Genomic DNA, 57,671 nt, shown 5'->3' on the forward strand with positions numbered 1-57,671 from the left:
GTTATTTTTTCTGCTTCCGAACTTATCTGTTCATCTATATTCTCTATAGGTCGAGCCAAGATTGCGTTAAAAAAACTGGTACTTTTCGCCCGGGAGATAATAAATTCAGCTGCATACGTTGGATCAACTTGCTTCAAGCAACCCGCTTTAATTTCTATCGCCAGTGAACTTGCGAGCTTAGATACCCCTTTATGAGGACCATATACTAAGAACGCCTCCCCAACCTCATCAAAGTACCCCGAATAATAAATAGCATTCCTAAGTAAGTTAACATACCAAGGATCCGTTATGAACGTTAGATATTCAGTCACTTTCGCGTTGATGAATTCATCCAACGTTTGATCTTCGGCCCGTGGCTCAAACATCTTTTCAATTTGCTTTTCGCACTCACTACTCAAAATCGCAACAAACAACTTTTCTTTCGTTTTATACCTAGAATAGATGGTTGGTTTGCTCACTTTCGCTTCTTTTGCAATATCATCCACAGAAACTCTATCCAGTCCATTTTCTATAAAAAGCCGAGTTGCTGCGTCTTTGATAGCTTTATCTTTCTTTTCTGCTCGAGTACTCAAATATTTTCTTCTCTTGGTGGTGTGAGCTGTTGCTCGTTAAAGTCGATCTGGCTCTCTGTATCTTGTGCTTTTTCTTTGCGTGTTAAGATTTCATACAAGACGGGGATCACGAATAAGGTTAATGGGGTCCCTATCCCTAAACCAAACGCAATTGCAGTTGCCATGGAGAAGAAGAGTACATCATTTGCGACGATAAGCGGTAGCAATCCAACTATAGTCGTTATTGAAGTAATCAAAATAGGCCTCATTCTGACGCTTGATGCCTCTACCAGAGCATCTCTGAACGAAATGTCACTGCGTTTACGCTCTATATCAGCTCGGTCAATCAATACAATTGCATTGTTGATGATTATGCCGGCCAATGCCAACAAACCTAAAATAACAATAAAACCGAACTCTCCACCCATCATTTTCAAACCGCTGCCAGCGCCGAATACAACCAAAGGTATTGTCAGCAATATAACAAAGGGTCGTCTGAATCCACCAAATTGAGAAATTAAAATCAACACTATGATACACAAAGCCAATGGAAAATTAGCAGCCAAAGCCGCTTTCCCTTTCTTAGAGTCAGCAATGATCCCATCAAACTCAATCGAGTAGCCCTCTGGTAAATGCTTGTTTAACTCAGTGATCTGTTTTTGCATCTTCGGTGCGAGATCTTCTGGAGAGTATTTCAGGTTTCTCCCTTCAATTGTGACTGTAGGTACACCATCTTCTTTTTCAATCACGGGAAATCCTGTCTCGTAATTTATATTAATAAGTTGCTCCAGCGGTATAGGCTCCCCTGAAATGGGCGAAATAATGGTTTCCGCTTTTAAAGCCACTACATCTAAGTGTTCTGCACCTCGAAGAACCACAGGAACATTATCATCATCCTGCCTAGATACAGAAACAACCGTACCATTCAAAAACTGAGAAATAGTTGTCAGTACTTGAGCTTCGGAAATACCAGCTTGCTCGGCGAGTATTTTGTTAACACTGATATTCGCTCTCGTCGATAAATTGAACCAGTTTGACCAAATATGGATCATATCTGGGTACCCTTCAAATAGCTTTATCACTTGCTGCGAACCATTAAATACCTGAGCATAGTCCGGCCCTTTGTATTGCACTTGCAGCACGGTGGGATCCGAAGGTCCAGTAAACATACCTGACACTCTAAACTTTACATCAGGCAGTAAGATCCCTGCCACTTTTCTCAACTGTGTCAACGTCTCATCTACCGCTTCGCGTGACTTAACATCAATCAATAAAAAACCAACATTACTAGCAGGGTCTAAAGGCGCGAGAGAAAATATAAACCTAGGTCCTCCAAATCCAATATACGCCATCACATGATTAACGTGAGGAAACGCACCTTCATCACCTAATGCTTCTGTTAACTCTGTGATTGCGGCTTCAGTGACTAAGGTAGAGCTGCCAGCAGGTGTATTAACATAAGCCAATAGCTGATGGCGATCACTTGATGGGAAAAACTGTTTAGGTGTCGATGCGATTAGTTTTATACCTACGGCAAACAATGCGATAGCGCCGAAGATTACCCATTTTTTATGGTTTAGCGCGTAGACCAGTGTAGCTCGATACTTTATTTCTAATTTAGTAAAGACGGCGGTAATTGCCGTTTCCTTTGTCGGTTTATTGGAGACAAACAAATAGCACATAGTCGGTGTCACTGTCATGGCCAAAAGCCAGGAAATCCCCAAAGAAATCAATACAACAAGCGAGATATTACGTGTGAACTCGCCAGCACCATGTTCTGCCATCATCAAAGGAATAAACACAATCACAGTGGTAGCTGTGGAAGAAAGTAACGGCAGAGCAAGCTCTTTCCCAACTTCAGCAAGTGCTCGATATTTATCTTTATGTTCTTCATAGCGCCGTTTAAATTGCTCGGCAACGACAATCCCATTGTCGACCAGTAATCCAAGAGCAATCACCAAAGTCGCAAGGCTCATACGTTCCAACTGCATTTCAAACATTCCCATCACAGCAAGTGTCGCAAGCATTACACATGGAACGATAGCACCAACAATTAACCCCATTCGCACACCTAAAAACAGCATTACTACGGCAAGAACAATAAATAGGGTTTGCAAAACGTTTATAGATACCCCATACACCGCTTTTTCAACTTCGATGCTTTGCTTGGATACGATGTTAAGTGCGATTTCTGGTGATAAATTTTTGCGAATATCACTTAATGCTTCATCAAGACGTCTTGTATAGTTAATGACACTCTGTTCAGGCTGCATAACAACAGACAGTACGACGGCTCGTGAGCCGTCAAAGAAAGCGGCTTGCTGATAAGGACTTTTTGTGGTTTTTGTAACAGTAGCAACATCACCTAATGTAATAATACCATGTGGCGTTGTATTACTTTTATCGCGAATCAAAATGGGTAATCGCAGTAACTTGTCTTCCGTGTCTAAGCCCAGGTTCGCACTGACGAGAATCGAGTATTCGTTAGTATTAACAGCGCCAATGGCTTCATAATTATTGTTCTTTCTGATAATTTGCGAGACGACCCCTTTGGTCAATCCAAATGCCTCTAGGGCAGCATCGTTAAAATCAATGTAAAAAACCTCTTCGGGACTACCATGTAAACCAACGCGACGAGTACCTTCAATGAACACGAGCCTATCTCTGATACTTTGTGCAACATCATATATATCGTCTAGTGCCATTGATTTTGATGTCAGCGCAAAGGTCATCACCGCAACATCACCAAAGTCATCATTAACGATTGGTTTATGTGCACCTTGTGGTAGGCTGCGACTCGCAAACTCTACCGCTTCAGCCAGTTCATCCCATATTTGATCGAGTTTGCTATATTTATCTTCAACCTTGGCGTGAATAATCGACAGGCCATCCATCGATGAAGATCTCACTTCATCTAGCTCAGGTAACGTGACAATTGCAGCTTCTAGTGGTCTGGTTACTAGCCTTTCTACATCTTCCGCTTTCATATTTGGGAAACTTGTCGAGATCACCGCTTCTCTGATTATCACCTCAGGATCTTCTCTAGCAGGTAAACTAAAGAAGCTAAAAATACCAAAACACATTGCTAATAACACAGAAGTAAGTATCAAAGAACGTTGCTTATAAGCGAATACTGAAATGGACATAATTTAAGTCTCTCTTACGCTATGAATTGACTAATTCGACAACTTGCCCGTTCGCAAGTCCCTGCCCACCATGCATGACAATATTGCTATTTTCATCTAAGTCACCGCTAACAAATACCCGACCACTGCGGATCCGCTCGATAAGTACAACCTTCTTAAATACTGTTTGTGTTTTTGGATCTAGAAGCCAAACAAAATGATTATTGCGGGTATCGCGATAGAGTGCAGCAATGGGTATCGAATAGTTATTTCTAGCGTTTCTTATACTGAACGACACATTGACTGGCGCGCCTGGAACAACAAGATCCGTGAACTTATTATCCAATATGATAAGCGCCTCAATTAAGCCATTAGCACTGGCTTGACGATTGATACTCTTAATAACACCTGAGAGTAGGTTTTTCTCTAAGGTATACATAGATACCTGCTGACCTACCTTAATTTGATTAACGTGTTGATATGGGATCCGCGTTAGTACTTCCAATGTAGTATTGTCCGATTTCACAGACAAAACGGCTTGATTAGCTGAAACATGCTGGTTTTTTTGAGCGAACTTTCCTGTCACACTACCGTCGAAAGGCGCAATGATCTGCGTATCGGCCAAGCCTTTTTTAGCCGTATCTCGCTTAGCCTCCAGCAAGTTAACTTGGGCAAATGCACTATCAACCTTCAACTTCCAAAGGTCAACTTCGGTATCCGAAACCAAAGAGCGCTTGCTCAGCGCTTTTCTACGCTCGAATTCAATCTTTGCATTTTCTAAATCGTATCTCGCCTGATTTAGACTCGCTTCGGCTTCTTTAAGAGCAAGTTTAGACGTAACAGAGTCTAGTCGAGAAAGCACATCACCTTTTTCAAAGCTATCTCCGATGTCCAAGTCTAACGATACGATTTTCCCTCTTCCTTCAAAGCTCAGCTCACCACGATCATGAGCTCGAACATACCCAAGATACGATTGCTCAATATAATCTTTGCCACGGTCAACTCGCGTAATACTCACCTGCGGCTTTTTCTCAGTATTTTCCTTACTTGGTGCTGCACTTCCGCATCCTAGTGTCTGTAGAGTTAAAAAACCAGCTAAAACACAACTACTTATTCTAAATAAATACATAATCCATACCTCACCCTCGTAAGCAAATTCCCTATCGCAAATTGTGGGAAGATTTGCTGTAGCGACACGACTCAAATTTAACGAACACAAACTATACTATACGGTTTAGTTTAATTTGCAAATAGAACGTTTTTAAATTTTGTACAGGCAAATGAGCAAACTTTGATCATCTCTTTTTCGTCACTCGCAATTCTTATCTATTTAGTGTAAAACGGGGTTCTACTGATTTGCGCGCATGACACAGGATCCTAAGTGGCATTACCGAACAAAGTGAAGACGCTTCTTGATGAAGCACAAGAACTTACCGATTACCGTGATTGTCTTGCTTTTTTCTACAAATGGTTAAGCAATCAATTTGCCAAGCAACCCGTTAGAAATTTAATTAACTCTCGAGCCGAATTTATCGACCGGTTGTTGATTAAACTGTTTAATGAAACCGGATTGGCGCACCAACCAGACTTATCTCTCATCGCCGTAGGTGGTTATGGCCGCGGTGAATTGCATCCTTTCTCTGATATCGACTTTCTGGTGCTGACCAAATCGCCTCCCTGTGAAGAAGTAACCAGCTGTTTGGAGCGTTTTGTCACTTATCTATGGGATTTAGGTCTAGATATTGGTCATAGCGTAAGAACTCATGAACAAGTCCTAGAACAAAAACAAAATGACGTTCACTTTGCCACAAGTCTGCTAGAAAGCCGCCTAATTTGTGGTAACCACATTGAGTATGAACACCTCAAACGACATATCGTTGAAACCCCAATTTGGCAATCTAGTGACTTTTTTATCGCCAAGGTCAACGAGCAGAATATTCGCCATAAAAAATGCCACGGTACCGCCTATAACCTTGAGCCTAATATTAAAGAAAACCCCGGTGGCCTTCGCGATCTGCAAACCATTTTTTGGGTCGCTAAAAAGCACTTTCGCGCTGAAACTTTGGAAGAGTTGATCAATCACGGATACTTGACCCATGAAGAATATCAAGAGCTGTTAGAGTGCATAGAAAACCTGTGGAACATTCGCTTTGCGCTACACCTGGCTGCTGGTCGCAGTGAGAACCGTTTACTGTTTGACCATCAACCACATGCCGCTGAGCTCCTCGGTTTTGGCTCTGAGGGTAAAGCCTCGGTCGAGCGCATGATGAAACGCTTATTTAGGATCATGAGCCGAGTGCGCGAAATGAACCAGATGCTACTCTCCTATTTCGAACAAAGCATTCTTCCCGAGCAGTTGGAACAAGAAGCCGTGCCACTCGACAGAAACTTTGAGCGTATTGGCAATAAAATTCGCGTTAAAAATCCTTCGGTCTTTTTTCGTCGAGAGAATTTGTTTGTCCTCTTTGAGCATATTGCGGACAACCCTAAAATCACTCACATTGACCCAAGTACCATCCGTACCATGCGACAAGTAAGACGCCGTTTATTAGGTGATCTACAAGATTACGCAGGCTGTCGTGATGCTTTTTTAAGGTTATTGAAACACCCCAACGGCATGGGCCGAGCGTTTACTCTGATGCACAAACACGGGATCATCGCCGCCTACTTACCGCAGTGGCGTAATATTTTTGGCCAAATGCAGTTCGACCTATTTCACGCGTATACAGTGGATGAACATACCCATAAGCTCATCAATAACATCTACCGCTATTTCGATAAAGAGCATATTAGCGAGTTCCCTATTTGTTCTGAGATTGTTGCCCGCATGGACAAGCCAGAACTACTTTACTTAGCTGGGATCTTTCACGATATTGCCAAAGGTCGAGGTGGCGACCATTCCGAGCTTGGCGCAGTTGACGCCATGGCATTTACCAAAATGCACGGCTTTACGTCGTCGGATGCGAAGCTTGTCGCATGGCTGGTGCAAAATCACCTACTGATGTCTGTCACAGCCCAGCGTAAAGATATTAACGACCCCGATGTTATTGCTGAATTTGCACAAAAAGTGAAAAACGAGCGTCAGCTAGATTATCTCTATTGCTTAACGGTTGCCGACATTCGTGCAACCAACGACAACCTCTGGAACGACTGGAAAAACACCCTCTTACGCGAACTGTATTTGCATACTCAGCGGGCACTACGCTTGGGCCTTGAAAATCCAATGGATATGCGCGATCAGATCCGTGATAAGAAACGCCAAGCCAAGCAACGGCTGATTAATTTAGGTTACTTCGAAGAGTACATTGACCTTATTTGGTCACGCTTTAAGGCTAACTATTTTACTGCTTTTAGCGAACAGCAGATCTCTTGGCATACTGAGCATCTATTAAAGTCTGATGACTTAAGTCAGCCAAGTGTGATCGTCTCTGACAAGCCTATGCATGGCGGGACGCAAGTATTCGTATACAGTCCTTATGAATCGGCGCTATTCGCCAAACTAGTCAGCGTAATTGGTTCTAAAAAAGCACAGATCCAGCATGCTCAGGTCATGACCACAAAAGATGGCTATGTTGTCTTTAGTTTTGTTATCCTAGAAGTGAATGGCGATCCGCTCAGCACCAGTCGTGCAGCGGGGATCAGAAGAGGTTTAGAGACGCTCCTAAAAGATCCAAAAAAGAAAATCAGAGTAAAAAAGAATCGCTCACAGAAGTTTAAAGATTTTAATATTAGGCCAAAAATTATCTTACGCCCTCATGCTAGAGCAAACCGTAGCCTTATTGAAATTCAGGCCATTGATATTCCGGGGTTGCTGACTAAAATTGCTGAGGTATTTCAGGCCTATTCACTACATATTCATGCCGCGCGCATTACAACCGTCGGCGAACGCGCAGAAGACTTTTTCGTCGTCTCAAACAAAGATTACAAGGCACTAGATGAAGTCCAAAAAGCCGAGCTTCACCGTGCTCTACTCAAGAAATTAAATGCTGAAACAGATTAACGAGGAATTTATGTCTGATTTAAAAACGACTATTGAAACCGCATGGGAAAACCGCGATACCATCACCCCAACCACGGTATCAGACGAAGTAAAACAAGCGATTGTCAACGCGTTAGAAATGCTAGATTCAGGTGCGGCGCGTGTTGCGGAAAAAATTAGCGGTGAGTGGGTTGTACATCAATGGTTGAAAAAGGCGGTGCTGCTGTCTTTTAGAATTCGTGACAACCAACCAATGAGCGATGGCGTTAACCAGTTTTATGACAAAGTACCATTAAAATTCTCAGACTACACGCCAGAGCAGTTCCAACAAGGTGGTATGCGCGTGGTACCAAACGCGGTAGCACGTCAGGGCAGCTTTGTCGGTAAGAACGTGGTACTTATGCCGTCCTACGTTAATATTGGTGCATATGTTGATGAAGGCACTATGGTAGACACCTGGGCAACCGTAGGCTCTTGTGCACAGATCGGTAAAAACGTACACCTATCTGGCGGTGTGGGCATTGGTGGCGTATTAGAGCCGTTACAAGCCAATCCAACGATTATTGAAGATAACTGTTTTATCGGTGCGCGTTCTGAAATCGTCGAAGGTGTGATTGTTGAAGAAGGTGCGGTCATCTCCATGGGTGTTTATATTTCACAAAGCACTCGTATTTATGACCGTGAGACTGGTGAAATCCATTATGGTCGTGTGCCAGCCGGTGCTGTGGTAGTGCCAGGTTCACTCCCAAGTAAAGATGGATCTCATAGCCTGTATGCAGCAATTATTGTGAAAAAAGTAGATCAGCAAACTCGCGAAAAAGTTGGGATCAATGCACTACTTCGCTCACTAGACGACTAATTGTCACGACAGTTTCGAAAAGGGAGCTTTCTGCTCCCTTTTTCATGTGTTACCAGCGGTAGTCCAATGACACTAGAATGTTTCTTGGTCTTCCTGGAAAGTACCTTTCACCACTAAATGAAGTGTAATCGGCACGCTCAGCGTAGCGTTCGTCGGTTAGATTTTTCACTCTCATCGTCAACGCCAAATGCGGATTTACCTGCCACTTTCCTCGTAAGCTCAGTACATCGTGACCAGAATAACGATGAAGATTTTCGGGGTCAGTAAAATACTCTCCTACATGATGCCAAGCTAAAGACCAACTGAGGTTATCTAGTGCTTGCCAGTATAATTGGGCGTTAAAGATGTTCCTTGGTGCTGAATCTAGATCGTTGCCATTAATATTGATACCACTAAGAATATTATCTTGTTCATAGGTATGCTTAGCATGGGTTGCGGCGAGATCTAGTTGCCAATGTGCTGAGAATGAATAACTCAGCTCCAACTCCACACCTCGGTGCCTTGAGCGACCATCGTTGATATAGAAAAAGTCACTATCTCGGAAGATCAAATTTTCTTTTTTCATATCATAAATCGCGATCTGATAACCAAGACTATCTGCTCTCCCCTTTAGTCCAAGCTCGATATTATCCGCCTTTTCCTCCTCTAGCGAGGCTTTTAACTGCGCTCGCTGCAATTGGTAAAGCTCAGCAGTTTGTGGCGCACGATAACCTTGAGACACGTTAGCATAGGCAATATGTCGCTCAGTGAACGCATAGCTTAGGCCAAATTTTGGTGAAAAATAAGCAAAGCTATCTTTGCCACTGGCTGGGCGACTATAACGACATCCTCCCATTGCACATACTGAGCCATCTTCTTTAGTACGCCCAGTAGGCAAAAAGTTGCGATAATCGTATCTCATTGACTCAAAACGAGCGCCCAGTTCAACTAACCAGTTACCTTGTCGCCAACTGAGATTTGCAAAAGGCGCGAGTTGCATCGCATCTACTTCATAGTCGTAATGCTTTCCTGTGGGAATAGTTGAACGCAAAAATGCAGAGCCTTCAGTCGGCGTAGGCTGATACTGCAACATCTCGCCTTGGGTATACTCCGTATCCACTCCCCAATCTAGTTGTATTGAGTCACCTAATTCAGTGTGTATAAGCGTTTGCAGCCCCACACCAGTTTGACCATTTTCTTCAAACGGCTTACCCGGCAAGAAATGCTTAACAAATTCCATCTCTTGCCAGCGAACATAAGGTTTTATCAGCACAGTGTTGCTATCGTCAAAGTACCCGGTTATTTCTGTCCAAGCTCTAAATGACTCCGCCTTTCTAAATGCTTCAGGGTTTTCGTTTTGCTTCGCCAATTGCTTATTTTTATAACTATCCACTCCTGTTACATAACCCGCAGTTTGCTGATCTAAGTGGGTGTATGTCATTCCAGATACGACACCAATCTTCTCGCCTTCATATTGGTGTTTGACGCTCAACTTTTGTTGCTCAACGCTTTCATCGTCACGATAACCCGTATCTTTTGTAAGGGTGAACGCGGCGCCCAAGCCAAGGGCATTATCGCCAGCTTGTATCCGAGTTCGGCTATAACCATAGGAGCCGATATCTAGTGCAACCCTAGGTGCTTTTTGAATATTATTTGAAGTGATCACATTAACCACTCCGTGCACCGCATTAGAGCCATACAACACGCTATTTGGCCCTTTTAGCACTTCAATACGCTCTGCCGCTTCATAGTGCGATTCAAATAGTTCATTGATATTACAAAAACCTGCGGCTCTGAGTGCAATACCATCTTCAGCCATTAAAATGCCGCCACATGCGCCTGCACCAGATAGCACTTGTGAGCGCAATGCAGGTAGATACTCTTGACCATTACCATGTTGTATATTTGCACCAGCAACAAGCCTCAACGCTTTTTCGATATGCGTGACGCCTATGTCATCTAACTGAGCTTCCGTGAGCAAAGAGAGGCTTACAGGGCGCTCTCCTACCGTCTCAGCTAACCTGGATGCCGTAGTAGTGATGATTTCAAATTCGTTGTTCTCTGTCGCTTCGCTAAGTTGTGGTGCAAGGGCACAACTTGCAAAGACCAACACCATTTTTTTCATTTTGATACCTATTGTATTAGGGCCTGTTGATCTTTGCTGTTTGATTTTTGTTCTCCTGAGTGTATTTTGGTCGCGACGCTCGACTTGCCGCCTAGTAATCTAGGCAAAAGTTGAGCAACAATGAACAAAGCCCACTCAGGTGAACCCAAAGGGCAGCGCTTGATTAGCATTTCTACTGTGTTCTCGCCTGACTCACATAGAATAACTATGCTACGCAGGCTCTGCCTTGTACAAATACCAATCAAACTGCTGCAAAAACAAACTTGAAAGGTAAACAGGCCCTAACTCGATTACAAGGCAAAAAGAAAGGGCTACACAGCCCTTTCGTTTTCTTTACCACTAAGCGTTATGCCTGTCTTGCCTCTAACATCAAACGCTTCATATCTCGTACAGCCTTTTCCAGTCCATCAATTGCCGCTCGAGCAACAATAGCATGACCGATGTTAAGTTCGTAGATTTCTGGCATTTGTGCAATCGGTTTAACATTATGATAATGCAAACCATGGCCTGCATTGACAATAAGACCTAAGCCATGAGCATACTTAACGCCTTCACGAATGCGTTCAAGTTCAGCGCTCATTTCGGTGTCGCTCTCAGCATCCGCATAAGCACCAGTGTGGATCTCAATGTAAGGCGCACCGGTTTGCTTTGCAGCATCTAGCTGCTTTTTGTCCGCGTCGATGAACAAGCTTACTTTGATACCTGCATCAGCTAGACGCTGAGTTGCCGCTGTGATCCTATCTAGATTACCCGCAACGTCTAAGCCACCTTCCGTCGTTAACTCTTCGCGTTTTTCTGGCACTAAGCAAACATATTCTGGTTTTACTTCGCAAGCGATGTCGAGCATTTCATCAGTTACTGCGATTTCTAGATTCATACGTGTTTGGATGGTTTTTGCCATCACGTAAACATCACGATCTTGAATATGGCGACGGTCTTCACGTAGGTGAATAGTAATGCCGTCAGCACCTGCGTGCTCAGCTACTGCTGCTGCATGTGCAGGATCTGGATAGCTAGTGCCACGCGCCTGACGAAGTGTTGCAATATGGTCTACGTTGACGCCGAGTAAAATATCTTTCATCGTTTATCCCTTGATAATATGACGTAGCAAGTGGTTAATCCACTTATTACTGCGATACCAATTTTTCGATTTATAATTTTGATCAAATTGGTATTATTTCTTTGAAACAAATAGTTCTCTACTTTTCAGCCCTTGCTTACCAACTAGCGGTGCCATTAACCTTCGTGTTAATTGCTTAGCCGCCCTCCTCACCGCAAGGTCTTGGAAATCTTGATTGGCAATAGCCAACAACATACTGCCCGGTATCGTATCAGGTTCACGACCGACTGCAATAAAACCATACTCAGATATATACTTATACGCGGTTTTTGGCTTCACTGGATTACCTTCTGCGTCAAACTCCAGTTCCACACCAAACCCAAGTTCACCCAATAATTGCAACTCAAAGCTGCGTAAGATAGGCTCGACATCTTCATCTTGGGCCAAACGCATTAAATGTAACTGATAGAGCGCAAAGATCTGCTCTAGCGGTTCGTTAGTTGGTACTACGCGTTGCGTTAGCTCATTGAGATACAAGCCACAATATAACTGCCGCCCAACGAGTTGGACTTGGTTGTCCGTGGGTTCAAAACGATTTACGTATTTAAAGTCGTATCTGCCTGCATATTGCAGTAAAAGTAATGAAAATGGCCGCAACTGGGCATTATGTTTGAGGGATTGCTTGCCCTTTACTCGGGCAAGCATTTTGAGTTGTCCAACGCCTTCGACCAGTACGTCAAGCAGTACCTGAGAATCGCTGTAAGGTCTGCGATGTAACAGATAGGCTCGTCGAAAGTCGCTATCCAATCAATCTTCTCCGTACCCTAAGCTACGAAGAGCACGTTCGTCATCAGCCCAGCCAGATTTCACTTTAACCCAGCATTCGAGATAGACTTTGTTGTCTAGCATGTTTTCAAGATCTTTACGCGCTTCGCGGCCGATCACTTTAAGCTTTTCGCCTCTGTTGCCGATCACCATGCGTTTTTGCGATTCGCGCTCAACAAGGATCAACGCGTTGATCTGCCAAACGCCGTTGTCTTGCCACTTAAACTGCTCGATCTCAACCGTCACCGAGTACGGTAGTTCATCGCCCATAAAGCGCATCAGTTTCTCACGCACGATCTCTGCCGCCATAAAACGCATTGAGCGATCGGTAACGTAATCTTCAGGGAAATAGAATTCACATGCAGGTAAACGCTTGTGCACTTCTTCTCTGATCATATCAACGTTCTTACCTTGCTTCGCAGAGATAGGTACGATCCCGATAAAATCCCCCTGCTCACTCAACCACTGAATATGCGGCATCAACAAGTCTTTATCTTTTACCTGATCGGTTTTATTCATCACCACCAAGATAGGACGGCCGCTGTCTTTAACTTTAGCCAGTACCATTTCGTCATCAGGCGTCCAATGCGTCCCTTCTACAACGAAAATAACCAATTCAACGTCGCCGATTGAGCTTGATGCTGCTCGGTTCATTAACCGGTTAATTGCACGCTTTTCTTCAATATGAAGTCCTGGCGTATCAACGTACACCGCTTGATAGTTACCCTCTGTATGGATCCCCATGATGCGGTGACGAGTAGTTTGTGGTTTACGCGAGGTAATACTTACCTTTTGCTCAACCAATTTATTTAATAGTGTCGATTTCCCTACGTTAGGTCTACCGACAATGGCAATCATGCCGCAATGTGTATCAAGCGTCATTCTTTAATATCTTAAGCGCTTTTTCGGCAGCTTTTTGCTCAGCTTTACGTCGCGAGCTGCCTACTGAAATTATACTTTCCATCCCTTCCACTATACATTCGACCGTGAATGTTTGGTTGTGAGCTTGCCCTTTGGTATCTATTACAGTGTAGCCCGGTAAAGGTAATTTTCGAGCTTGTAGATACTCCTGCAGCAGCGTCTTCGGGTCTTTTTGATTATGACCAGGTGAAATCGCAGTTAAGCGTGATTCGTACCAACTTAGTACCAAATCTCTGCACACGTCGATGTCAGAGTCTAAGAAAACGGCACCAATTATGGCTTCTACTGCATCTGCGAGCGTTGACTCACGGCGAAAACCGCCGCTCTTTAGCTCACCTGGACCTAGGCGCAGATAATCACCCAGCGCGAATTCCACACCGAATTCCGCCAGCGTTTGACCACGCACTAACGTTGAGCGCATGCGGCTTAAATCACCTTCACGCGCTTTTGGAAACTTGTGATACAAAGCATTTGCAATCACAAAGCTTAAAATAGAGTCGCCCAAAAATTCGAGACGCTCGTTGTGCTGGCCTTTGTGACTGCGATGCGTCAAAGCCTGCTCAAGCAGCGCCTTATCAGAGAAGTTGTACCCTATTTTATTATAAAGTTCTTCTACGTTTCTTTTCATTTTTACTGAATACTACCTAGGCGTTCAAAACGAACACCAGTTGGAACCCACCCTGGCAAAATGCTGTCTGGGCCATTATCAAAATCAAAACTTAACCAAATAAATACCGCTCTTCCAACCAAGTTTTCATCAGGTACAAAACCCCACATACGGCTATCTTGGCTGTTATTACGGTTATCACCCATCGCAAAATAACTTCCCTCTGGTACAACCCACTCATCGCGGCGAGTACCTGGTTGTTGATAGTAGCGATCTGTTAACTCTAACACTTCAGGATTAATTAAAATATCATGTTCTACATTTGGCAAATGCTCTGTTAGACGCACTAACTGCATTGGGCCTTGCGTAAATTCGTTACGATTTACAATGTCTACATCAATCTTGTTATATTCGCCACACGTTAAGCCATTCGCTTCGCTCTGCCCGTCTTCACACTTAGGCTTAATGTAAAGCTGACGATTGCGATAAACAATGTGGTCACCCGGTAAACCAACAATACGCTTGATGAAATCAATACGCTCGTCTAGCGGAAACTTGAACACTGCAATATCACCGCGCTCTGGAGTGCCCGTTTCGACGATTTTGCTGCGCCACACAGGGTCTTTAATCCCGTAAGCATATTTTTCCACTAGAATAAAATCGCCATCCAATAAGGTTGGCATCATTGAGCCTGATGGAATTTGAAACGGTTCAAAAATAAACGAACGGAAAATTGTGATTGCGGCAATCATAGGAAAAATAGATTTCGCGTTTTCAACAATGGCAGGTTCAGGTGCTATTTCCGCTATGATGTCGGCATCTAACTGAGTGTCAGACGCACCTTGCGCAATAGCAAGCCTAGCTTGTCTTTTCGGTGCATACACCAAATGATCGATCAACCAAATAAGGCCAGAACCGACCGTGAGTAGCACCAATAAAATTGAAAAATAACCTGCCATTTGTATTTCCTGTTACTTACCTACTTTCAATATTGCTAAGAATGCGTCTTGTGGCACTTCAACGTTACCAAGTTGCTTCATACGCTTCTTACCTTCTTTTTGCTTTTGCAGTAGCTTTTTCTTACGGCTCACGTCACCACCATAACATTTTGCGATTACGTTTTTACGTAACTGCTTAACTGTACTACGCGCAATAACGTGATTACCAATTGCAGCTTGAATAGCAATATCAAACATTTGGCGAGGGATCAATTCTCGCAGCGCTTCAGCTAACTGACGGCCACGTGTTTGTGAACCATCGCGGTGAACAATTATTGCAAGCGCATCAACGCGATCGCCATTGATCAGAATATCAACACGCACCATGTCTGATGCTTCAAAACGCTTGAAGTTGTAGTCAAGTGATGCAAAGCCTCGGCTGGTCGACTTCAGCTTATCAAAGAAGTCCATCACTACTTCTGACATTGGCAATTCATAGGTTAACGCTACTTGCTTACCGTGATAGGTCATCTTGGTTTGCACACCACGTTTTTCAACACACAGCGTAATAACGTTACCTAAATATTCTTGAGGAACGAGAATATTTGCTTCAACAATTGGTTCGCGAATTTCAATAATGTCGTTTACTGGAGGTAAATCCGATGGATTATCGATTTTCACCACACCGTGCTTAGTTTCTACTTCATAGATTACCGTTGGTGCCGTGGTAATAAGATCCATATCATATTCACGTTCAAGGCGTTCTTGAATGATCTCCATATGAAGCATACCAAGGAAGCCACAACGGAAACCAAAACCCAGTGCCGTCGAGTTTTCAGGCTCGAAAAATAATGATGCATCGTTTAGGCTTAATTTATTCAGTGCATCGCGGAAGTTTTCATAATCATCAGATGAAATTGGGAACATACCCGCGTATACCTGAGGTTTTACCTTCTGGAAACCAGGCAAACGGTCTGTTGCAGAATCACGAGCCATAGTAATGGTATCACCAACAGGTGCGCCATGGATGTCTTTGATACCTGCGATAACAAAACCTACTTCACCCGTTTTCAACACTCCGGTATTGGTCTGCTTTGGTGTAAAGATACCAACCTTGTCTACTTGGTGAGCTTGCTCTGTAGACATAATCTTGATCTTCTCACCCGCTCTCAATTCACCGTTTTTAATACGCACCAATGAAACTACGCCTTGGTACGGGTCAAACCATGAATCGATAATCAGTGCTTGTAGTGGCGCATTTGGCTCACCTTCTGGCGGCGGAATATCACGTACGATCACTTCAAGTACTTCATCAATGCCGATACCTGTTTTAGCGCTACAACGCACCGCTTCTAATGCTTCAATACCGACGATATCTTCAATTTCTTCTGCTACGCGAAGCGGATCGGCCTGTGGTAAGTCAATTTTGTTCAAAACTGGAATAACTTCCAAGTCCATCTCAAGTGCTGTGTAACAGTTCGCTAGCGTTTGTGCTTCAACACCTTGACCTGCGTCAACCACTAATAGCGCACCTTCACAAGCGGCAAGAGAGCGCGAAACTTCATAAGTGAAGTCAACGTGTCCTGGAGTGTCGATAAAGTTTAGCTGATACGTTTCGCCATCTTTTGCTTGGTAGTTAAGTGTTACACTCTGTGCTTTGATGGTAATGCCACGCTCACGTTCGATGTCCATCGAATCCAGTACCTGCTGCTGCATTTCGCGGTCTGTTAAACCTCCACAAACTTGGATTAAGCGGTCTGATAGCGTCGATTTTCCATGGTCAATGTGGGCAATAATAGAAAAGTTACGGATATGCTTCATATACTGGATTCAATACTTCTGTTAGTCACAAATAGAGATTAAGGGCTCGATTTTACATTTTATTTAGTACAATCACCATCTATTTGCGTTATTGGTAGGCTAATTGGGTAAATTTTTATCACTTTTACCTGATGTTTGAGCTTATCCCCTTGAACTCTGGCGAAAAATAAACCTAATGCTGCACTCATAAATGCGAAGAGGATCTGTAAAGGTTCATTAAGACCCAGCACGAGGGCTGCGATAAACATGCCGGCAAAAGCAAAAAGTAATGGCATCATGTAAACATAAAACGCATGTTTCACCACATTAGAGTCGTCTAATGCCAACTTAATTTTTTGGCCAATTTCGACAGGTTCCGTCAAATCTACACGGAATTGTTTTTTGTGGGTGCCAAAGAGTTTGGCGAATACTTGGGAGCCGCATTTGCCATTACAGCCTTCACAAGCGAGTTTTGGCTGTGCTTCTAAAAAGACAGTTGCGCCTTTTATAGCGGCAACTGTCAGAGTTTGTTCTATCATAAAGGTCTTTTCACAGACTCAGCGATTGCTTTTGCGGTCATTGCTGGAATATTTCCAACTACAGATACATCAAATGCACCTGTGTTGTGTACGTACACTGTTGTCGCACCTGACGAGAGCGCGCCACTTGGGCGCTGACCCGGTAAAGGACGTTGTACAAATACCGAAATATCAACAAGGCCGTCAGAAAACAAGTAGTAGTCTGCCAGCTCATTGTTTAAATCTAACTTATGTCTGTCGGATTTTAGCAGCTCAAAGCCTTGAGGTAACCAACCAATTTGCCAGTTGTTTTTTGTGCCGTTCTCAAGGGTCTTTAATAACCCTGAAACAGCTTCAGGAAACTGCTTTTGTGACAGTTCTAACAATTGCTCAGCTGGGGCTTCTGTCACGCTGATATGGGTAAGCTGAAGCTGTTCTAGTAACTCGCCTTGTTGATTTACATAAGCGGACTTTAGTAACAGAGATGACTCTGTATCGATCCACAACCAGTAGTTGTACTTAGCGTCGTCCTTTGCTTCTAGTCTGACAAGCTGAGCAGGTCTGTCAACAATTCGACCTTTACCACCTAAGACAAAATCATAGCTTTCTTTGAGGCTGTCGATATTTTTGAATAAAACTTCGGGAATAGGACCTGCTATTGAGTCTGTTTGGATGGTGTAAGGCTCTGACTTTGGCTCAAAATAAGTCACTTTATCACCAACGCGGATCATTTCAAGTCCAGCACCATTGAGCAAACTTAAAAGCTCAAATTCAGTTCCGTTTTGGTTGCCATGAAGCCAACGGTAAGGCTCCATAGATTTTCCTTTCACCACCACAAACGACGCATCAAAATTTCTTTGATGCACCGCCTCGGCCATATCTTTTAGCAGTTGCTTGGCTGATACGCTTTCATTTGCCCACAGCCAACTAGAGAAAAATACACTTACTACAACTAACAGTGCTCTCATTTATTGCTCTTTTTCCTCTTGCTTTTCAGCGGTGTTGTTTTCACCAGATTGCTGCAGCGCATACGCCATGCGAGATTGTCTTTGGTGCTCTAAAACCAATGCACCAATGCGCTGTTGCTGTAACTCTCTAATGCCTTTAGCCGCTGATTCAAGCGCAGGCTCAGTTGATAAGCTCACAGGAGAAACACCTCCGGCAAAAGGAGTAGATTGTAACTGTAACGTCTCACCTGCAGGTATAGTTGCGTCTGTACTTAACGTATTAACACCTAGTACAGCGAATAGCGACACGCTTGCTGCAATAGCTACTTGTGCAAATGGCTTACGCCAAGCGCTTAGCTCAATCACATTGCTCTTAGGCGTCGTTTCTTTCACTTGCTCGGACGGCTCACTATATGTTTGCTCTTGTTCAAGTGCTGCTGCAAAGCTGCTGGTGATATCGATGCAAGGTGTGTCTTGCTTTTGACTACGCATTACATCACCAATCAAGGCATACCGAGCAAACTTTTGTTCGTCTAAACGAACATCAGTTTCAGCGTTGAGTGACAGATCACCGTCAAAGATTTGCGATGTCATTAAATCTTCTGTCACTTGTTTTTCAGCTTGTGCCATATTAAGACTCACCTATTAATGGGTTCAAATTGTTATCTATCGCTTCCCTTGCGCGAAAAATTCTCGAACGAACTGTACCAACCGGACAATCCATAATGACAGCTATTTCTTCGTAGCTCATGCCTTCAATTTCACGCAAAGTAATTGCGGTTTTTAAGTCATCAGGCAAGCGCTCGATAGTTTTGAAAATCACTGCTTTCACTTCGTCGCTTAACAATAGATTTTCCGGTGAAGCATTCGATCTTAATTGGTCTGCACCATCATAAAACTCTGCTTCTTCCGCATCTACGTCGTTTGCTGGCGGCTTTCGACCGAGCGCCACCAAATAATTTTTTGAACAGTTAACCGCGATTCTATACAACCAAGTATAAAATGCGCTCTCGCCCCTAAAGTTAGGTAACGCTCGATAAGCTTTAATGAACGTTTCCTGTGCCACATCTGCCACATCGCCTTGATTCGCTACATAACGAGAAATCAGCGCTGCGACTTTGTTTTGATACTTGGCAACTAACAGGTTGAATGCGTTTTTATCTCCCTGTTGAACGCGTTTAACTATATCTAGATCTAAATCCTGCTCGCTCATTCGAGCCGGTACTCCTCTTTTTGCTTTTCTAAATCGTATCTAGTTGCCATCATTCACAGCTACTCTGACTTAGTACTGAATAAAAAGTTCTGTTTTTTTGTATTTTTTTTTAAAATAAACGAATTCATCCATCTTTGCGTACTATTTCTTGGCTGCTTTTTAGCATTATTCCATTAGCAGTCACACAAAATGTTCTAAATGATTCTCATTAAACGGAACAAACTCTCTGCCTTCTATGATAGCAGATGTGGTATAAATAGCAGAATTAAACGCAAAAACAGTAAAGATCTTCGAATATGAAAAATACGACTCACCACAATACTGATGTAGTCATTATTGGCAGTGGCGCTGCAGGGCTCTCTCTTGCGCTCTCTTTAGCAAACCACTGTAAAGTTACTGTAATAAGCAAAGGAGCATTAAAAGAAGGTTCCACGCTTTATGCTCAAGGTGGCATTGCCGCAGTATTCGATAAGAAAAATGACAGTATTGAATCTCATGTCGAAGACACGCTTGCGGCGGGAGCTGGTTTATGTGACCGCGATGCGGTGCACTATACCGCATCAAATGCAAAAAATTGCTTGAAGTGGCTGATTGAACAAGGCGTACCATTTGATATGGAAGTGGATAGCAAAGGCAAAGAACGTTTTCATTTAACCCGCGAAGGTGGGCATTCACATCGCCGTATATTGCACGCAGCTGATGCAACAGGTAAAGCCGTTCAAACCACATTAATTAGCCAAGTACAGTTACACCCAAAAATTAATATACTAGAGCAATACAATGCTATCGATCTCATTAAAGATAAACATGGTGACTCCGGCGATATTAAAGGTGTTTACGTCTACAATCGCAAAGCAGATAGAGTTGAGAGTATCTCGGCCAAGTTTGTCGCTTTAGCGACTGGCGGCGCAAGTAAAGTTTACTTATATACCTCAAATCCAGATGTTTCTTCTGGTGACGGCATCGCAATGGCGTGGCGCGCGGGTTGCCGGGTAGCAAACATGGAGTTTAACCAATTTCACCCGACCAGCTTATACCATCCTGAGCTACAAAACTTTTTAATAACCGAAGCCATGCGTGGTGAAGGCGCTCTGCTTAAACGTCCTGACGGCACACGTTTTATGCCTGATTTCGATGAGCGCGAAGAGCTCGCCCCTCGCGATGTAGTCGCCCGTGCCATTGACTATGAGATGAAACGATTGGGTGCAAATTGTGTCTATCTGGATATCTCTCATAAAGACAAAGAGTTCATCATTGAGCATTTCCCTACGATTTATGCTAAGTGCTTAAGTGTTGGTTTGGATATCACTAAAGAGCCAATCCCCGTAGTACCGGCGGCGCATTATACTTGCGGTGGTGTGATGACTGACTTTAACGGTCGTACTGACATCGACAATCTATATGCAATCGGCGAAGTGGCTTACACAGGTCTACATGGCGCAAACCGCATGGCGAGTAACTCATTATTAGAATGCATTGTGTTTGCTCACGCTGCCGCAAAAGATATTTTAGCTAAAATTGATAAACGCCCTGAGCCATCTACGTTACCAGATTGGGACGAAAGCCGTGTCAGCGACTCGGATGAAGAAGTTGTGATCACCCACAATTGGCATGAACTTAGATTGTTTATGTGGGATTATGTTGGCATTGTTCGCTCAACTAAACGGTTAGAACGTGCACTACGCCGTGTTGAGTTATTGCAGCAAGAGATCCACGATTATTATGCCAACTTTAGAGTAAGTAACAACCTGCTTGAATTACGTAACTTAGTACAAGTAGCTGAACTTATTATTCGCAGCGCGTTAGAACGTAAAGAAAGTCGCGGACTTCACTACACCATTGACTTCCCAGACATGGCTGAAAACCCCACCCCCACCGTTTTGTCACCGACAAAATAATAATATTTGAATGTAGAGCATGTGCTGATTTTTATCGCCATGCTCTCTTCATGTTTTTAATTCGCTTGAAGTGCAGTGCGACAAAGTAAACGCCAGTCCGCTTCAGGTATTGCCCGCCGAGTCAAAAATATCTGCTGCTTAGCTTGGTTCGAAGCCATGATTTTTAGCGCAATTTGACTGTCAAACCATATGGTGGCACCAATAAGCTGCCCTTTGAAATTTATCGTTTGCGACTGTATTTCAACAAAGTTTTCCTTCGGGAGCATGAGTACAGTACCCGCCCTTGGCGTACGAGATAGAACTGTTCGCCAACTGCAATAACCAGTAACGGCAGACACGATTGCGACTAACCACGACAGCATCGGAAACAGAAGAAAAAGGATAAAAGCGAGACAAGAAAAAAGAACCACAAAGAAGGTGTGGTTCTGAAGATTGTGTTGAAAGTCGATTCTATACGCGGATCCGATCAAGGATTAACTTCACCATACGTTTTAGCTCTGGATCTGGACATTCTTCATGACCCATAAACCAAGCAAATAAATCTGGATCCTCACAGGTAACTAGACGCTGAAACACGTACTTACCTTCGTCGGAAAGCGCGTCATAAGCCTGCTCAACAAACGGCCCCAAAATAACGTCCAGCTCTAACATGCCACGACGGCAAGCCCATTTAACTCGAGCTTTAGGCAGTAACTCAACCATAAACTGATTAACCCCTCATAAACTATTGAGAAAATTATACCCACTGCGCAGGACATATGCCATAAAACTTATAGAAATGGCACATTGAAATCACCCGTCCCTATCTCCACTTATGATTTTACGGTAACATTACGAAAACACTTTAATAGGGATCAACATTATGTCAATTGCTCGTGCTTATTCGCTTCCGTTCAAGGTTATTCGCATTTCAGGACAAGATAAACTTAGCTATTTGCACGGTCAGGTTACTCAAGACATCAACCTTATCAAAGAAGATAATTTTATGTGGTCTGGGCATTGCAGTCCTAAAGGCAAGCTTTGGTCTGTGTCGCGCTTAACTCAATATCAAGGCGACTATTTGATGCTTGCAGGTGTCGCTGAAGCTGAAGCATCAATTCGTGAGCTAAAAAAGTACGGCGTTTTTGCTAAAGTTGATATAGATTTTGCTGACTGCCAAGTCTTTGGCTTAATCACTCAAGACAGTGAAGCGCTTGTCAAAGCTTTTGGTGTTGAGATTTCGTCTGACGCAAGTGCTGTTGATGTTACCAACGGCAAACTGTTAAAACTCACAGACGAGCGCTTTGCTTTCATCGCGTTCGAAGGCGCAAGTTTACCCGCGGACGTAGAACAACAAAGCAATCCAGCTCCCTTTATTGCGGCCAGCATTTTAGCAGGAGAGCCAAGTCTTGATGCTGATCACGTGGATGAATTTGTGCCACAAATGGTTAACCTTCAAGCCCTTAACGGGATCAGCTTTAAGAAAGGTTGCTATACTGGTCAAGAAACCGTAGCTCGAATGCGCTATCTTGGTAAAAACAAGCGTGCTATGTACATAGTGACAGGCAACACCGCAGAGCGCATTGAGGAAGCTGACATTGAACTGCAGATTGAAGACAACTGGCGTCGTGGTGGCAAAGTTATTCAACAAACCTTTGATGCTAACAGCGGCCGTTATTACGCGCTGGCTGTGATGCCAAATGACACACCACAAGACGCGGTGCTAAGAGCAAAAAATTCACCAGAGGTGAGCCTTACTATTCAACCTCTACCTTATTCTTTAGAAGACAACTAACGGGATCTTATATGATTATTGGCCCTAACTCGGTAGTGACAATCCACTACTCAGTTCAAGACAAAGACAACAATACGATTGATAGCACATTTGATGATGAGCCAGTGATAGCGATGCTTGGCTCAGGCTATCTGATCCCAGGTCTTGATGATGCCCTACAAGGCAAACAAGCTGGTGACACTTTCAGCGTGACCATAGAGCCACAAGAAGGCTATGGTGAACGCTTTGACGAACTGACTCAGGCGGTTCCTAAATCTATGTTTGAAGGCATGGAAATCGAGGTGGGTATGCAATTTAGAGCTACCACCGACGAAGGCGACCAAATCGTTGTGATCATCGGTATCGAAGATGAAGAAGTCATTGTTGACGCGAATCACCCGCTTTCTGGGATCACACTGAATTTTGACGTTGAAGTGCTTGAAGTACGTGAAGCGACAGCTGAAGAAGTTGCCCACGGCCATGTTCATGGCGAAGGTGGTTGTGGCCACGACCACTAAGAATTAGTCGAACTACCAATAGAAAGCGCTGATCATTCAGCGCTTTTTTCTTGTTTAAGTTTACTTTCCATAGCCGAAACCAAATTTTCTTGGTCATTGGTGCCTAAACGATATTTAGTTCCGTCCTTCATCACCACTTCAAGCGCCTTAAACCCTGCAACCGTGTATACCCAACCGTCTGTGCTGATCCGCATACCAATGCCATGGCGTAAAGAATTAGTCACAGGTTGAACATAGTCGATATCGTCAAACTTTAAGGTCATTTTGGCAACTGAAGGTCCAAACCACCAGCTTAACGTTTGTCGCTCTTGGTTCACTTGAATAGTTAAGCCATAAAAGATAAAGGCAACAATCGCTAGGATCACCAAAAAGCTAACAAAAGCGAGATTGCTACCTGTTAGAAAAATTGCCAATACGGTAAAACTGGCGATAAAGGCTAGAAACAACCATATAACCCATGCAAATTGTGTATTTTTATACATCGATAGTCTTCTTTAATCAAAGCTGTAAACTAATGTAGCACCAAGCTCGGTGTCTACTTTTTCTTTTTCATCTTCTGGCTGCGAGTTATAACGGTAAATAAACGCAAATTTCAACGCAATACCGCCTATCACTTGTGTTACTAGTGCAGATTCGGCAAACAGTCTCGAGTTTAAACCTGATAGTGAGCGCTCAAAACTGATATCTTGATTAAAGCGGGTGCGCTTTGAAACGTTTCTTTCCCATTGCAATGCCATCCGCAAAAGCTGGCCTTTTTCCGTTCTATCCTCTTCCGCTTCAAGCTCGACTTCATTATCCAGACGGGAGATGGACATACCTGGACCTATGTCAATATCTACCGTGTTCTTTCGTCCTTCGTATACACGGTTGCCATAACCTAGCGCAAATGTCGTGGTGTATTCCTTGCCATTGAATCTATCACGCTCGTAGTCACCATACATAAAGAACGAGGCGTTATCATCCCCTAACTTGTAGTTCCCTTGCGCTGAGCCAAAGTAACGCGACGCTGAGACATCTTCGACATCCGCTTCCGTATCCTGCTCGCGGCGATAAAGGCCATTGAATTTAAATTGATTACGCCACTTGGGGAAATCTTGGTAAAGATTACTTTTAAACTTAAATGACGTATTTTGCGTATTACCTTTGTTGACGATAAAGCCAAATTCAACGTCACCGTAAAGCATTTCACCCTTGTGTTTTTGATGAATTTCATCATCGGGCATTTTGCCATATTCGTGAAAATCTTCGAATGGATCCGTAGCTTGGCTTGGTTGCGAAACCAAGCCAATTGCAAGTAAGGCGAAAGTTCTAAAAAATGGCACTGACAACTACTTTCCGGTTATTGCTTCCAAATGATATGACAAAACGGCGCATCTAAATCTCTGCTAATTAGAATTTTTGCGTACACCTGATCCGAGTCATCAAACTCGATACCAACCAGAACCTGAATGAAGTGTTCCGGTTCCGCTTCTTGTTCATACGCAGTTATGTTCGACCAACTATCATCCGGCTCACTTTCTTCAATGAAGCCACGATCTTCGCGATGTTCGTTGAACATATTAATATCGTGTTCTTCAAGATTATCAGGAGCCAACTCAAGGAAGATATCATATGCTTGGTGAGTGGCTTCTTCGATGCTACAAAGTCTTGCTGTCATGGACGCTAGCCTATTGTTTTAAAGTTGGCGCAATAATAGCAAAATGAGGTAAAACATAAATACATAGTCGCGATAATCAAACAGAAAATAACGCTAAATGACGAACAAATTATCGTTAAAAGTTGAATGTTACGTCGCTTTTAAGTTATTACTCTAAAACTATCGCATAAAACCGCAGGGAGCATCTCATCATGATTTTATTTTCCGAAGCAAACAACATCGCATTTGTGACCTTATCTCGACCAGAAAAACAAAACGCGCTGTCTGTTGAAATGTTTGTTGGTTTAGATAACGCGATAAAGAAAATTAGAAAAAATAAATCAATTAGGGCTGTTGTGATCCAAGGTGAAGGCGCACATTTTTGTGCCGGTCTAGATGTAAAAAGCGTGCTTAACAAACCTTCTGGGATCATCAAGCTACTTAAAAAGTGGTTACCCGGCAATGCTAACTTAGTACAAAGAGTCGTACTTGGCTGGCAAGCTTTGCCTGTTCCTGTTATCGCCAAGATCACGGGCAACTGTTTAGGTGGAGGCTGTCATATTGCATTAGGTGCAGATATTCGTTTAGCCGGCAGCAGTGCGCAGTTTGCCATTATGGAAGCCAAATGGGGACTTTGCCCTGACATGGGCGGCAGCTTGCTTTTGCCTGCCACAATGAACAAGGATAAGGCACTGCTGATGACAATCCATGCACAGCGAATAGACGCCCAGCAAGCACTAAAGGATGGTCTCATTACCGAGCTCTGTGATGATGTTGACGCTAGACTCTCAGAACTACTCAGTCAATTTACCGCTCGCTCGCCAGATGCCATTGCAGCAATAAAAAAAGTGTATAATCGAGCCTACAACCAACCCGCCCGTAAACTGCTATGGTTAGAAACTTGGTCACAAATTAAATTGCTCGCGGCTAAAAATACCAAAATTGCAATGAAAAATGCCTCTCTAGCAGATGAGAATAAAAAGCCATTTTTGCCTCGCATGAAATGGTAACGCTTGATTGAATGCCTATTTGCCCAAAAGTATAATGGCCATCGCAATACGAAGGCGTACAATTAACCGTCAACATACATGCTAGAGCCACTGTAGCGCTGAGGATTTACATTTAATGGTACACAGAGCGAAGTTGATATTACGATTTGCACTAGGCTTTGCCATCATTTTGGCGTGCCTCTTCAGCGCTAAATGGATAATTCAGCTTAGTGATTTACAGATCCCAGCCGCCCTACTTGGCATGGTGTTTCTTGTTATACTCCTTGTAACAAAAGTCATTAAAGTAGAATGGTTAGCCCCCGCAGCTGAGCCCATTTTAAAATATATGGCGCTGTTTTTTATTCCAGCGGGAGTGGGCTTGGTAGAACATCTTAGTTTGTTTCAATCCCACTGGCTTATGCTACTGTTATTGCTAATTGGTGTACCAACAATAAGTCTTATATTGTTAAGCCCTATCGTTAAGAGCATCAAGTTTCGTGATTAATATGATTATGGCGTCAGCGCTCACCGTCCTGTTATTTTTTAGTGCTCGCAAACTATATCAGCGCATCTCCGTACCGATATTAAACCCTGTGCTGATCTGCATTTTGGCCATTTCGGCATGTCTGCTACTCACGAAATTTGACTACAAGGTATATCAACAAGCAACGCTACCAATTCATTACCTGTTAGAGCCAGCAGTAGTTGCACTCGCCTACCCCTTGTATAAACAATTTCACCAAATTAAACCGGTATTTTTTGCTCTATGCTTAACTAGTTGGTTGGGTGTTTCACTGTCTACGTTTAGCGCTTTTCTTATTTGCCAGTTTTTTGCAGCCGATCCGCAGCTTTCAGCTTCAATGGCGGCTCTGTCGGTTACAACACCAATCACCTTACTCATTAGTGATTATCTCGGGGGGATCCCCGCTATTGCAGCGATTATGGTGATATTGATTGGTGTATTTGGTGGTGTGTTTGGACTACATATTTTGCACTGGTGTAAGGTCGAACCTATGCAAGCGAAAGGCACAGCGCTTGGTGTTGTCTGCCATGCCATCGGCACAGCCACAGCGATAGAACATCATCCCTTGGCTGGTGCTTTTGCTTCGGCGGCGATGACAATTACCGCCATGATAACTGCACTTTGGGTGCCTTTGTTTTATCATTGGTTAGCTACTCTAATTTAATAACTCGGGATACGACTGTGATCAATCAAGAAATCGAGCAAATAGAACACTATTACAACATTATTCGAGAGTATCTGGTGACGTACAGTTTCCAACTACTCGCTGCGATATTCATTTTCCTTCTCGGTTTGTGGTTATCAAGAAAGCTGTCTAAAGCGACTGAAAACTTGATGCTAAAACACAATATCGATCCTGCTTTAACCAACTTTATTGGCAATGTGATCAAAGTGCTGATTATTGCCATGTTTGTGATTATTTCTCTTGGCAAGGTTGGCATCAGTATCACACCATTTGTCGCCGCCATCGGGGCTGCGTCTCTAGGTGCTGGTCTTGCGCTACAAGGGATGCTGGCAAACTACGGCGCAGGGCTTGCAATCATCGCTACCCGCCCATTTGTGATTGGCGATACCATCAGTATCAAAGGTGTTAACGGCCAAGTTAAAATGATTGAGCTTGGACATACCACGCTCATCAACGAAGACAAGGTAGAGATCACTATTCCCAATAAACATGTGGTGGGAGAAATTCTCCATAACTCGTTTGCAAACTCTCTGGTTAAAGGCGAGATAGGGATAGCCTATGATGCTGATCACCAAGGCGCATTAACACTTATCAATCAGGTACTCGCTGACAATACTAAAGTCAGTCAAGACCCTAAGCCTCAAGTCGGAATTGAGGAGTTTGCCGACAGCGCAGTGATATTGAGCTACCGCTACTGGGTGCCTACTACGTCACTTATCGAAACTAAATTAGAAGTGAATAAAGCGGTGTTTGCCGCGATTAAAAATGCGGAAATCGAGATTCCATTCCCGCAACGAGTGGTTAAAGTCATTCAGTGAGCAAACGGCTAGTACCCTAGCCGTTATTCTACCCTCAGTTTTCATCAGGCTTTTCCATAGAAAAGCCACTGCGCAAATGAAGATCGCGCTGTGGAAACGGGATCTCGATTTGATATTTTCGAAAGGCATCATCAATAGCCCAAAGGTAATCTGAAACCAGTGCTGTTGGCCGCTTTACCTGCTCAGGTTGCACCCAAACCCCTAACGTGAAATTCAAGCTACTATCACCAAACCCGGTCATCCATACCGTTGCTTCTCGCCCCGGCGTATTCAAGGTGTATTGGACATTTTTGGCCGCTTCCAATGCGGCACGCTTCACTTTCTCTTTGTCGCTACCGTAGGCTACTGAAAAAGGAATACGGAAACGACGATATTTGTCCGACATTGTCCAATTGGTAATTGTATTTGACACCATTTCCGAGTTTGGAATAAGCAGGTCGACGTTGTCATTTGTACGGATCCAAGTTGAGCGCATGTGAATGGCTATAACTTCCCCCACCACCCCGTTGGTCAGCTCAACAAAGTCCCCAACTTTGACGGTTTTCTCTAGCAGTAACACAAGGCCAGAAACAAAGTTATTCACGAGACCTTGTAGCCCCAAACCAATCCCAACGCCAAGTGCACTGGCCACAAGCGCCAGCTCAGTTATCTCAAAACCTAAGGCGGTCAGAGCAATAATAAGACCAATAAATAACACGATGTAGTGAATGATCCTGCCTATCACATAGGCGGAAGTATGCTGGATCACCCCTTGTCTTGAAGCGAGACGATTAAATGCTAGTCGCAGGATCTTAGAGATCACCAAAGTCGCAACGATCACAGCGATAAAGGAGAGTGCCTCTCCCACCTCTAGTGAAAATTTACCTAATGAAAATAGCTTTTGGTCAAGCCACGGAATATCTACGTCTATATCTATTGGTGCTTTTATCATGGTTCTATTTTTTGTTATCTCGTGAAGTTAAGTGTGTCTGCCATTTTTATTCATTACAAGTTTTTATATCTACTTTGCTCCTTCAAATTGAGCAAGTATTAAGAGTACTTAGTATTAGCTCTTCACTTGTGGATAAAAGGCAATAAAAAAGCCCTCACAGTGTTGTGAAGGCTTTTTTATTTTACATATACGCCATTTTTATTAAGCTTTACGCCAAGTCGTTTTACCCGCGCTATCTTCTAACACAACGCCTAAGGCAGTTAGCGCATCACGCGCCTCATCCGCTGCGGCCCAATCTTTATTTTCGCGAGCGCTGCGACGCTTTTCAATCAATGCTTCGATTTGCGCTACTTCGTCGTCGTCTTGCTCACCTTGTAAGAAAGATTCAGGCTCTTGCTGTGCAATACCCAAGATTTCCGCCAGTTTCACAAGAATAAATGCGTGCTCACCAGCGGCTTTTGCGTCACTATCTTTTAAGCGGTTCACTTCTTTTGATAATTCAAAAATCACTGGCAGTGCTTCTGGCGTGTTGAAGTCGTCGTTCATTGCTGTCTCAAAACGTTCAGCGTAAGCATTACCTTTCAGTTCGACTTCCACTAGCTCAACGCCACGTAGCGCAGTGTAAATACGCTCAAGCGACGAACGTGCTTGTTCAAGGTTTTCTTGTGAGTAGTTTAGCTGGCTACGATAGTGACCATTGATCAAGAAATAGCGTACTGTTTCTCTATCAAAGGCTTTAAGCACTTCACGTACGGTAAAGAAATTGCCAAGAGACTTAGACATTTTCTCTTTGTTAACTTGTACCATGCCGGTGTGGATCCAAGTGTTCACATAACGGCCGTTATTTGCGCAGCAAGATTGGGCAATCTCATTTTCATGGTGCGGGAATTGCAGATCTGACCCCCCACCGTGAATATCAAAAAATTCACCCAAATGCTTTGAACTCATTGCGCTACATTCAATGTGCCAACCTGGACGACCTTCGCCCCACGGAGATTGCCATGCAGGCTCACCCGCTTTGGCTTTTTTCCACAATACAAAGTCGAGTGGATCATCTTTGTCTTGCGCTACTTCAACGCGCGCACCCGCTTGTAGCATTTCTAAATCTTGCTGAGATAACTGACCATATTGCTCAAACGTTGAGACATCAAACAATACATCCCCGTCTTTCGCAACGTAAGCATGGCCTTTTTCAATCAAGCGCGCGATCATCTCGATGATTTCGTCCATATGCCCTGTTACAGTCGGCTCAATATCCGCAGGTAACATGTTCAATGCGGTAAAGTCTTCATGCATGGCTTTAGTCATACGAACCGTTAGGTCATTAATCGACTCGTTGTTTTCCGCGGCGCGTTTAATGATTTTGTCATCCACGTCAGTAATATTACGCACATATGTGACGTCATAACCTAAATAACGTAAATAACGGTTCATAACGTCAAATGAAACATAAGTGCGTGCGTGTCCTACATGACAGAAATCATAGATAGTGATACCACACACGTACATATCAACCTTGCCTTCTTTGAGCGGTTTAAAAGGGGCTTTTTGGCGAGTGAGTGTGTTGAAAATCTGCAACATGTAGTTTTCTTCCTAAGTACGGTTCATTTTTTAACAAAAGTGCTTTTAATCATACCACCTGCATAGCAGCGCCTCTAGATTTTAATAACGAATTACAGCAGTTTTTTGATTTTTTACGCAGATTTTCAAGGAATGCTTTTTCACAAAAGCCCAGTTGATATAAAATAGGCTTTTATCATTCAACACGATGGACACTAACATGGTTGTTTTAGAAACAAATCACGGCGAAATCCGTATTAATCTTTTCGCTGACAAAGCGCCTGAAACGGTAGCTAACTTCCTAAACTACGTAAACAGCGAGTTTTATAACGGTACTATTTTCCACCGTGTAATCGACGGCTTTATGGTTCAAGGTGGCGGATTTGCATCAGGTATGGAACAAAAACCAGTTGAAGCACCGATCAAAAACGAAGCAAACAACGGTGTTGCAAACAAAGTGGGTACCCTAGCAATGGCACGTACGCCAGATCCACACTCTGCAACTGCACAATTTTTTATCAATGTTAACGACAATGACTTCCTTAACTTCTCTAGCGAAACATCGCAAGGTTGGGGTTACTGTGTATTCGGCGAAGTTGTTGAAGGCATGGACGTTGTAAATAAGATTAAAGGTGTTGCTACTGGTTCTTCTGGTTTCCACCAAGACGTACCGCTTGAAGATGTGATCATCGAAAAAGCATACGTTGCTGAGTAATATCCTACTTTTTATTCAAGGCCAGTATTTATGCTGGCCTTATTAGTTTTGAGGTCCCATGGGTAAAACCTATTTTATCGCCGACTTGCATTTAACCGAGCACCGCACTGATATCACCGACGCATTTTTCGCTTTTCTCGACCATCATATGACCGCTGATGTCGACGCTTTATATATTCTGGGTGATTTTTTTGAAGTGTGGATTGGAGACGATGAAAAAGACCCCTACGCCCTAAGTATTGCACAAAAACTGCGAAGCTTGAGTCACCTTGGCATTCAAGTATTTTTTATTCACGGTAACCGTGACTTTTTAATCAAACAAGCCTTTGCTGACGAATGCCAAATGACTTTGCTCCCTGAACAAGCGGTAATAGATCTATACGGCACACCGACGGTGATTTTGCACGGCGACGAGATGTGTACACAAGACGAAGCCTATCAAAAGTTTCGTAAGAAGAGCCGCGGTTGGTGGTGGCCAAGACTGATGCTTGCTATGCCACTTTGGTATCGTCGCAGAGTCGCTGCAAATGCAAGACGTAAGAGCATTGAAAACCAAAAAGGCAAGCCCCTCGAGATTTTAGATGTCACCGAAGAAGCAGTGGCAGACATGTTCGCAAAACATGGCGTAAACAATATGATCCACGGCCACACCCACAGACCAAAAGTGCACACCTACCCAGATGGCAAGGTACGTACTGTACTTGGCGATTGGTATTCACAAAGCTCATATATCGTCGTTGACGAAAGCGGTAAACAGCAGCTCCTTTGCCATCCTTTTGAATAAATGTAGTGCTTAATTAAATAGGCGCACCTGAGTGAAACTTGAAATCGGGGTCCGGTGAGCTGATAAGCTCGTTTTCCACTTGCTGAAATAGTTGAACACGCCCAGCTACATCACAGCGCTTAGGATCGGTTGCGTTGGCAACTTGATGCGCTAAATCAATATAGTCTTGGTAATGTCTGGCTTCTGAGCGCAATAGCGACACATAAAACTTAGCAATTTCTTGATCTAAGTGTGGCGCAAGTTTAGCGAAACGTTCACATGAACGAGCCTCAATGTAAGCACCAATGATCAGTTTATCAACCAAGGCTGCGGGTTCATAAGTGCGAATGTGTTTGATCATTCCAGACGCATAGCGAGATGCTTGTACGTACTCAACAGGAATATCACGTGCCCTTATGATTTCTAGCACCTGTTCAAAGTGATGTAGCTCTTCTTTAATAAGCCTCATCATCTTACTCAAAATATCTTGATTGTAAGCATATTCAGGTCGTGCAGTTAGCTCACCTATCAATTCATTTTTACTGCCTGAAAACTCGCCATCACCAACACTGCGATAAATAAAATCTTCGTAAGGTTGCAACCAACTTAACAGTGTTTTTGCAGACGCATCATCTATTGCATATTTGCGAATTAAGAAGGCCGCGCTTTGTGCCGCTTTTAGCTCACAATGCATATGATCGATAAGCAATAATGGTAAGTGCTCGCTTTGCTTTGCTTTTTCAATCCAAGCTTGCGGGGTTTCACAACCCAAAAACTGGTTAATAGGCGTAAGTAAATCTGTGTACTTTTCTAACATAACAACAAAAGACTAATGTGTTTGCGCCATTTTATCATAACTTCTCGCTGCAAGGTGCACCACAAGGCTATTCCCCAAGAAGTTTTAGATCATTCTGAAAATAGTAATATTGCTATTCAACTACATTTTCTTGACAAAAATTAACTCATCTCTCATAACTTAATTGAATTGTACAAAAATAGTACAAACCTATATTTGAGGGGCTAACTATGATCTTTAATCATCTATGGGGCTTATATGCTCACCCGCACGAAGAGTGGCAAACAATTGATAACCGTCACGAAAGCATGTTTTACAGTTTGTCACATATCGCACTAATTGCACTTATTCCCAGTATTATGGGCTACTATTCTTCCGTTTACTTAGGCTGGAGTGTAGGCACCGGAGAAGCAGTCTATTTAACTCATGAGTCGGCACTCTTGATTGGCGTTGCTATGTATTGTGCGCTCATCGCTGGTGTATTTATTTTGGCATATCTGGCGCATTGGATGGCTATTACCTTTGGCTCTACACCAACTTACACTCAAACACTTGAGCTTTCTGCCTACACCGCAACTCCGATGTTTATGTCAGCTTTTGCAGCGTTTTATCCTGAACTTTGGTTTGTGGTTTCAGTTGGCATGGTAGCACTTGCTTATTCGGTTTACCTGCTGTACACCGGTGTGCCCATTTTGATGCATATTCCAGAAGAGCGTGGCTTTATTTATGCAAGCTCAGTGGTTACTTGTGGTCTTGTGTTGCTGGTTATCATCCTTGCCGCTACCGCGATTTTGTGGACAAATGGCATCATTAGCCCAACTTTCACTTAATAGCCAACTTTCGGTCAGAGTGATATTACGCGCTTGAGCTTAGGTATTTTAGCGAATTAAATAATTTTAATTTTCCATCTCACGCAAAACGGTCCTCAGAAAGCACCGTTTTTACAAAAGCATTCGCTATATCAGCTCCAGCTGAACAAAAAAGGCGCAGTACCTAAGCGGAGCTGCGCCTTTTCTACCAACTGGCTACGATTATAGCGCCTCGAATACTTCGTCCGTTTTAGCGGCACAAATAAAATCGTTTTTATGAAGACCCTTAATAGAGTGACTCCACCACGTTACCGTCACTTTACCCCACTCGGTAAGTAGACCTGGGTGATGGCCTTCTTCTTCAGCCATATCGCCCACCTTGTTTGTGAACGCAATTGCTTGTTTAAAGTTTTTAAACTTGTAAACACGCTCAAGTTGCATAATACCATCGCGTACTTCAGGTACCCAATCAGGGATCTGTTTGATTAGAACCGCTAGTTCTTCATCTGATACTTTAGGCGCATCCGCACGACACGCTTCACATTTTTGTGCACTTAAATCAGACATTGATAATTCCTTAACTTGCTAGTTTTTCTTTTGGCGGAAACTTAGGTTCAAATAACCCTAGCTCTTTTGCTTGTTCAACCAGCGACATGATATCCATTTTAGAGATCTCAAATAAGTCGTTGATTGAGTTAATTGTATAGTAAACAGGTTGCATAATGTCGATGCGATAAGGTGTACGTAACACATCTAACACGTTAAGCGGATTAATTTCTGGTTTGTCAGAGTAGACATATTGAGTCTCACCTGGACTTGACAGCACACCGCCACCATAAATACGCAGACCTTGCTCAGTTTGCATCAAACCGAATTCGACGGTAAACCAGTATAAGCGTGCAAGGTATACGCGGTCTTTCTTCTCCGCGGCGTAGCCTAGCTGACCATACTTGTGTGTAAACTCGGCGAATGCTGGATTCGTTAGCATTGCACAATGGCCAAAAATCTCATGGAAGATATCTGGTTCTTGCAGGTAATCAAACTCTTCTCTTGAGCGAATAAAGGTCGCTACAGGAAACTGCTTGTTGGCAAGCAATCGAAAGAACTCATCAAAATCAATCAGTGCGGGCACTGGCGCTACCTGCCAACCCGTTTCTTTCGCTAGTGCTTCGTTTAACTCACTTAGTTGTGGAATGCGGTCTTTTGGTAAGTTAATTTTCTCAAGGCCTGCCAAATATTCATCACAAGCTTTGCCTTCGATACACGCTAGCTGACGTGCAACTAACTCTGACCAAATTTGATTCTCTTCATCTGTCCAAGCGATAACACCATTTTCATCTGGCTGCTTAGATACATATTTACTTGATTTAGCCATTTTACATTCTCACTTACTTCACCCCGAGTTGATGATCTTGCAATTTCAATTGCTGTCCTGTTGATGGTTCGGAGCGCTTCAACTTGTGACTTTGATACTAAGTAAAAGTGAAGGAAAGTTTAATAGTGAGCACGTTTATCACATTTCGCACAACAAGCATTTTCGTAAACAATAAAATACACTCGCGTAAAATTAATATTACACACATAGTAAAAAGGGGCCAAACCCAGCCCCTTTGTAAAAATTAAATTACAGTTATATTTTGTCAAACGCCTGCTTCAGATCGTCAATAATATCTTCTACGTCTTCAAGTCCCACTGAAATCCGAATTAGTCCATCAGAAATTCCCGCAGCTAGCCTTTCCTCTTGTGTATAAGGAGAGTGTGTCATTGATGCCGGATGTTGAATGAGCGTTTCTGGGTCACCTAAGCTTACCGCTAACGTACACAGCTCTGTCGCATTGATAAATTGTTCCCCCTGCTCTAGCGAGCCGTTGATTTCAAAAGCAATTACCCCACCTGCTCCTTTCATCTGTTCACCAAGAAATTGGTAACCAGGATGCGAAGGTAAACCTGGGTAGTAGACTTTATTCACTTTAGGGTGCGCTTCTAGGAACTCTGCTACCGTTTGTGCGCTTTGACAGTGACGTTGTACACGCAAAGCTAAAGTTTTCAACCCTCGATTGATTAACCAGGCATCATGAGGACTGATTGTAGCGCCAATATCTTTTAACACGGTTAATTTGATAAGCTCTATGTGCTCTTTTGAACCGCACACGAGTCCAGCTACCACATCCCCATGACCATTTAGATACTTGGTTGCGCTGTGCACAATAAGATCAGCGCCATAATTCACAGGCTTTTGTAAAAGCGGTGTCATAAAGGTATTGTCAACGACAAACAAGAGCTCATGCTGTTTCGCGATCTCCCCTAACATTTTCAGGTCTAATACCGTCATGTTGGGATTGATCGGCGTTTCGGCAAACAATAGTTTTGTATTTTCCTGTACCGCATCACGTAGCGCTTGCTCATCGGTTAAGTCAATAAATGACACCTCAATACCAAATTTAGGCAACATATGCGCAAATAGTGCGAAGCTACAGCCATACAATGCGCTTGATGCAATCATATGATCGCCTTGCTGTAAAAAGCTCAGCACCGATGCAGACACGGCCCCCATGCCAGTGGCGGTCGCCGCAGCATCTTCCATTCCCTCAAGTCGAGCGACTTTTTCTTCTAGCTCTCGCGTCGTAGGGTTGCCTAAGCGAGTATAGATATAACCGGGCTCTTCACCAGCGAACCGTGCGGCTCCTTGCGCTGCATCTTTAAAGTGGAATGTTGAGGTTTGATACAAAGGAGCGGTTAACGCCCCATGTGGGTCATCAAAATGATTGGGTCCGTGAATACACTGACTGTCATCTCTTAATTTTTTCATACTTGCCTGCTGATTTTATTATTGCCAATCAAATAAACATGGTAGTGAATTAATTAGCGTCGTTTTTGTGTAATAATCAATATGTAGGGCAGTTTAGAAAAATAGACAAGCATGCCAGATGGGGAGACGGCTAGTTCACTTATTGTGACTAGCCAGTTTTACTTAAAGAGGTGTATAAAATTGTTGCCGTTTAATCTTTTTTGCTACGCCTTAATAGCACATCTACAACTGAGCTAATCGCATTTTTCAAAAGACTTTGTTTGTGCTCCAAACGTGGCAATGGTCGACAAAGTTCCATCGCCTTGTAGCCCAAGCGGGCTGTAAATATCCCAGCACTTAGACCCTGTGCCGAACGGGTAGAAAGCTTGCCAAGTAATTCAGCCCCCACACTGGTCGCAGCAAGGTCGCTTACCAGTTCACTTGCGCCAACAAATACCATTTGCTTCAACAACATTTTATACAAGGTGATGCGGCTGCGATACGCTAATCGAATACCATAATGTTTGCTGATCTTTTCCACCAGCACGACTCCGCGCCAAAGCACCGCCAGCATATCCACAAGTGCAAGTGGACTTAAAGCAACTAAGAGCGCCGATGTTGTCGCATGCTCCTGAATTAGTTTTTTAGCTTCAGCATCTTGACCTCGGAGCAAAGTTTTTTCATATAAAGTGATGACTTCTTTGTCTGTGTGGTGAGGCTGTAATGCCTCTTCAAATACGGCAACCTTTTGTTCTGAATGCGCTTTTAATAGTGGCGCAAGCCAAGCTCGCGCCTCGCCAATTTGATCACTTTGTAATAAGCGCTGGGCATCATGTTTAATTTGCTGATGTTGTTTAAGCTTGCTAAGTGCGATGACTTCCGAAAATAAGAACTTAAATAGTGCAAGTAAACCAAGAGACAACACCGTGGTGTATAGACTAAACAGCAGAATATTTTGATCATAACTTTCTATCAATGTCAGTGCTGCTTCAACAATGATAAGTACTAATAGCGCAAGCAAAAAGCACTGCTTAAATCCAAATCGCCAAGGCGATTCGTAGATACGTTCAATTTTCGGTAACTCGGGTTCAGGCACAGTATCAAGGCTTTCACTCACAATCAGCTCATTGCCGAGAACTTTACCTTCTCCACCCAGTTGAGACTCACCTTGGCTTTCAGTGTCGATGTTTAAGCGCCTACCCGAACCTTGGTAAGATTTTGTCTGATCTGTCATCTTAATTTATCTCCAATTAAGAACTGCAAAGCATGATCAAGCCTGATATGCGATAAGTTTCCTTGCCTCGCGGGTAGCGGCTCAAACGCTAGAAACTCAAACCCACTTTGGGGCCAAACCTGCACCTTTGGAACGTGATCAGGTGGAGTTGGTGGCACATAATTAATAAACTGCTGCTCGCCGACTGGCTTGCCGTAAATACATTGCACATGTTGCGCCCCCTCTTTCACCGCTCTCGACTCAACACTTCTCACCGAAGAGAGAGACATCGTGTCCACGGTTACCCCGTTGAAGCGAAGCTCATTGGCGCTGTCCACCAACATTTCATTTAACAACCTTGTCAAATTGGTCTGCTGCTCGTTCAAGACGCCATCACATTTGTTGGCGGCAAATAGCACCTTATCTATTTTTGGGTTAAATAAACGAGACAAAAAGCCACTTTTACCATGAGAAAACATGGCGAGGATCTGCTTTAACGCAACTTCTTGCTCTTTCAATGTGTCATAGCCATCACTTAAGCTACCCAATAAGTCGACTAACACGACTTGGCGGTCAAACTGGCAAAAGTAATCTTTGTAAAATGGCGCCACTACTTGCTTTTTATAGGCTTCAAAACGCTCCACAAGCTGTTGATATTGTGAATGCTCAGTAATGTCGTTTGGGTGAACTTGCACAGGGAAAAACAACAATATCGGCGCTCCCTCAAGGTCACCCGGGATCAACGCCCGGCCAGGTTGCAAGTTAGATAAACGAGTGTCCCGCTGCAACTGCGCTAAAAGCGCATGGTAACTTTGTGCAAGCATTTTCAGCTTACTTTCATCCACCGCTTCAGTACCATCAAACTGCTCGAGTAGCTGTAAAAACGTTTGTGTAAATGGCTGATATTTAGGCTTATTCAATAATGCAAATTGCTGCTCACACCACTCGGGAAAAGTCATTTTAAGTAGCGGCAAGTCCATTAACCATTCACCTGGGTAATCATATAGTTCAAGGTATAGTGTATGAGTTTGCGCTAAGTGTTGTTTGAGTCCGCGTTCACTATGATACCTAAACGCCAATGTTAAGGTATTGATACGTTTGGTTGACGCAGGCCATGTTGGCGGCTCTTCCAACAAACAAGTTATTGCTTGCTGATAGTCAAAAGTGGGTACCGCCAGTGCCTTCTGTGGCTCAGGACGACACGCAACAAGACGCCCTTCACTCACGACATCTAAAAACGGTAAGTTGTCGGTGCTCGTTTGGGTAGTCAGATGCTTGATAAGCGCCGTGATAAATGCGGTTTTCCCGCTGCCACTAAAACCGGTTACAGCAAGCTTTATATGCTTATCAAAAGAGCGGTGGAGCGTTTTTTTGGCTTGTTGTTTTAATTTATCTAAGGAAGATGGGGTTCGAAAACGTGACGTAGTCATAAGTAGAAAAGTGCCCCTCAAGAAAATGCCAAGGCGGCCAATACCGCCTTATAGCTTGTCAATTTCTCTGCTAACCGTAAATTCAGGTGAAGTTACGTAGCGTTCCATGTTTTGAATGCGACCATCAAGTCGTGATAGCCTGTCTTTTAGGTCATAAAGTGCCTGTCTTGGCGGTTCACCTTTTTGCCACACCTTAAACTTCACTGATACCTTATCTTCATCTTTCGCATCAGGTGAACGATTTGGCATCGTTTCACGCTTATCTAAAATAAACCAGCAAGCCACATACACCACGATAAATAATGGACCACCAGATAATAGCACAGCTGTGATGAATAAAATCCGAACAAGCCATAACTCCATGTTGAAATAATCACTAAGACCAGCGCATACTCCAGCTACCTTGCCACGACTTGGGTCACGATATAGCTCTCGCTTTAGTCTACTCATAACTTGCGTCTCCATTGTGGTGACTCTTGATCAAGTAAAGCTTCTAACGTTTCAACACGGTCCGCCATTTTTTCTGCCTTGCTGGCTAATTCGATAAGCTGACGATGCTCGTGCTCACTTAACCCTTGGCTTACCTGCTTTTTGCTACGGTAGTGTAAAATCAACCAAAGTGGTGCCACGATGACCATAAAAATAATCAACGGAGCCATCAAAACTTCTGCGTCAAACATAATCTTCTCCTGCCTTCAACCTGGCTGTTATTATTGTAGTTGGTTAGCACCTACCCTGACAGTAGGTGCAATTATTTTCACTTTTCAGCCATTTTCTTTTTCAGCTGTTCAAGCTCATCGTCAATCTTTTCATTCTTTTGCAGATCAGCAATCTCATCCGCTAAAGATTTCTTACCTAAATCGTAAGATTCGATTTGCGACTCTAGGCCATCGATTTTGCTCTCATAACGCTCAAAGCGATTTAGTGCATCATCTACTTTACTGCTGTCTAGTGCCTTTTTCACCTCTAAACGAGATTCAGCTGAACGCTGGCGCAGTACAATCGCTTTTTGGCGCGCTTTTGCGTCGGCCAGTTTATCTTGTAATGTACTGACTTCTTGCTGTAGCTTTTCAATGTGCGTGTCTATATGCTCTAGCTCTTTTTCAAGGGCTGCAACATCCTCCGCAGACTTTTGCTTTTCAAGTAAAGCAGCACGTGCTAAATCTTCACGCTCTTTACTTAGTGCAAGCTCTGCTTTGGTTTGCCAATCATCTACCTGTGCTTTTAGCTGATCTAGACGGCGTGTTAATTCCTTTTTCTCAGCAAGTGTTTTTGCTGAGGTCGATCTTACTTCGACTAGTGTATCTTCCATTTCTTGGATAATTAGGCGAACCATTTTTTCTGGGTCTTCGGCTTTATCCAAAATAGCATTGATATTAGAATTCACTATGTCTGCAAAACGAGAAAAAATTCCCATAGTGGTTACCTCTTTGGTTAATAGCTAAATTGCTTACTGTCTATGTATCAAATAGCTTGCCAACTTTAACAAATTTAAAAACACAATAAAATCATAAGGTTATTTTATTTTTAAAAGTCCTTTAGTTATCCCTTTTTTTGAAATACACTAGTTATTAGTAAAAACCACTAAGAGTTAGGCAATATGAGCCGGTTTCGCCAACAGGATAATTTATTAGGCCAATCTGACAGCTTTTTAGCTGTGCTAGACAAGGTTTCACAGCTCGCTCCTTTAGAAAAGCCCGTGCTTATTATTGGCGAGCGTGGCACAGGTAAAGAGTTAATTGCAGCACGTTTGCATTATCTCTCAGAGCGGTGGGATCAGGAATACGTCAAACTAAACTGCGCAGCCCTAAACGAAAACCTCTTAGAGAGCGAGTTATTTGGTCACGAGAGCGGTGCCTTTACTGGTGCAAGCAAGCGCCATGAAGGTCGATTTGAACGCGCTAACAGTGGCACACTGTTTTTAGATGAGTTAGCCAATACTTCTGCAATGGTGCAAGAAAAGCTCTTGCGTGTAATTGAATACGGCGAGTTCGAGCGAGTTGGCGGCAAGCAAACCGTAAAAGTAGATACTCGACTGGTATGCGCTACCAATGAAGATCTCCCCACTCTCGCCGATGCAGGAGAGTTCAGACACGACTTATTAGACCGCCTCGCATTTGACGTCATCACCTTACCGCCATTAAGAGCAAGAAAAGAAGACATCTTATTATTGGCCGAGCATTTTGCGATAAATATGGCTCGGGATTTAGGATGGGAGTTATTTAGCGGCTTTACCCGTAAAGCCATCGAAAAGCTGCTTGATTACCCGTGGCCCGGTAATATCCGTGAGCTCAAGAATGTAGTTGAACGGAGTTTATACCGTCATGGCAACGACCAAATTCCGGTTCATGATATTGTGTTTGACCCCTTTGCAAGCCCATTTAGGCCGAGTCAACGGATCAAAGCGCCAAATGCCCAGCCAACAACTTCAACCACTCATACAGTTGAGCCTTTACCTGTGGCACAACCGAGTAATGAACAGCGGGCAGATACAACCCTCGAATTTGACTTCCCTTGTGATTTAAAATCGCTTTCCAACGACTATGAAATCACAATGCTACAAAAAGCGCTTGAATTTAGTCAATTTAATCAAAAGAAAACTGCACAAAACCTTGGTTTGACGTATCATCAACTGAGAGGTTATTTGAAAAAATACAACCTACTGGACCAAAACCAAAAACAAGAGGCATAGTGGTGCGTAAATTGTTTTTTGGTGTGCTGTGTACCGCTTTATTTGGCTGTACAGATCAGGCGCCAAATAAAGTGAATGATAAGTCACAAGGCTTAGTATATTGTGCAGAAGCGAACCCTGTGTCATTTAATCCACAAGTGACCACAACAGGGTCTACGATTGATATTATTGCCAATCAGCTTTATGACACCTTGATCAGTATTGATCCTGAAAGCGGCGAATTCTTACCAGAATTGGCAACGTCTTGGCAGGTCAGCGAAGACGGTAAATCTTTCACTTTTACGCTGAGGGACGATGTCCAATTTCACGATACCCTCTACTTCACACCAACAAGAAAAATGAATGCCGATGATGTGGTATTCTCATTTAACCGTTTATTTGATGTTTACAATCCGTACCACTTTGTTGGTGATGCAAATTATCCTTATTTTCAAAGTATTGGACTCGACCAACTGATCCGCCAAGTGAAAAAAGTGGATGAACATACCGTTCGCTTTGATCTGTTCAATGCGGAAAGTAGCTTTTTATCCAATATCGCCACCGACTTCGCTGTCATTCTTTCAAAAGAATACGCCGATCAGCTTATAGAACTTGAACACAAACAAGACTTTGATCAAAAGCCCGTCGGCACAGGTCCGTATAAGTACCGTGAATTTTTACGTGATAACCTGATCCGATATTATCGCCATGAGGATTACTGGAAACACCCGGTACATATGGAACAATTGGTCTACGACATCACCACCAATGGTACTAGCCGCATCGCGAAAATGCTAACTAAAGAATGTGATATTACGGCGCACCCCAGTGCTACCCAGCTCACCGTGCTTGAACAAAGAAAAGACATAGAAGTTGAAAAGGCCGCTAATCTGAATATCGGTTACTGGGCATTCAACACCGAAAAGCCACCGTTTGATAATCCGCTGGTCCGAAAAGCGCTAGCGCACAGCATAGATTTTGAAAAAATCATGCAAGCGGTATTTTACAACAATGGGATTTTAGCCCGCTCGATGCTTCCCCCTTCTTCATGGGCGTTTGAAGCGCAGCAAAAAATGCCAACATATGACCCTGAAAAAGCCAAAGAGTATTTGAAACAAGCCGGTCTTGAGGGTGGTTTTTCCATGACCTTATGGGCCATGCCGGTGTCGAGAATTTACAATCCTAACGCGCGGAAAATGGCAGAGCTTATTCAACGTGATTTACGTGATATTGGCGTCAATGCCAGAATCGTCGAGTACGAATGGAATACCTTTATCGAACGTGTTGGCCGCCATGAGCACGATAGCGTGTTACTAGGCTGGGCAGCAGATACCCCTGATCCAGATAATTTCTTCAGCCCATTATTGAGCTGTACTGCGACATTTAGTGGCAAAAACCCATCCAACTGGTGTAATCCGGAGTTTGACTTATTGCTCACTCAAGCGTTAGACACCAACGATATGGAAGAAAGAAAATACTATTATCAGCAGGCACAAAAAATGGTAATTGAGCAGCTGCCTCTCGTTCCAATTGCTCACGGGCTACGGTTCCAAGCAACCAGCTCTGATATCAAAGGCGTCTCACTTCGTCCATTTGGTGGTATTTCACTCGCTGAGGCAAGGAGAGACTAACATGTTTGCAAAATATGCTTATCGACGACTGAGCTTGCTTTGCTTTATGTTGTTTACCCTAACGATATTTACTTTCGCCCTCAATTACCTGTTTCCAGGTGAATTAGTCACCAACTTCAGTGGTGAAGTCAACTCAAGCTATGCCCAAACGCAGGCGCTAGTTGAAAAATACCGTATTGAAGAAAATATCTTTGTGCAATATGGCGCATTTATGGCTCGTATGTTTGAGGGCGATTGGGGTTTATCTTTGTCGTCAGGCCAACCTGTTCTTTCTCATGTACAACACCTATTTCCGGCAACGCTTGAGTTGTGTTTATATGCTTTGACGGTTGCGGTCATTATTGGTGTACCAAGTGGGGTAATAGCCAGCGCTTATCATAAAAAGTGGCCAGATAAGCTCATTAACTCATTAAGCTTGATGGGGTTTTCCATTCCAGTTTTTTGGTTAGCACTGCTGCTTATTATGGCATTTTGTCTGGGCCTTGGGCTTTTCCCCATGTCCGGTAGAATAGGCTTACTTTATGAAATACAACCCGTCACGCATTTTATTCTGATTGATATTTATCTTGAAGGGTTTCCCTATGGTGGTGCCGCATTTTGGGATGCACTTCATCATTTAGCGCTGCCAACCGTTGTGCTGGCTATGTACCCAACGACAGTTTTAATCCGCTTTACTCGCGACTCTATGCTCGAAGTCCTCGACCAAAACTATATTAAAACAGCTAGAGCAAAAGGCCTTAATCGCAGCCAGCTGATCATCCACCACGCGCTGAGAAATGCGCTGCTGCCAGTGATAAAACAAATTGGCCTCCAGTTTAGCACCCTCATCACACTTGCGATGATCACAGAGGTGATATTCTCTTGGCCTGGGATCGGTCGATGGTTAATTGAAAGCATCTATCAACGTGATTACCCAGCTATCCAAGGGGGACTGCTCGCAGTGTCTTTCTTTGTTATCATTGCCAACATGTTGTCTGATTTTATTCACTCGATACTCGATCCGCTCGCAAGGAATCAGGCTCATGGCAAAGTTTAACTTATTTACCGAAGAGTCTAACCGCTCACCCTTATTTAGGTTATGGCGTAAATTCCGCTCAAACCACATTGCACTAGTGGGTTTGTGGCTGTTTGTTGCCTTGACCGTATTGGCTTTAACAGCGCCGCTGATCGCGCCCTATGGTGTTAACCAGCAGCATGCTGATGCTCTGTTGCTGCCACCTTCTTGGCATGATGATGGCGATGTGCGCTTTATACTCGGTACAGATGATTTGGGACGAGACATCTTATCTCGCCTAATGAACGGGGCGACCTACACGTTTGGTTTATCTATCATTGCGGCCTTAGTTACCACGGCACTCGGCGTCGTACTTGGTACGCTTGCTGGCGCTAGTCGAGGCTTAAAATCCAGCTTTCTTAATCACTTATTGGATATTACGCTCGCCATTCCTTCGTTACTGCTGGCCATTATCATCATTGCTATATTAGGGCCAGGTTTGATGAATACGGTGTGGGCGATTATCTTCGCGTTACTGCCACAATACATCCACTCGATAAGAAACTTAGTGGTCACTGAGCTGAGTAAAGACTATATCATTGCCTTTAAGCTTGATGGTGCAACACGCTGGAAACTGCTCGTCCGTGGCATACTGCCTAACATTTACGAGCATATCGTGGTTATCTTCACCATGGCGCTGTCGACTGCTATTTTGGATATTGCGGCACTTGGTTTCTTAAAGCTCGGTGCGCAGCCTCCATCGACCGAATGGGGTGCTATCCTCCAAGAAAACTTAAGTTTAATTTATCTCGCGCCTTGGACTGTAGGCCTCCCAGGTGTATTGCTCTTTTTGGCAGTACTGTCTACCAACTTGGTTGGTGATGGACTGCGTGAAGCGCTGAAACAACGTAAGGCAGATTAATGCAATTGCTAGACATTAAGAACCTCACCATTGAACTACATACAGAAGACGGCGTTATTCGCGCAGTTGATAAGGTCAACCTTAGCCTTAAAGAAGGCGAAGTACATGCGCTTGTCGGTGAGTCTGGCTCTGGTAAAAGTCTAATCGCCAAGGCCATTGTGGGGGTGCTCAATCAGCGCTGGACAGTAACCGCAGATCGCATGCACTGGCGTGGTGTAGACCTTATGCGCTTGTCTTCAGAAAAGCGCAGAAAGCTCGTCAGCCAAGACATTGCGATGATTTACCAAGAGCCAAGTCGAAGCCTTGACCCAACCGCCACTATTTTCGATCAAGTCGCGGAATCTATCCCCGATAGCGTCTTAAAAGGTGGTTTTTTTGGTCGTAGAAAAGCTCGAAAAGAAAAGGTCCGAGCACTCTTGCACAAAGCTGGGATCCGAGACGATAAAAAGATCTGCAGCAGTTACCCACATGAGCTTTCAGAAGGAATGTGTCAAAAGATCATGATTGCGATGGCCATAGCCAGAAGCCCTCAACTACTGATAGCCGATGAGCCCACCACAGCACTTGAGAGCACCGCTCGCGCGCAAGTATTTCGATTGCTCAAAGCATTAAATCAACTTAAGAACATGTCGATATTAATGATTTCACATGAGTTGGAAGAAATCTCAGACTGGTCCCATGCAATGCATGTACTCTACTGCGGGCAGATGGTTGAAGCAGGTCCTACTCAGGCTATTTTTAAACAGCCATTACACCCCTATACCCAAGCGCTGGTTAAGAGTTTGCCTGATTTTGGTCAAGGACTCGGCCATAAAGAAGCATTTTATGCCTTAAAAGGGACTATTCCCCCTTTACAACACTTACCCATAGGATGTCGCTTGGGACCTAGATGCCCTCAAGCACAAAAAGAATGTGTCGTCACGCCAAGGCAAAGTCGCTCGCATGGTCATAGTTATGCTTGCCACTTCCCGTTAATTAAGGTGAAGCAAAAATGCAACCCGTCTTAAAAGTACAGTCTTTAAACAAGTCCTACACTTCTCGCCAAGGGCTGTTCAGACGCCGCTCGTTGCAGGTACTCAGAGATGTGTCGTTTGCGCTTGCTCCCGGACAAACCCTCGCAATCATAGGCGAGACCGGCTCTGGTAAAAGTACGCTCGCCAAAGTACTTGCCGGCGCCGACATGGCCGATTCTGGACAAATATTACTGAATGGCCAAATTGTAGAAGACGCTGGTATTCGCAATCATGACTGCCGTACTATTCGCCTGATCTTTCAAGACCCAACTCGCTCGCTCAACCCGGGTCTCACCATTGGGGATATGCTTGATGATTGCCTGCAATACAATACTGAACTCACCGAAGAGCAGCGTTATAAGAAAATCCGCATCACACTCAGCCGAGTCGGGCTACTTGGCGAGCACATAGACTATTATCCTCATATGTTTAGTGGCGGGCAGTTACAACGAGTTGCCTTAGCGAGAGCCCTTATTTTGGACCCTAAAGTACTGGTATTAGATGAAGCGCTGTCATCATTAGACCCATCCGTACGCGCACAAACCGTGAATCTGCTGCTAGAGCTACAAGCAGCAACGGGACTTGCGTACGTACTTATCACACATCATTTGAGTTTGGTTCGTCATATGAGTGATGAGATTTTGGTGCTAAATCGTGGCAAAGTCGTCGAATATGGCGAAACCGAGCGTGTGTTCAATACACCAAAATCTAAAACCATGCAGAAACTGCTATCAGCTTAATTTAGCGAGGGAATGAGAAATGGATTTTAGTGCCCATCTGTTATTTTTCTTCTCACTTGTTGGAGTATTTAACGGCTTTATTCTCAGCGCCCTACTGCTAATAAAATTTCAGGAGGCGAATGCACTGCGCTGGGTGTCGGTGCTCCTCATTTTACTTTGTATTCGAATTGGTAAATCAGTCCTTTTTTACTTTAACCCAGAGCTAGATAAAACGATTCTGCAAATAGGTCTGAGTGCCTACTTTTTGCTTGGTCCCTGCCTGCTCAATTTTGTACTCGCAAGCTACAGTAAAACCAAAAATCGTTATCTAGCAATACATTTTTTAGCATTAAGTGGTTTTATTATTGGATTTGGTATACTTATGCCCTATCAGCTTCACCCTGAAATTTGGCAAATGTGGGGTTACAAAGGCACATCCTATTTTTGGCTGGGTTACTTATTGACAAGTTCTTATACTTTTTACCACCTAACAACTTCTAAAAACGCCAGTGGCAACGCTGAGTTTCATCTATCTTTGGTTGTGATCTGCGGTTGCTGGCTCATTTGGGCCGCGTATTTCTTTTCGTCATTCACTTCTTACATCACAGGAGCACTCACGTTCAGCTTTGTGCTCTATTTAAGCATCCTTTTCGCACCCAAATTACTACGAAAACCAACGGCTAATGAAAAGAAATATGCCAATACGCACATAAGCGACGATGAGTACAATCAGCTCATAGCCAAACTGGAGTCGCTAATGTCAGAAAGCAAGCTATTTACTGAACCGGATTTAACGCTACCCCGATTAGCCAAACGATTAGGCACGAGCCACAACAAATTATCGCAAATAGTAAATCGCCACTATCATTGTAACTTTAAACAATATCTCAATGGCTTGAGAGTGGAATATGCGAAACACTTGCTTTCGAGCACCAACATGCCGCTGGAACACCTTGCACTGGAGTGTGGTTTTAATTCTGCATCCACATTTTTTGCCGCATTTAAGAAGCTCACGGGGTACTCTCCAAATAGCTTTAAGCACTCCGAGAACATACTCTCAGACTCCTAAAACATACTCTAGGTGACTGCTTTAATTAAATAAGTTTATGTTTCTTCTGAGTCATTACAGGAGAAGCTTATGACCCTATCAAAACTAGTACCATTGTTATTTTTACTACTTATCCAAACCAGCATCGCCATCGCTTTTGAGGATGAGACCGCTAAAATTACCGCTACATTAAACCACTACATCGGTGGCACCGCGAATAACCAGCCTGAAATGATAAGAAAAGCGTTTCATCCCGATGCGATACTTATTTTAGAAAAGTCAGACCAAGCGATGTGGCAAGTCCCGTTGAAAGAGTATTTGAGTTGGTATAAAGGTCCGAAAAAAGACACAGGCAGGCGCGCAAAAATTCTAAATATCAGCGTGAATGAGCACCTTGCACAGGCCAAAATCCGCATTGATATATTGAAGTCAAACGTGCAGTACATCGATCACCTACTCCTAAAGAAAATAGCTGGCACATGGAAAATCATCGGTAAATCGGCGCAGCAAACCACGCTAACTTCCGAGCAAGTAACGAACTTGGGTCGCCGAGTGCTCATTGTCGCATCAAGCAAGGCCTTTCACGGCGATAGTCAGCTGTCAGCTGGCACGAGCTTCGAAGAGCTGCTCAGTGCCTATGCCGTATTTACTCAAGCAGGGCTAATCGTTGATTTCGTCAGCACACAAGGTGGCGCGTTAAACCTGAGCTATATAAATACTTCAAATGGCGAACATAAAAAGTACCTTTACCAACCTGACTATATGTATGCGCTCAGCAACACGATGCGTCCAGCTGAAGTCGATCCAAGCCAATATAGGGCAATCTATTATGTTGGCGGCAGCAATGCCATGTATGAAGTAGCGGAAAATCCGACTCTACAGCGTATTGCTATGCATATATATGAACAAAACCAAGGTGTTGTTGCCGCAGTATGCCATGGCACAGCTGGTATCGTTAATTTACGCTTGAAAAATGGCGAGTATCTCATCAAAGGAAAACAAATCACCGGTTATCCTACTGCTTTTGAGAACCCAGATAGAGCCTATTTCAAGCATTTTCCTTTTCAAATTCAACCTAAAGTGGAAGAGCTCGGAGGGAATTTTGTGTATGGAGAGCGGGACGCATCTTTTATTAAGGTAGATAGCCGTATAGTGACAGGGCAGAACTATCAGTCTTCACTGGCGGTTGCAAGCACTGTACTTGAGCATATTCAATAATACCAATATCCCTGCGCTTAAGTAGCACAAGGTATAAAAAAGGCGCCGTGTTGGCGCCTTTTTTTATCTAAAAACGATTATTGCTGCTCTGTGACCTGTAGCTGTGGTCTTTTTACTTCAGACTTAGCTTCAAGTGCTGCTAGTAGCTCAAGGTAGTTTTTATTTGCGTAGGAAGCAGTGATTGACTGCTTCTGCTGCGGATCAACCTTGTCGTCAACTTCAGGTGTAGTTACGGACTTAAGAACCACAAATGCCGAGTCGCCATTACCAAGCTCTACAAGTGCAGATTCTGTCTCTGCTACACCTGGCTGAGGTAATTTAAATGCTTCAGCTGCAATAGCTGGTGGTACATCGTAGCTGCGACGCTTAAGCTCAGTCACGCTCTTCACTTCGATGCTTTGCTCTTTAGCTATCTCAGCTAACGTAGAACCACCTTGTAGTTGCTCAAATAGCGACAGTGCTTTCTCTGCAATTAATGTTGAAGCTTTTTCATTACTCAACTGCGTTTCGATCTGCGTGCTGACTTCCTCTAGTGGCTTAGTCGCAGCCGCTTTATGCTCAGCAACACGAACCACCACGATATGCTCTGGTGCAACTTCTAACACTTCTGAGTTTACGCGGTCTTCTAACAGCTCTGGCGTGAAGATAGTATTGCTTATCGCTGGTGAATTCAGTGGCTCAGGAAGCGCATTACGGCTTACTAGTTCAGTTGATTTGATTTCAACGCCAGCGGCTTCAGCAGCGTCTTGTAGTGAGTCAGCCATTTCAAAAGCAAGTTCTGCTACACGGGTTTGCTTTTGATAAAACGCATCAATCTTGGCTGCTTTTTCAAGCTCTGCACGAAGGTCGTCTTTTACGTCTTCAAAAGACTGAGCTTGTTGGCGCTGAATGTCTGTGAGCTTGATAATATGGAAACCAAACTCAGATTCAACCACTTCAGATACATCACCTACCGCGGCAAGCGCAAATGCAGCATCTTCAAACGCAGGATCCATCATGTCTCTTTCAATCCAATCTAAATCACCGCCAAGCTCAGCACTCACCACGTCGTCAGATTTTTCTTCTGCAACGACGGCAAAATCAGCACCGTTATTCAATTCAGCCAGAATTTCATCTGCTTTTTGCTTTGCGGCTTCAGCATCTTCGCTTGCATCAACAAGAATGTGTGACACGCGGCGTCTTTCAGGCTCAAGGTATTGGTTTTTTTGCTCTTCGTAATATGTTTTTAACGCTTCTTCAGTAACCGGCTCTGCTGGCTCTAGATCTTCGGCTTTTAACTCAATATAGTTAACCGCCACCAATTCTGGAGCCTGGAACTGAGTTTGATTCAAGTCGTAGTAGTTCTGAATCTCTTCATCTGAAACCGACACTTCATCTTTTACCAACTCTTTGCTTAATACCGCGTAGTCGATAGCGCGAGTCTGTTGCTGAAGCGCAATAGATTGCTGAAGTTCGTTTTTCAGTACAAAATCAGTGCCTGCCACCGCTGAGATTAGCTGTGCACGAGTCATCTCGTCACGAAGGTATTCACGGAAGCTATCTGGCTGGAAGTTCATTTGACGAATGACTTGTAAATAACGGTCGTTACTGAACTCTCCACCAATTTGAAAATATGGCATTTCAACAATCGCTTTTTTAACCTGCTCATCGCTCACACGAAGACCAAGCTCTTTAGCTAGTTGAGTTTGTAATTCTTGTTGTACTAATTGGTCGACAACACCTTGGCGAATTTGCGCCATATAATTAGGATCGGCTGCAATCTGTGCAAAGTATTCGCCAAACTGTTGCTCTAGTCGTGCACGTTCATTTGAGTAAGCACGAGAAAACTTAGTTTGTGAAATCTTTACTCCGTTCACTTCTGCGACAGGCTGCTCTGTGGTTTGACCTAGGTAACCACCGATCCCTGCTAACGCAAAAGATAAGATGACTAAACCTAATACGATTTTAGCCGCCGGGCCTTGCGAGCCTTCTCTGATCTTTTCAAGCATTTATTGTTTCTCTTATCTAAGTCAAAGCACCTAAGCACTTTGTGTTTGCTAGATTTGGGTTAAGCATTACACCAATCAGATTAGTGATGGTATAAAAAAAGCGTATCTTAGCAGATACGCCTTTTATCTTGAAGCAGTTCGCGATGACTCTGCATCGCCTAATTCAAATTAAATTAGTTTACTGCGTCTTTAAGCGCTTTACCCGCTTTGAAAGATGGGATGTTAGCTGCTGCGATTTGAATAGTCTCACCAGTTTGTGGGTTACGACCAGAACGTGCAGCGCGCTCGCGCACTGAGAAAGTACCAAAACCTACCAGTGCAACAGAGTCACCTTCTTTTAGTGCACCTGTTACAGACTCAATGAATGAATCTAGCGCACGACCAGCAGCCGCTTTAGAAATGTCAGCATCAGCTGCGATTTGATCGATTAATTGAGATTTATTCACAATATCATCCTCTTCCATATTTATTGTCAAAAGTTACTTTTTACTGAGAACTTTTGCTATTCATTTAGAGACATCACAGCGACTCTCTAATTCTCGAAATCTTTGTCAAGCCTAGTAATTACGGGGCTTCCGAACCAGTAGGCTTGAATACAGTGCCTAACTTAACACACCTTTTAGATTTGAAAAGCCTTTTCACTCAATTTTTTGGCTTTTTTCTTAGTTTTTTTGCGATTCCACGCTAAAACTGTCTATTGGGTGCGCTAACGCCAGTGATAATACCTCATCAATCCATGACACGGCATGAATATCAAGCCCTTCAAGTACATTCTCAGGAATTTCTTTTAAGTCACGCTCGTTCTTTTTCGGTATTAAAACTCGTTTAATTCCACCGCGATGAGCCGCCAATAATTTCTCTTTCAGACCGCCGATAGGCAGAACTTCGCCACGCAAGGTAATTTCACCTGTCATCGCGACATCTGCACGTACTGGATTACCAGTAAGGCTCGATACCAAACCAGTAACCATCGCAATACCGGCACTTGGTCCATCTTTCGGTGTCGCGCCTTCTGGAACGTGAACATGAATATCACGTTTCTCGTAGAAATCGTCATTTATGCGTAGTTTGTCAGCTCGGTTGCGCACCACGGTCATTGCCGCTTGAATTGACTCTTGCATCACATCGCCCAAGGAGCCGGTGTAAGCGAGTTTGCCTTTACCTGGTACTGCAGCACACTCGATAGTGAGTAAGTCACCCCCTACTTCCGTCCATGCAAGACCGGTAACTTGGCCAACTCTATCACCGTCTTCCGCCTTTCCGTAATCGTGACGTTGTACACCTAAGAAGTCTTCAAGATTTTCTTGATTAATCACAACTTGCTTAACGTTTTTGTCGAGCAAGATGTTCTTAACCGCTTTTCGGCACAACTTAGACACTTCGCGCTCTAGATTACGTACGCCCGCTTCACGCGTGTAATAGCGAATAATGCCAATGATCGCGCTGTCTTCTATATTGATTTCAGATTCTTTTAATCCATTGCGTTTAACTTGCTTTGGAATTAAGTGCTGCTTAGCAATATTCAGCTTTTCGTCCTCGGTATAGCCAGAAAGACGAATGACTTCCATACGGTCTAACAATGGACCCGGAATGTTAAAACTGTTAGAGGTTGCAACAAACATAACATCAGACAGATCGTAGTCCACTTCTAAATAGTGGTCTGCAAAGTTGCTATTTTGCTCTGGGTCTAACACTTCCAGTAGAGCTGAAGCAGGATCGCCGCGCATATCCGATGACATCTTATCGATTTCATCTAATAAGAAAAGCGGGTTCTTCACGCCAACTTTCGACATGCTTTGGATCAGTTTACCCGGCATTGAGCCAATATAAGTTCTTCTGTGGCCGCGAATTTCAGCCTCATCGCGCACGCCACCAAGCGCCATACGTACATACTTACGGCCAGTCGAACGCGCGATAGATTGCCCTAAACTGGTTTTACCAACCCCCGGGGGGCCAACTAAGCATAAAATAGGACCTTTTAGCTTATTAGTGCGCTGCTGCACCGCTAAATATTCGATAATGCGGTCTTTCACTTTCTCGAGACCATAATGATCGGCATCTAGAATCTTTTGCGCACCTGCTAGGTCTTTTTTCACCTTAGAGCGCTTTTTCCAAGGCACATTGATCATGGTCTCAATATATGAGCGCACAACCGTCGCTTCAGCAGACATAGGTGACATCATTTTAAGTTTATTTAGCTCTGAAAGCGCTTTTTCTTCCGCCTCCTTCGGCATATTCGCTTCGCTAACACGCTTTTTCAGGGCTTCAAATTCGTCAGGTACATCATCCAGCTCGCCAAGTTCTTTCTGAATCGCTTTCATTTGTTCATTCAGATAGTACTCGCGTTGGGATTTCTCCATTTGCTTTTTAACACGTGAGCGGATCTTTTTCTCTACTTGAAGTAAGTCGATCTCGCCTTCCATCAACGCCATCAAATACTCAAGACGCTCAGTCACATCGTTAATTTCTAGCACCTTTTGTTTTTCAGGTACTTTAATTGGCATATGAGCAGCCATCGTATCAGCTAGACGTGCAGCCTCATCGATACCCGATACTGACGTTAAGACCTCTGGTGGGATCTTTTTATTTAGCTTCACATAGCCTTCAAATTGGCTAATTGCACTGCGAACTAATATGTCTTGCTCTTGCTCATCTACATCCTCGGATGGAATATACTGAGCTTGCGCCAGAAAATATTCGTCTGTAATTAGAAACTCATCGATTTTTGCGCGCTGAGTACCTTCAACCAGCACTTTCACTGTACCATCAGGTAGTTTGAGTAACTGTAGTACCGTTGCAATGGTACCAGTCTGATAGACATCATCAGTGCTTGGGTCATCAACTGAGGCGTCTTTCTGCGCAACTAAAAAGATTTGCTTGTCATTGTCCATCGCTGCTTCTAGGCATTTTATTGATTTTTCTCGGCCTACAAACAGCGGGATCACCATATGCGGATACACCACTACATCACGTAGCGCTAGCACTGGAATTTCTACTCGATCCATTCTTTCAAGCGTCATTATGTTCTCTTCGCACTTCAATTAATTTGGGAATACTGAGCTATATGGGGATAACGCAGATAAAGTTCAATAGTTTATAGTAATCCGCATCAAGTAGAGATCAATTCAGGGCAAAAAACCACGAGAGAGAAATACAAATATGGACCATTAAGTAATCTACTTTAAGACAAGAAAGCGCCATGAGCACCACTAAAAATTATTATTTAGTCTTACAAAAAGAGAAATCTTTAATGCTATTCGTAAATAGGTTTGATCTCTCAAATCAGTTACTTATCAACCCAGATTAATATCTCTTTGCAGGTTTAAACGAGAAAGCTTACCCGTTTAAGAGCTTTTCACTTTAATAGTAAATCGGTTTCTATCTGATGTGGACTAAGAAATAAAAAGGAGCACTAGGCTCCTTTTTCAATCATATATTGAGCTATTCAGACGCCGCTTTTTCTTTACCGTTATTCTCGTAAATCATAATCGGATCTGATTCGCCTTTGATCACTGTTTCATCAATGACGACTTTACTCACTTCTTCAAGTGAAGGAAGCTCATACATAGTATCGAGTAATACGCCTTCGACAATTGATCGTAGGCCACGGGCACCCGTCTTACGCTCCATTGCCTTATGAGCAATCGCTCTTAGCGCATCTTCACGGAATTCAAGGTCAACACCTTCCATCTTAAATAGCGCCGCGTATTGCTTAGTGAGTGCATTTTTCGGCTCATTTAAGATTTCAATTAATGCGTCTTCGTCCAGCTCGGTCAAAGTCGCAACAACTGGCAAACGACCAATAAATTCTGGAATTAAGCCGTACTTAACTAAATCTTCAGGCTCTACGTCTTTGAACGTTTCGCTTAATGAGCGCTCAAAGTCCTTAGATTTAACTTCAGCACCAAACCCAATCCCCGTATTTTTTGTACTGCGCTGCTCAATGACCTTATCGAGACCTGCAAACGCACCACCACAAATAAACAAGATCTTAGAAGTATCTACTTGTAAAAATTCTTGTTGCGGGTGCTTTCTGCCGCCTTGTGGTGGAACAGATGCAACCGTGCCTTCAATCAGCTTTAATAGTGCTTGTTGTACACCTTCGCCTGACACATCACGGGTAATTGATGGGTTGTCAGATTTTCTTGAAATTTTGTCGATTTCGTCAATGTAAACAATACCACGTTGTGCTTTCTCAACGTCGTAATCACATTTTTGCAGAAGCTTTTGAATGATGTTTTCAACATCTTCACCCACATAACCAGCTTCGGTTAATGTCGTTGCATCTGCCATTGTGAATGGAACGTCAAGTAAACGTGCAAGCGTTTCTGCTAGAAGGGTTTTACCACTACCCGTTGGACCAATTAGTAGAATATTACTCTTGCCAAGTTCTACATCACCTTTTCCGCCTTGGTTACGCAGGCGCTTATAATGATTATAAACCGCAACAGACAAGACCTTTTTAGCATGGTCTTGACCTATCACATAGTCATCTAAGTGATTTCTGATCTCTTTTGGCACGGGTAATTTATCAGACGCGTCATGCTTAGGCGCAATATCTTTGATTTCTTCCCTAATAATGTCGTTACAAAGTTCAACGCACTCGTCACATATATAGACAGATGGACCGGCAATTAACTTACGAACTTCATGCTGGCTCTTACCGCAAAATGAGCAGTAGAGTAGCTTGCTATTCTTATCGCCGTCTGTTGGAGTGTCTGACATTCAGCTACCTCATTCAATTGCTGTTATCTTTAGATAACATCGTATTTCTTTTAACTATACCAAAGAAATTTGGCTTTGGCACAGTAGAAGCCGATGAATTCAACTCATCGGCTAATTCATAATCACTTCAGCTCTCGACGAGAGTGAACCGCATCAATCAAGCCATACTCTAACGCTTGATCTGCAGTCATAAAGTTGTCTCGATCTGTGTCACGCGCAACCACATCATAAGGTTGACCGGTGTGATCCGCCATTAAGCGATTCAATTTTTCTTTGATCGCCAAGATTTCACGGGCATGAATTTCAAAGTCAGAAGCCTGACCTTGGAAACCACCTAAAGGTTGGTGGATCATCACACGCGAGTTCGGCAAGCAATAACGTTTACCTTTAGCACCGCCAGATAGCAAAAATGCGCCCATACTCGCAGCTTGACCAACACAAACCGTACTAACGTCAGGCTTGATAAAATTCATCGTGTCGTAGATTGACATACCAGCGGTCACAGAACCACCTGGCGAATTGATATACAAGAATATATCTTTGTCTGGGCTTTCCGATTCCAAGAACAGCATCTGCGCCACAATTAAATTGGCCATGTGGTCTTCGACTTGACCAGTTAAGAAAATAATACGGTCTTTTAACAGTCGTGAGTAAATATCATAAGAACGCTCACCTTTAGCCGTTTGCTCCACGACCATAGGTACTAACGCATTGATTGGATCGATCATACCATCATTCATGTTTTTTATTCCTTATTAGCACAGAATCTATTGCCTATTCGCTGCAACTTTATTGGACTTAGCGCGGCCCATAAAAACATTCTGTGATAGGTGTTTAGGCTAATACTTTTTTGAGCGAATTGAAACGAGTAGATATAACTGTATCAGTCATACTCAATGAAACCTGACTCGTAAAATAAGTATAGCTAATAAAATAAGCCATGCCTCAAGATATAAGCACTTAATGCTTCAATATCAAGGCTTAAAAACAAAAATGGCCCGAATTCTCTATTAGAGTAACTCGAGCCATTTAAACTTCAGCTTAGCTGTAAGTCAATGATTTGTTCAAGGACTTATTGAGCAGCCTGTGGATTCATGATGTCGTCGAATGACTTTTCAACATCAGAAACAGATGCAGCTGCAAGCACAGCTTCAACAGCTAGCTCTTCCATTGCTACATTGCGCATTTGCTGCATAAGCTGGTCGTTAGCTTTGTAGTATGCAACTACTTCGCTTGGATCTTCGTACGCAGAAGCAACAGTCTCGATTAATTCTTCAACTTTTGCATCGTCAGCTTTGATGTCGTTCGCTTTGATTACTTCACCTAGAAGTAAGCCAGTCTTAACGCGCGTTACCGCTTGCTCGTGGAAAAGCTCAGCTGGTAGCTCAGGCATGTTTTGTGCGTTGCCGCCAAAACGCTGTGCAGCCTGTTGACGAAGTGCGTCGATCTCTTGGTCGACTAGTGCTTTAG

At 43.5% G+C, this 57,671-nt stretch carries 56 protein-coding genes (1 of these 56 running past the window's edge); 20 read left to right on the plus strand and 36 right to left on the minus strand.

Features of this window, described 5'->3' with window-relative positions; genetic code table 11:
• The 3 genes from L1D50_RS01175 to L1D50_RS01185 all read right to left on the minus strand — a co-directional run.
• The coding region (locus tag L1D50_RS01175) for a TetR/AcrR family transcriptional regulator (protein ID WP_239965344.1) at positions 1–572 on the minus strand (572 nt) is incomplete at its 3' end.
• The gene (locus tag L1D50_RS01180) at positions 569–3,697 is read right to left on the minus strand and encodes an efflux RND transporter permease subunit (RefSeq protein ID WP_128726453.1); all 3,129 of its coding nucleotides are present in this window, start codon (positions 3,695–3,697) and stop codon (positions 569–571) included. The genes L1D50_RS01180 and L1D50_RS01175, both read right to left, overlap by 4 nt.
• Positions 3,698–3,716: 19 nt before the next feature.
• Positions 3,717–4,805 carry an efflux RND transporter periplasmic adaptor subunit gene (locus L1D50_RS01185; RefSeq protein WP_239965345.1) on the minus strand — a complete coding sequence of 363 codons (1,089 nt, stop codon included), beginning with the start codon at positions 4,803–4,805 and terminating at the stop codon, positions 3,717–3,719.
• A 252-nt stretch (positions 4,806–5,057) separates the two neighbouring features.
• Between L1D50_RS01185 and glnD the strand changes: the two genes are divergently transcribed.
• Positions 5,058–7,676 (plus strand): [protein-PII] uridylyltransferase, encoded by a 2,619-nt coding sequence (gene glnD / locus L1D50_RS01190; protein ID WP_128726451.1) that lies wholly within the window; start codon positions 5,058–5,060, stop codon positions 7,674–7,676.
• A gap of 10 nt (positions 7,677–7,686) precedes the next feature.
• On the plus strand, positions 7,687–8,514 hold the full coding sequence (gene dapD, locus L1D50_RS01195) for a 2,3,4,5-tetrahydropyridine-2,6-dicarboxylate N-succinyltransferase (RefSeq protein WP_010606766.1): 828 nt from the start codon (positions 7,687–7,689) through the stop codon (positions 8,512–8,514).
• 49 nt (positions 8,515–8,563) lie between these two features.
• Here the strand turns inward: dapD and L1D50_RS01200 are convergent, their stop codons facing one another.
• From L1D50_RS01200 to rpoE, 11 genes are all read right to left on the minus strand, one after another.
• Entirely contained in the window at positions 8,564–10,618 is a 2,055-nt protein-coding gene (locus tag L1D50_RS01200) for a TonB-dependent receptor (RefSeq protein ID WP_138523144.1), read from the minus strand.
• Between the two features lie 346 nt (positions 10,619–10,964).
• Positions 10,965–11,699 (minus strand): pyridoxine 5'-phosphate synthase, encoded by a 735-nt coding sequence (gene pdxJ / locus L1D50_RS01205; protein WP_138523147.1) that lies wholly within the window; start codon positions 11,697–11,699, stop codon positions 10,965–10,967.
• Positions 11,700–11,792: 93 nt separating this feature from the next.
• Entirely contained in the window at positions 11,793–12,485 is a 693-nt protein-coding gene (recO, locus tag L1D50_RS01210; protein WP_128726447.1) for a DNA repair protein RecO, read from the minus strand.
• Positions 12,486–13,385, minus strand: a complete 900-nt coding sequence (gene era, locus L1D50_RS01215) for a GTPase Era (RefSeq protein WP_128726446.1) — start codon at positions 13,383–13,385, stop codon at positions 12,486–12,488.
• Entirely contained in the window at positions 13,375–14,052 is a 678-nt protein-coding gene (gene rnc, locus L1D50_RS01220; protein ID WP_010371291.1) for a ribonuclease III, read from the minus strand. The genes era and rnc overlap by 11 nt, the downstream gene beginning before the upstream one ends.
• A 2-nt stretch (positions 14,053–14,054) precedes the next feature.
• Entirely contained in the window at positions 14,055–14,990 is a 936-nt protein-coding gene (gene lepB, locus L1D50_RS01225; RefSeq protein WP_239965346.1) for a signal peptidase I, read from the minus strand.
• 12 nt (positions 14,991–15,002) lie between these two features.
• The gene (gene lepA, locus L1D50_RS01230; protein ID WP_128726445.1) at positions 15,003–16,790 is read right to left on the minus strand and encodes a translation elongation factor 4; all 1,788 of its coding nucleotides are present in this window, start codon (positions 16,788–16,790) and stop codon (positions 15,003–15,005) included.
• 59 nt (positions 16,791–16,849) lie between these two features.
• The gene (locus tag L1D50_RS01235) at positions 16,850–17,308 is read right to left on the minus strand and encodes a SoxR reducing system RseC family protein (RefSeq protein ID WP_138523149.1); all 459 of its coding nucleotides are present in this window, start codon (positions 17,306–17,308) and stop codon (positions 16,850–16,852) included.
• Positions 17,305–18,255, minus strand: coding sequence for a MucB/RseB C-terminal domain-containing protein (locus L1D50_RS01240; RefSeq protein ID WP_128726443.1), 951 nt, complete (start codon positions 18,253–18,255; stop codon positions 17,305–17,307). The genes L1D50_RS01235 and L1D50_RS01240 overlap by 4 nt, the downstream gene beginning before the upstream one ends.
• Positions 18,256–18,864, minus strand: a complete 609-nt coding sequence (locus tag L1D50_RS01245) for an RseA family anti-sigma factor (protein WP_128726442.1) — start codon at positions 18,862–18,864, stop codon at positions 18,256–18,258.
• 1 nt (position 18,865) lies between these two features.
• On the minus strand, positions 18,866–19,447 hold the full coding sequence (gene rpoE, locus L1D50_RS01250; RefSeq protein WP_010371267.1) for an RNA polymerase sigma factor RpoE: 582 nt from the start codon (positions 19,445–19,447) through the stop codon (positions 18,866–18,868).
• 296 nt (positions 19,448–19,743) lie between these two features.
• Here rpoE and nadB point away from each other — a divergent pair, with 296 nt between their 5' ends.
• Entirely contained in the window at positions 19,744–21,345 is a 1,602-nt protein-coding gene (gene nadB / locus L1D50_RS01255) for an L-aspartate oxidase (RefSeq protein ID WP_128726441.1), read from the plus strand.
• A 56-nt stretch (positions 21,346–21,401) separates the two neighbouring features.
• Here nadB and L1D50_RS23515 read toward each other — a convergent pair whose 3' ends face one another.
• Both L1D50_RS23515 and L1D50_RS01265 read right to left on the minus strand, forming a co-directional pair.
• Complete coding sequence (locus tag L1D50_RS23515) at positions 21,402–21,755, minus strand: protein YgfX (protein ID WP_339143360.1); 354 nt, start codon at positions 21,753–21,755, stop codon at positions 21,402–21,404.
• A 40-nt stretch (positions 21,756–21,795) separates the two neighbouring features.
• The gene (locus tag L1D50_RS01265; RefSeq protein ID WP_128726439.1) at positions 21,796–22,047 is read right to left on the minus strand and encodes a succinate dehydrogenase assembly factor 2; all 252 of its coding nucleotides are present in this window, start codon (positions 22,045–22,047) and stop codon (positions 21,796–21,798) included.
• 160 nt (positions 22,048–22,207) lie between these two features.
• Here L1D50_RS01265 and L1D50_RS01270 point away from each other — a divergent pair, with 160 nt between their 5' ends.
• Entirely contained in the window at positions 22,208–23,119 is a 912-nt protein-coding gene (locus L1D50_RS01270) for a transcriptional regulator (protein ID WP_239965347.1), read from the plus strand.
• An 11-nt stretch (positions 23,120–23,130) separates the two neighbouring features.
• Positions 23,131–23,616: a peptidylprolyl isomerase gene (locus L1D50_RS01275; RefSeq protein WP_010606755.1), complete on the plus strand. Its 486-nt coding sequence runs from the start codon at positions 23,131–23,133 to the stop codon at positions 23,614–23,616.
• 32 nt (positions 23,617–23,648) lie between these two features.
• On the opposite strand, the gene L1D50_RS01280 is transcribed toward L1D50_RS01275, so the two are convergent.
• Genes L1D50_RS01280 through L1D50_RS01290 form a run of 3 tightly spaced genes read right to left on the minus strand, consistent with a single transcriptional unit; the run spans position 23,649 to position 25,273 of the window.
• Positions 23,649–24,098, minus strand: coding sequence for a hypothetical protein (locus L1D50_RS01280; RefSeq protein ID WP_128726437.1), 450 nt, complete (start codon positions 24,096–24,098; stop codon positions 23,649–23,651).
• Positions 24,099–24,110: 12 nt separating this feature from the next.
• Positions 24,111–24,938: a DUF481 domain-containing protein gene (locus L1D50_RS01285; RefSeq protein WP_128726436.1), complete on the minus strand. Its 828-nt coding sequence runs from the start codon at positions 24,936–24,938 to the stop codon at positions 24,111–24,113.
• A 17-nt stretch (positions 24,939–24,955) separates the two neighbouring features.
• Complete coding sequence (locus L1D50_RS01290; RefSeq protein ID WP_128726435.1) at positions 24,956–25,273, minus strand: DUF440 family protein; 318 nt, start codon at positions 25,271–25,273, stop codon at positions 24,956–24,958.
• Positions 25,274–25,464: 191 nt separating this feature from the next.
• Between L1D50_RS01290 and L1D50_RS01295 the strand changes: the two genes are divergently transcribed.
• The 4 genes from L1D50_RS01295 (at position 25,465) to L1D50_RS01310 (ending at position 28,267) form a co-directional block, all read left to right on the plus strand.
• Positions 25,465–26,262 carry a crotonase/enoyl-CoA hydratase family protein gene (locus L1D50_RS01295; RefSeq protein WP_239965348.1) on the plus strand — a complete coding sequence of 266 codons (798 nt, stop codon included), beginning with the start codon at positions 25,465–25,467 and terminating at the stop codon, positions 26,260–26,262.
• Positions 26,263–26,377: 115 nt separating this feature from the next.
• Positions 26,378–26,746 (plus strand): CidA/LrgA family protein, encoded by a 369-nt coding sequence (locus L1D50_RS01300; protein ID WP_138523159.1) that lies wholly within the window; start codon positions 26,378–26,380, stop codon positions 26,744–26,746.
• A gap of 1 nt (position 26,747) precedes the next feature.
• Positions 26,748–27,428, plus strand: coding sequence for an LrgB family protein (locus tag L1D50_RS01305; RefSeq protein WP_239965363.1), 681 nt, complete (start codon positions 26,748–26,750; stop codon positions 27,426–27,428).
• 17 nt (positions 27,429–27,445) lie between these two features.
• Positions 27,446–28,267, plus strand: a complete 822-nt coding sequence (locus L1D50_RS01310) for a mechanosensitive ion channel domain-containing protein (protein ID WP_138523160.1) — start codon at positions 27,446–27,448, stop codon at positions 28,265–28,267.
• A 34-nt stretch (positions 28,268–28,301) separates the two neighbouring features.
• On the opposite strand, the gene L1D50_RS01315 is transcribed toward L1D50_RS01310, so the two are convergent.
• Both L1D50_RS01315 and cysS read right to left on the minus strand, forming a co-directional pair.
• The gene (locus L1D50_RS01315) at positions 28,302–29,198 is read right to left on the minus strand and encodes a mechanosensitive ion channel domain-containing protein (protein ID WP_138523162.1); all 897 of its coding nucleotides are present in this window, start codon (positions 29,196–29,198) and stop codon (positions 28,302–28,304) included.
• Between the two features lie 201 nt (positions 29,199–29,399).
• The gene (gene cysS / locus L1D50_RS01320; protein WP_138523164.1) at positions 29,400–30,779 is read right to left on the minus strand and encodes a cysteine--tRNA ligase; all 1,380 of its coding nucleotides are present in this window, start codon (positions 30,777–30,779) and stop codon (positions 29,400–29,402) included.
• Between the two features lie 199 nt (positions 30,780–30,978).
• On the opposite strand from cysS, the gene L1D50_RS01325 reads away from it, so the two are divergent.
• Together L1D50_RS01325 and L1D50_RS01330 are read left to right on the plus strand one after the other, a co-directional pair.
• Positions 30,979–31,473 carry a peptidylprolyl isomerase gene (locus L1D50_RS01325; protein ID WP_010371206.1) on the plus strand — a complete coding sequence of 165 codons (495 nt, stop codon included), beginning with the start codon at positions 30,979–30,981 and terminating at the stop codon, positions 31,471–31,473.
• A gap of 58 nt (positions 31,474–31,531) precedes the next feature.
• Positions 31,532–32,257 carry a UDP-2,3-diacylglucosamine diphosphatase gene (locus L1D50_RS01330; protein ID WP_239965349.1) on the plus strand — a complete coding sequence of 242 codons (726 nt, stop codon included), beginning with the start codon at positions 31,532–31,534 and terminating at the stop codon, positions 32,255–32,257.
• 13 nt (positions 32,258–32,270) lie between these two features.
• Here the strand turns inward: L1D50_RS01330 and miaE are convergent, their stop codons facing one another.
• Positions 32,271–33,053: a tRNA isopentenyl-2-thiomethyl-A-37 hydroxylase MiaE gene (gene miaE / locus L1D50_RS01335; protein ID WP_239965350.1), complete on the minus strand. Its 783-nt coding sequence runs from the start codon at positions 33,051–33,053 to the stop codon at positions 32,271–32,273.
• A gap of 209 nt (positions 33,054–33,262) precedes the next feature.
• On the opposite strand from miaE, the gene L1D50_RS01340 reads away from it, so the two are divergent.
• The gene (locus L1D50_RS01340; RefSeq protein ID WP_128726427.1) at positions 33,263–33,862 is read left to right on the plus strand and encodes a Yip1 family protein; all 600 of its coding nucleotides are present in this window, start codon (positions 33,263–33,265) and stop codon (positions 33,860–33,862) included.
• A 201-nt stretch (positions 33,863–34,063) separates the two neighbouring features.
• On the opposite strand, the gene L1D50_RS01345 is transcribed toward L1D50_RS01340, so the two are convergent.
• The 8 genes from L1D50_RS01345 to pspA all read right to left on the minus strand — a co-directional run bounded on the left by L1D50_RS01345 (position 34,064) and on the right by pspA (position 40,689).
• On the minus strand, positions 34,064–34,408 hold the full coding sequence (locus L1D50_RS01345; RefSeq protein WP_239965351.1) for a 4a-hydroxytetrahydrobiopterin dehydratase: 345 nt from the start codon (positions 34,406–34,408) through the stop codon (positions 34,064–34,066).
• A 10-nt stretch (positions 34,409–34,418) separates the two neighbouring features.
• Positions 34,419–35,216: a phenylalanine 4-monooxygenase gene (gene phhA / locus L1D50_RS01350; protein ID WP_239965352.1), complete on the minus strand. Its 798-nt coding sequence runs from the start codon at positions 35,214–35,216 to the stop codon at positions 34,419–34,421.
• A 255-nt stretch (positions 35,217–35,471) separates the two neighbouring features.
• Positions 35,472–36,650, minus strand: a complete 1,179-nt coding sequence (locus L1D50_RS01355) for an aminotransferase class V-fold PLP-dependent enzyme (RefSeq protein WP_239965353.1) — start codon at positions 36,648–36,650, stop codon at positions 35,472–35,474.
• A 190-nt stretch (positions 36,651–36,840) separates the two neighbouring features.
• Entirely contained in the window at positions 36,841–37,863 is a 1,023-nt protein-coding gene (locus tag L1D50_RS01360) for a TIGR01620 family protein (RefSeq protein ID WP_128726425.1), read from the minus strand.
• Entirely contained in the window at positions 37,860–39,272 is a 1,413-nt protein-coding gene (locus tag L1D50_RS01365; protein ID WP_239965356.1) for a YcjX family protein, read from the minus strand. Before L1D50_RS01365 ends, L1D50_RS01360 begins: the two co-directional genes overlap by 4 nt.
• Before the next feature lie 48 nt (positions 39,273–39,320).
• Complete coding sequence (gene pspC / locus L1D50_RS01370) at positions 39,321–39,722, minus strand: envelope stress response membrane protein PspC (protein ID WP_128726423.1); 402 nt, start codon at positions 39,720–39,722, stop codon at positions 39,321–39,323.
• Positions 39,719–39,952, minus strand: a complete 234-nt coding sequence (gene pspB / locus L1D50_RS01375) for an envelope stress response membrane protein PspB (protein WP_010371190.1) — start codon at positions 39,950–39,952, stop codon at positions 39,719–39,721. Before pspB ends, pspC begins: the two co-directional genes overlap by 4 nt.
• 77 nt (positions 39,953–40,029) lie before the next feature.
• Positions 40,030–40,689: a phage shock protein PspA gene (gene pspA / locus L1D50_RS01380; RefSeq protein ID WP_239965358.1), complete on the minus strand. Its 660-nt coding sequence runs from the start codon at positions 40,687–40,689 to the stop codon at positions 40,030–40,032.
• 183 nt (positions 40,690–40,872) lie between these two features.
• Here pspA and pspF point away from each other — a divergent pair, with 183 nt between their 5' ends.
• The 8 genes from pspF (at position 40,873) to L1D50_RS01420 (ending at position 49,488) form a co-directional block, all read left to right on the plus strand.
• Positions 40,873–41,964, plus strand: coding sequence for a phage shock protein operon transcriptional activator (pspF, locus tag L1D50_RS01385; RefSeq protein ID WP_128726422.1), 1,092 nt, complete (start codon positions 40,873–40,875; stop codon positions 41,962–41,964).
• Positions 41,965–41,990: 26 nt separating this feature from the next.
• Entirely contained in the window at positions 41,991–43,574 is a 1,584-nt protein-coding gene (locus L1D50_RS01390; RefSeq protein WP_239965364.1) for an ABC transporter substrate-binding protein, read from the plus strand.
• A 1-nt stretch (position 43,575) separates the two neighbouring features.
• Positions 43,576–44,610 carry an ABC transporter permease subunit gene (locus tag L1D50_RS01395; protein ID WP_128726420.1) on the plus strand — a complete coding sequence of 345 codons (1,035 nt, stop codon included), beginning with the start codon at positions 43,576–43,578 and terminating at the stop codon, positions 44,608–44,610.
• Entirely contained in the window at positions 44,597–45,490 is an 894-nt protein-coding gene (locus L1D50_RS01400) for an ABC transporter permease subunit (protein WP_128726419.1), read from the plus strand. Before L1D50_RS01395 ends, L1D50_RS01400 begins: the two co-directional genes overlap by 14 nt.
• Positions 45,490–46,497, plus strand: coding sequence for an oligopeptide/dipeptide ABC transporter ATP-binding protein (locus tag L1D50_RS01405; protein ID WP_128726418.1), 1,008 nt, complete (start codon positions 45,490–45,492; stop codon positions 46,495–46,497). The genes L1D50_RS01400 and L1D50_RS01405 overlap by 1 nt, the downstream gene beginning before the upstream one ends.
• Positions 46,482–47,243: an ATP-binding cassette domain-containing protein gene (locus tag L1D50_RS01410; protein ID WP_128726417.1), complete on the plus strand. Its 762-nt coding sequence runs from the start codon at positions 46,482–46,484 to the stop codon at positions 47,241–47,243. The genes L1D50_RS01405 and L1D50_RS01410 overlap by 16 nt, the downstream gene beginning before the upstream one ends.
• 19 nt (positions 47,244–47,262) lie before the next feature.
• Positions 47,263–48,291 carry an AraC family transcriptional regulator gene (locus L1D50_RS01415; protein ID WP_239965360.1) on the plus strand — a complete coding sequence of 343 codons (1,029 nt, stop codon included), beginning with the start codon at positions 47,263–47,265 and terminating at the stop codon, positions 48,289–48,291.
• A gap of 69 nt (positions 48,292–48,360) precedes the next feature.
• The gene (locus L1D50_RS01420) at positions 48,361–49,488 is read left to right on the plus strand and encodes a nuclear transport factor 2 family protein (RefSeq protein WP_138523178.1); all 1,128 of its coding nucleotides are present in this window, start codon (positions 48,361–48,363) and stop codon (positions 49,486–49,488) included.
• 77 nt (positions 49,489–49,565) lie between these two features.
• On the opposite strand, the gene L1D50_RS01425 is transcribed toward L1D50_RS01420, so the two are convergent.
• The 6 genes from L1D50_RS01425 to tig all read right to left on the minus strand — a co-directional run.
• Positions 49,566–51,476: a SurA N-terminal domain-containing protein gene (locus L1D50_RS01425; protein WP_239965361.1), complete on the minus strand. Its 1,911-nt coding sequence runs from the start codon at positions 51,474–51,476 to the stop codon at positions 49,566–49,568.
• Between the two features lie 173 nt (positions 51,477–51,649).
• On the minus strand, positions 51,650–51,922 hold the full coding sequence (gene hupB / locus L1D50_RS01430; protein ID WP_125253533.1) for a nucleoid-associated protein HU-beta: 273 nt from the start codon (positions 51,920–51,922) through the stop codon (positions 51,650–51,652).
• Positions 51,923–52,138: 216 nt separating this feature from the next.
• On the minus strand, positions 52,139–54,496 hold the full coding sequence (lon, locus tag L1D50_RS01435) for an endopeptidase La (protein ID WP_239965362.1): 2,358 nt from the start codon (positions 54,494–54,496) through the stop codon (positions 52,139–52,141).
• Positions 54,497–54,917: 421 nt separating this feature from the next.
• Positions 54,918–56,201: an ATP-dependent protease ATP-binding subunit ClpX gene (gene clpX, locus L1D50_RS01440; protein ID WP_128726413.1), complete on the minus strand. Its 1,284-nt coding sequence runs from the start codon at positions 56,199–56,201 to the stop codon at positions 54,918–54,920.
• Positions 56,202–56,323: 122 nt separating this feature from the next.
• Positions 56,324–56,941, minus strand: a complete 618-nt coding sequence (gene clpP / locus L1D50_RS01445; protein WP_128726412.1) for an ATP-dependent Clp endopeptidase proteolytic subunit ClpP — start codon at positions 56,939–56,941, stop codon at positions 56,324–56,326.
• Between the two features lie 332 nt (positions 56,942–57,273).
• Positions 57,274–57,671 carry the 3' portion of a trigger factor gene (tig, locus tag L1D50_RS01450; protein ID WP_128726411.1) on the minus strand. The gene runs 907 nt beyond the window's last position, so the window shows 398 of its 1,305 coding nt (coding positions 908–1,305); its start codon lies off the right edge, out of view; the stop codon is at positions 57,274–57,276.

Origin of the sequence: Pseudoalteromonas sp. Isolate6, assembly GCF_022398435.1 — a bacterium.
Lineage (GTDB): Bacteria > Pseudomonadota > Gammaproteobacteria > Enterobacterales > Alteromonadaceae > Pseudoalteromonas > Pseudoalteromonas galatheae.

What these genes read in the sequence shown, in the direction of transcription:
- L1D50_RS01180 (WP_128726453.1), bottom strand. Translation starts at nt 3,697, where the DNA reads ATGTCCATTTCAGTATTCGCTTATAAGCAACGTTCTTTGATACTTACT.
- L1D50_RS01185 (WP_239965345.1), bottom strand. Translation starts at nt 4,805, where the DNA reads ATGTATTTATTTAGAATAAGTAGTTGTGTTTTAGCTGGTTTTTTAACT.
- dapD (WP_010606766.1), top strand. Translation starts at nt 7,687, where the DNA reads ATGTCTGATTTAAAAACGACTATTGAAACCGCATGGGAAAACCGCGAT.
- L1D50_RS01200 (WP_138523144.1), bottom strand. Translation starts at nt 10,618, where the DNA reads ATGAAAAAAATGGTGTTGGTCTTTGCAAGTTGTGCCCTTGCACCACAA.
- pdxJ (WP_138523147.1), bottom strand. Translation starts at nt 11,699, where the DNA reads ATGAAAGATATTTTACTCGGCGTCAACGTAGACCATATTGCAACACTT.
- era (WP_128726446.1), bottom strand. Translation starts at nt 13,385, where the DNA reads ATGACGCTTGATACACATTGCGGCATGATTGCCATTGTCGGTAGACCT.
- rnc (WP_010371291.1), bottom strand. Translation starts at nt 14,052, where the DNA reads ATGAAAAGAAACGTAGAAGAACTTTATAATAAAATAGGGTACAACTTC.
- lepB (WP_239965346.1), bottom strand. Translation starts at nt 14,990, where the DNA reads ATGGCAGGTTATTTTTCAATTTTATTGGTGCTACTCACGGTCGGTTCT.
- lepA (WP_128726445.1), bottom strand. Translation starts at nt 16,790, where the DNA reads ATGAAGCATATCCGTAACTTTTCTATTATTGCCCACATTGACCATGGA.
- L1D50_RS01235 (WP_138523149.1), bottom strand. Translation starts at nt 17,308, where the DNA reads ATGATAGAACAAACTCTGACAGTTGCCGCTATAAAAGGCGCAACTGTC.
- L1D50_RS01240 (WP_128726443.1), bottom strand. Translation starts at nt 18,255, where the DNA reads ATGAGAGCACTGTTAGTTGTAGTAAGTGTATTTTTCTCTAGTTGGCTG.
- L1D50_RS01245 (WP_128726442.1), bottom strand. Translation starts at nt 18,864, where the DNA reads ATGGCACAAGCTGAAAAACAAGTGACAGAAGATTTAATGACATCGCAA.
- rpoE (WP_010371267.1), bottom strand. Translation starts at nt 19,447, where the DNA reads ATGAGCGAGCAGGATTTAGATCTAGATATAGTTAAACGCGTTCAACAG.
- nadB (WP_128726441.1), top strand. Translation starts at nt 19,744, where the DNA reads ATGAAAAATACGACTCACCACAATACTGATGTAGTCATTATTGGCAGT.
- L1D50_RS01265 (WP_128726439.1), bottom strand. Translation starts at nt 22,047, where the DNA reads ATGGTTGAGTTACTGCCTAAAGCTCGAGTTAAATGGGCTTGCCGTCGT.
- L1D50_RS01270 (WP_239965347.1), top strand. Translation starts at nt 22,208, where the DNA reads ATGTCAATTGCTCGTGCTTATTCGCTTCCGTTCAAGGTTATTCGCATT.
- L1D50_RS01275 (WP_010606755.1), top strand. Translation starts at nt 23,131, where the DNA reads ATGATTATTGGCCCTAACTCGGTAGTGACAATCCACTACTCAGTTCAA.
- L1D50_RS01280 (WP_128726437.1), bottom strand. Translation starts at nt 24,098, where the DNA reads ATGTATAAAAATACACAATTTGCATGGGTTATATGGTTGTTTCTAGCC.
- L1D50_RS01290 (WP_128726435.1), bottom strand. Translation starts at nt 25,273, where the DNA reads ATGACAGCAAGACTTTGTAGCATCGAAGAAGCCACTCACCAAGCATAT.
- L1D50_RS01295 (WP_239965348.1), top strand. Translation starts at nt 25,465, where the DNA reads ATGATTTTATTTTCCGAAGCAAACAACATCGCATTTGTGACCTTATCT.
- L1D50_RS01300 (WP_138523159.1), top strand. Translation starts at nt 26,378, where the DNA reads ATGGTACACAGAGCGAAGTTGATATTACGATTTGCACTAGGCTTTGCC.
- L1D50_RS01305 (WP_239965363.1), top strand. Translation starts at nt 26,748, where the DNA reads ATGATTATGGCGTCAGCGCTCACCGTCCTGTTATTTTTTAGTGCTCGC.
- L1D50_RS01315 (WP_138523162.1), bottom strand. Translation starts at nt 29,198, where the DNA reads ATGATAAAAGCACCAATAGATATAGACGTAGATATTCCGTGGCTTGAC.
- cysS (WP_138523164.1), bottom strand. Translation starts at nt 30,779, where the DNA reads ATGTTGCAGATTTTCAACACACTCACTCGCCAAAAAGCCCCTTTTAAA.
- L1D50_RS01325 (WP_010371206.1), top strand. Translation starts at nt 30,979, where the DNA reads ATGGTTGTTTTAGAAACAAATCACGGCGAAATCCGTATTAATCTTTTC.
- L1D50_RS01330 (WP_239965349.1), top strand. Translation starts at nt 31,532, where the DNA reads ATGGGTAAAACCTATTTTATCGCCGACTTGCATTTAACCGAGCACCGC.
- miaE (WP_239965350.1), bottom strand. Translation starts at nt 33,053, where the DNA reads ATGTTAGAAAAGTACACAGATTTACTTACGCCTATTAACCAGTTTTTG.
- L1D50_RS01340 (WP_128726427.1), top strand. Translation starts at nt 33,263, where the DNA reads ATGATCTTTAATCATCTATGGGGCTTATATGCTCACCCGCACGAAGAG.
- L1D50_RS01345 (WP_239965351.1), bottom strand. Translation starts at nt 34,408, where the DNA reads ATGTCTGATTTAAGTGCACAAAAATGTGAAGCGTGTCGTGCGGATGCG.
- phhA (WP_239965352.1), bottom strand. Translation starts at nt 35,216, where the DNA reads ATGGCTAAATCAAGTAAATATGTATCTAAGCAGCCAGATGAAAATGGT.
- L1D50_RS01355 (WP_239965353.1), bottom strand. Translation starts at nt 36,650, where the DNA reads ATGAAAAAATTAAGAGATGACAGTCAGTGTATTCACGGACCCAATCAT.
- L1D50_RS01360 (WP_128726425.1), bottom strand. Translation starts at nt 37,863, where the DNA reads ATGACAGATCAGACAAAATCTTACCAAGGTTCGGGTAGGCGCTTAAAC.
- L1D50_RS01365 (WP_239965356.1), bottom strand. Translation starts at nt 39,272, where the DNA reads ATGACTACGTCACGTTTTCGAACCCCATCTTCCTTAGATAAATTAAAA.
- pspC (WP_128726423.1), bottom strand. Translation starts at nt 39,722, where the DNA reads ATGAGTAGACTAAAGCGAGAGCTATATCGTGACCCAAGTCGTGGCAAG.
- pspB (WP_010371190.1), bottom strand. Translation starts at nt 39,952, where the DNA reads ATGTTTGACGCAGAAGTTTTGATGGCTCCGTTGATTATTTTTATGGTC.
- pspA (WP_239965358.1), bottom strand. Translation starts at nt 40,689, where the DNA reads ATGGGAATTTTTTCTCGTTTTGCAGACATAGTGAATTCTAATATCAAT.
- pspF (WP_128726422.1), top strand. Translation starts at nt 40,873, where the DNA reads ATGAGCCGGTTTCGCCAACAGGATAATTTATTAGGCCAATCTGACAGC.
- L1D50_RS01395 (WP_128726420.1), top strand. Translation starts at nt 43,576, where the DNA reads ATGTTTGCAAAATATGCTTATCGACGACTGAGCTTGCTTTGCTTTATG.
- L1D50_RS01400 (WP_128726419.1), top strand. Translation starts at nt 44,597, where the DNA reads ATGGCAAAGTTTAACTTATTTACCGAAGAGTCTAACCGCTCACCCTTA.
- L1D50_RS01405 (WP_128726418.1), top strand. Translation starts at nt 45,490, where the DNA reads ATGCAATTGCTAGACATTAAGAACCTCACCATTGAACTACATACAGAA.
- L1D50_RS01410 (WP_128726417.1), top strand. Translation starts at nt 46,482, where the DNA reads ATGCAACCCGTCTTAAAAGTACAGTCTTTAAACAAGTCCTACACTTCT.
- L1D50_RS01415 (WP_239965360.1), top strand. Translation starts at nt 47,263, where the DNA reads ATGGATTTTAGTGCCCATCTGTTATTTTTCTTCTCACTTGTTGGAGTA.
- L1D50_RS01420 (WP_138523178.1), top strand. Translation starts at nt 48,361, where the DNA reads ATGACCCTATCAAAACTAGTACCATTGTTATTTTTACTACTTATCCAA.
- L1D50_RS01425 (WP_239965361.1), bottom strand. Translation starts at nt 51,476, where the DNA reads ATGCTTGAAAAGATCAGAGAAGGCTCGCAAGGCCCGGCGGCTAAAATC.
- lon (WP_239965362.1), bottom strand. Translation starts at nt 54,496, where the DNA reads ATGACGCTTGAAAGAATGGATCGAGTAGAAATTCCAGTGCTAGCGCTA.
- clpX (WP_128726413.1), bottom strand. Translation starts at nt 56,201, where the DNA reads ATGTCAGACACTCCAACAGACGGCGATAAGAATAGCAAGCTACTCTAC.
- clpP (WP_128726412.1), bottom strand. Translation starts at nt 56,941, where the DNA reads ATGAATGATGGTATGATCGATCCAATCAATGCGTTAGTACCTATGGTC.